This window comes from Ochrobactrum sp. AN78 (assembly GCF_029909885.1).
Classification (GTDB): domain Bacteria; phylum Pseudomonadota; class Alphaproteobacteria; order Rhizobiales; family Rhizobiaceae; genus Brucella; species Brucella quorumnocens.
Map to the genome: position 1 here is coordinate 1 of NZ_JASAMU010000006.1, position 57,671 is coordinate 57,671.

Genomic DNA, 57,671 nt, shown 5'->3' on the forward strand with positions numbered 1-57,671 from the left:
CCCCGGCCAGCGTCGGGCAGGCCAAGTGCTAATCCGTAATCAGGGGGTCAATATTGGATAAGTAAAAGGGGTGAATATTCCGTTCCGATTGACAGGTTTGCACACATTTTCCATGATGGCCCGACGCACGGGTCGGACTACTCGAATGATCGAGCGCATCAACGATGGAGACATCCTGTTTTGCAGCACGTCAGACGATAGACGAGATTTTGAACGGAGATTGCGAGCGGCGGGCAAACACGAGGTTAAAATCGTTGTTCAAGACCCGACAAAGCGTTTCGATAAGCCGGGCCTTCGGACGAATGACTGTTTCGCCGATAGCCGCAGACAGGTTTTCGAATGATGTCTTGAACCCTTCCCATGCGACAAAAGGATCTTTCACCGCAGCAGAGTCCGCAGCACTTGTGCCCATTGCTCCGGCGTATTGCTCGCGCTTGCGGTCGATTTGAGGCATCTGGGTAATCATGCGCGTGAGGAAGGAAGATACCTGTGCCGCCGCTTGTCATAAATACCCTGAAGGAATGGAGACTCGCCTGCCCTCGCCGGGATACTGGCAAAAAGGATGCCGACGGCAATGCGGTGACTGTTCTCGATTTGGTTTTCCCGAATGGAGCTGGGAACGTCGAAGGGCTTCGCAACATTCTCCGGCGCGGGCTTCATCCGGCATGGGTAAGCGCTGGTGTGTCGATCGATACCGGGAAGAAAGACGAAAAGAGCGAATCGGTCCTTGAAGCGAAATACACCGGAATGCATTGCCTGAGACACTGGTACGCATCCTGGTGCATAAATCGGAAAATTGACGGGGGATTAGAACTGCCTCCAAAAGTCGTTCAAGAGCGTATGGGGCATTCGACAATCGCCTTGACAATGGACGTATACGGACATCTTTTTCCGCGTGATGATGACGGGAAAGAGCTTGCTGCGGCGGCGGACTCAATCTATAGCGGCCACAGCTAACGCGACATGGATGCAACATGAAGGCTAAAATTCCCATAAAATAAGGCCTCGGTCCTGATTTGTAATCAGGGGGTCGGGAGTTCGAGTCTCTCTGGGGGCACCACTAGCGCACCGCACCAAGCGCTTTACCTTATTTCCTTTGAAATTTGATAGACCTACAAGAATAAGGGATTATATTCTCTTTTTCTAAGTTGTAATGCTGCTTAATCGCAACCATTGCATTCATAATAAATACATATTAAGCATGCATAACATCGCAAATAAACCTTTTTGGCTTAGTACATCATGCAACAGCGGCGTATATGTGTTTCCGTCGTCACTCGCAGCAGACCAAAAATGCTGTGCAATCTTTTTTCATCACTCGCTTCGATAAAGAAGCTGGACAACGCATCTATTACTTTTCTTATTGTTGAGAATAATTCCTCTCCGACGCTTGATGAAACTATTGAAGGTTTCCGTGCTCAGATGCTCGGGGATCGGATCGATTACATTACCGAAGGCGTCTTAGGTATTTCGTCAGCACGTAATCGTGCGCTTAATCATGCAATCGAACAGAATTTCGATTTTCTAGTCTATGTAGACGATGATGAGTTTGTCGAGCCGGACTGGCTTATTACTTTGCTCGCTGAGCGGGATCTTCTTGATCTCGACATTATCGGCTCGCCTGTAAGACCTAAGCCTTTTGATGAGAAGCTCACATTTCTGCAAAAGCTGGTTTGGTCAGGCATTGAGCGCAGCGGCTACAAATCTGAATTGAAATGCCGTCGCAAATGTAAATCCGGCCATGGGGATTCGATCAAGGTTGCCACAGGCAGCTGGATGGGAAAACTAGAGTTTTTCCGCAACACAGGATTGCGGTTCGATTCCCATTTTGGCCTGACAGGCGGCGAAGATTGGAATCTCTGGGCAAAGTCAAAATCGCTTGGCGCAAGAACCGGTTGGGCCTGTGATGCCATTGTCTATGAGACAGTGCCCTCGTCCCGATTGACGCTGAGCTATCACTATCGCCGCAATCGAGACCACAATATTACGGAATTCGGTGCACGTTATCGCGAAAATCCTCGCAAGACGCTGAAAAAACTACCGATCAAGATCATCGGCCGGGCATTCAAATTTCTCGGCACAGTCTTGTCCATACCGTTCAGAGGCGGTCAGGGGCTTGTTTCAGCCGCAACAGCTCTAGGCGGACTCGTTGGCATTTTGCAGGGGTGTTTCGGGAAGAATTCGCTGCATTACGCAAATACGACAGGATACTGATCTGATATACAACAAGCCCCGCATTGCGGGGCTTTTTTCAGTATCGATCTTAGTACCAGCCGACAGCGACCTGTGCTTCTTCCGACATGCGATCAGCAGACCAAGGTGGATCGAAAGTCATGGTGACTTCAACCATGGAAACGCCTTCGACAGCACTAACAGCGTTCTCGACCCACCCCGGCATTTCGCCAGCAACCGGGCAGCCTGGAGCAGTCAGCGTCATTTCGATTTTGACGGTGCGGTCATCTTCAATGTCGATCTTGTAGATAAGACCAAGCTCGTAAATATCCGCTGGGATTTCAGGGTCATAGACTGTCTTCAACGCACTGATGATATCATCAGTCAGGCGCAGCAGCTCTTCCTGCGGTATCGCAGAAGCGGAGAAAACAGACTTCCCTTCCGCCGATACGCTCGCATCGTCGCTCTTCGTTTCAGTCTGTTCCTGAACTTTTTGTTCGATCTCGGTCATCCGAAAAACTTCCTTGCCTTTTCCAAGGCTTCTGCCAGCGCGTCTACTTCGGCACGGGTATTATACATCCCGAAGGATGCACGGCATGTAGAGGTGACGCCAAAGCGTTTCAAGAGCGGCTGTGCGCAATGCGTGCCGGCGCGAACCGCAATCCCCGCCCTATCGATTACCATTGAAACATCGTGCGCGTGGATGCCTTCGAGCGCAAAGGAAATGATTGCGCCCTTATCAGGTGCATTTCCATAAATGCGCAAGGAATTGATCTTGCCGAGTTGCTCGTGCGCATAATCGCGCAGATCTTCTTCATGCGCGAGGATCGCATGACGGCCGATCTTTTCCATATATTCGAGAGCCGCTCCCAGCCCAATGGCCTGGACGATTGGCGGCGTACCAGCTTCAAAGCGATGAGGCGGATGATTGTAAGTGACGTTTTCTTCCGTCACTTCTTCGATCATTTCGCCACCACCCTGGAATGGGCGCATCTTCTCAAGCATTTCTGCCCGACCATAAAGGACGCCGATGCCTGATGGGCCATAGACTTTGTGACCGGTAAACACATACCAATCACAGCCCAGTTCCTGCACGTCTACAGGCAAATGCACCGCGCCCTGACTGCCATCCACCAACACCGGAATACCGCGCGCATGTGCCAGTTCCACGATCTTCTTGATCGGTGTCACTGTGCCAAGCGCATTGGACATATGGGTGATTGCGACAAGCTTGGTACGCTCGGTCAGGCGTTTTTCGAATTCCTCGATATGGAACACGCCCTCGTCGTCCACCGGAGTGAAGACAAGCTTCGCGCCCTGTCGCTCCCGGATGAAATGCCAGGGAACGATATTGGAGTGATGCTCCATGATCGACAGGAGGATTTCATCGCCCTCGCCGATATTCGGCATGCCATATCCATAAGCGACCGTATTGATCGCCTCAGTAGCGTTCTTCGTGAACACAATTTCGTCGACGGAGCCAACGTTCAGAAAACGGCGAACTGTTTCGCGCGACTTTTCATAAGCGTCTGTTGCAGCATTCGAGAGAAAATGCAGACCGCGATGCACATTTGCATATTCATTTGCGTATGCATGGGTAACAGCGTCAATGACGCTTTGCGGCTTTTGCGCAGAAGCACCATTATCCAGATAAACAAGCGGCTTGCCATGAACCTGTCGTGACAGGATCGGAAAGTCCCTGCGTATCGCATCGACATCATAAGCCGCAACGCGCGGGTTCTTCTGGTCCATGATCGTTCCTTCTACCGCTTGACCGCTAAATCAGGCAGAAAAGGCGAAGTGAACAACTCACTTCGCCTTGTTCAATCAAGCGTGGGCTGCAAGCCAGGTCGAAAGCACATCTTCAAGTGCTTCAACCAGTGCTTCATTTTCCAGCTCCTCGATGATCTCGGCAATGAATGCCTTGATCAACAGGCCACGTGCTTCGCTTTCCGGAACACCGCGAGCCATCAGGTAGAAGAGATAGTCCTTGGAGAGTTCCGTCACCGTTGCGCCGTGACCACAAGCGACGTCATCGGCAAAGATTTCCAGCTCTGGCTTCGCATCAAACTCGCCATCATCAGACAGCAGAAGTGTGTTGCAGGCCATACGAGCATCGGTCTTCTGCGCGATCTTCGAAACGCGGATCATACCCTGGAAAACACCACGTGCACGATCCTTGACCACGTTACGAATGATCTGGGTTGAACGCGTATTTTCAACCACATGCCCTACCGTCATGGTGATGTCGGTGTGAGAATCATCCGCAAGAAGGTTGAGTGCGCGAAGCTCGAAGTCCGAATCTTCGCCCGTGACATTCAGATGCACTTCCTGACGCACCAGCTTGCCACCAGCATTCACGATGTAAAGCGTGAGCTTGGAGCCTTTGCCAATGGTTGCATTGAACTGGGCAAGCTGCGTGGCCTGACCAAAATCGCGCAGGATAACCCATACGATCTCGGCGCCATCGCCAACGGTCACGTGACTTACAGAGGTCGAGAAAGCATCGCCCTCGCCACCGGACTGTCGTTCGACAATAGTCGCCTTAACATCCGAACCGATCTGCATCGGGAAGCGGGTATGCCCCTGCCCGGTTTTCTGGATGTTCTGCAGCTCAAGCGGTGTTTCAAGCTCAGTGCCGTCAGCAATCGAGACTGCCCAGCCATCGCTGACATAGGCGGCATTGATCTGCCCGATTGTGTCGTCAGTGCCACGGATATTCAGCTCCGAGACCAGTGATCCGTCAGCGAGCGCATCGTGAATACGGGTTAGCGACACACCTTCTGGTGCCTTGGCATCGAGAGCCACGCCATTGCTGGCAGGAATAATGAACGAGCCTGCGAGAAGTGCGGGTAGCGTATTCGTGCCAGCAGCCGAGTTGAACTCAGCAACGCCTTTAAGCAGCGTACGGAAATCCGTATAATGCCAGCTCTCGATACAACGCGACGGAAGACCGTGAACTTTTAGCGTTTCCAGTGCGTTGTCACGCGCAATGACAACATCGCCATTGCCGGGCAATTCGCCCATGCGGGTGGCAAAATTGTCGATCAGCGCGCTTTCAGCAGCCGTTCTCGGCTTTGCTGTGGGAGCGGTCTGGATATTCATGATCCATCCCTCCTCAGGCAGCTTCGCCGATTACGTCGGCATAACCATTTTCTTCAAGATGAAGTGCAAGGTTCTTGTCGCCCGACTTGATGACCTGTCCCTTGTAAAGAACATGAACGCTGTCCGGCACGATATATTCGAGCAGGCGCTGATAGTGTGTGATTACGATCACCGCACGGTCAGGCGAACGGAGTGCATTCACACCATCCGAAACGATCTTCAGAGCGTCGATATCAAGACCGGAATCGGTTTCGTCGAGTACGCAGAGGCTTGGCTCAAGAAGCTGCATCTGCAGGATTTCTGCGCGCTTCTTTTCACCACCCGAGAATCCGACATTCAGCGGACGCTTGAGCATATTCATGTCGATGTTGAGACCACCGGCAACGTCTTTGACGCGCTTGATGAACTCAGGGATTTTGAGCTCAGCTTCGCCACGCGCCTTGCGCTGGCTGTTCATCGCAACCTTGAGGAATTCCATCGTGGCAACGCCTGGAATTTCCATTGGGTACTGGAACGCAAGGAAGATACCCTTGGCAGCGCGTTCGGCTGGGTCCAGTTCAAGGATCGACTCGCCGTTGTAGAGAATGTCGCCTTCAGTGACTTCATAATCATCGCGACCGGCGAGAATATAGGACAGCGTCGACTTGCCGGAGCCGTTCGGCCCCATGATGGCGGCGACTTCACCCTTGTTCACGGTGAGGTTCAGACCACGGATGATTTCGGTATCCGTGTCAGCGATCTTTGCATGAAGGTTCTTGATCTCAAGCATGGGTATAAACCTTGTCTCTCAACGCAGCCTTTCAAGAGGGCTGCTTATGCCAGTTAAAGGGCTGGCCAGAAAATCGGATGCGGGAAGGCAGTCAGAGAGCGTCGGGTTAACCGACGCTGCCCTCAAGCGAAATGCCAATCAGCTTCTGCGCCTCAACGGCGAATTCCATTGGCAGTTCCTGAATAACTTCCTTCACAAAACCATTGACGATGAGGGCGATTGCCTCCTCTTCCGGAATGCCGCGCTGCATGACGTAGAACAGCTGGTCTTCGGAAATTTTGGAGGTGGTTGCCTCGTGCTCAAACTGTGCAGTGGCGTTTTTCGCCTCGATATAGGGCACAGTGTGCGCGCCGCAATCGTTGCCGATCAGAAGCGAGTCGCACTGGGTGAAGTTGCGGGCGTTTTCAGCTTTGCGATGCGCTGAAACCTGTCCGCGATAGGTATTGTTGGAATTACCGGCAGAAATACCCTTGGAGATGATGCGGCTCGACGTGTTCTTGCCGAGATGGATCATCTTGGTGCCGCTGTCGATCTGCTGATATCCGTTGGATACAGCAATCGAGTAGAACTCACCGCGTGAATCGTCGCCGCGCAGGATACAGGAAGGATATTTCCATGTAATCGCCGAACCGGTTTCAACCTGCGTCCAAGAAATCTTCGAGCGGTCGCCACGGCAATCGCCACGTTTGGTAACGAAGTTATAGATGCCGCCCTTGCCGCTGCTATCACCCGGATACCAGTTCTGAACGGTCGAGTATTTGATCTCCGCATCATCAAGCGCGATCAATTCAACGACTGCTGCGTGAAGCTGATTTTCATCGCGCTGTGGTGCTGTGCAACCTTCGAGATAGGAGACGTAAGCGCCTTCTTCAGCGATGATCAGCGTGCGTTCGAACTGGCCCGTATTCTTTTCATTGATACGGAAATAGGTCGAAAGCTCCATCGGGCAGCGGACGCCCTTTGGCACGTAAACAAACGAACCATCGGTAAAGACAGCCGAATTCAGCGTCGCATAATAGTTGTCCGAAACAGGAACGACAGAAGCAAGATACTTCTGAACCAGTTCAGGATGCTCGCGGATGGCTTCGGAGATCGAACAGAAGATCACGCCAGCCTTGGCAAGTTCTGCCTTGAAGGTCGTGACAACCGAAACACTGTCGAACACGGCATCAACAGCCACGCGGCCCGATGCATAGACGTTATCGGATGGGTTGCCGTCGATTTCGCTCGGATCGCCCTGTTTGCGCACGCCAGCAAGGATTTCCTGCTCGCGCAGAGGAATACCAAGCTTTTCGTAAGTGCGAAGCAATTCCGGGTCGACTTCATCAAGCGACTTCGGGCCAGATTGATTCTTCGGCGCCGCATAATAATAGACGTCCTGGAAGTCGATCTTGGGATACTCGACGCGTGCCCATGTTGGCTCTTCCATGGTGAGCCAGCGTTCATAGGCCTTCAGACGCCACTCAAGCATCCATTCCGGCTCGTCTTTCTTGGCGGAAATGAAGCGAATGATATCTTCATTAAGCCCCTTTGGGGCCTTCTCAGATTCGATTGTCGTTTCGAAGCCGTACTTATACTGGTCCACGTCCAAGCCGCGAACCTGATCAATGGTCTCCTGCACTGCAGGCATTGGCGTTCTCCATCCTCGTCAGATTCAAGGTCCGACAGTTGCAAACGTCAGGGCGATGATAGTCGCTATCCTCGCCACAATATAGTGTGCGTGATGCTTCTTTAAAACCTCTCTAAACTAAATTTCAAGCCCAGCTTTAAATTTGCCCGTAAAATTCAAGAATAATTTACGAGGTTAGGCCCGATTGGGCGTTTAACTGGCCTTTGAGCGCTCGTGACGGGCAACGATTTTGCGCAAAACATCGAGAAACTGATCAATAGATTCTATCGATGCATCTGCTTCAAGCGAAACACGGATCGCGCCCGGACCATCTTCATGCCCCATAGCAGCCAGAACGTGGCTTGGACCAACCTTGCCGGAAGAACACGCCGATCCAGCGGACAGCGCTATTCCGCCGAGATCAAACGCGATCTGAACTGTTTCTGCCTTTTGTCCATCAAGCGTAAAGAAGGTCGTGTTCGGTAGGCGTTCAACAGCATTGCCATGGATTGTAGCGCCAGGCGCAATTTCCATAAGCCCGGCTTCAAGCCTGTCTCGCACTTCCCCCGACCAACCATTGCCATTCAAGCGTGCTGCAGCAACATCTGCTGCCGCACCAAAACCTGCAATAAGAGGCAAAGCTTCAGTACCTGCACGGTGCCCCTTTTCCTGACCGCCACCGCGAACGAGCGCTTTCGGCATCATGAGATCAGAAATTGCAATAACAGCACCAACACCTTTCGGGCCACCGATCTTGTGCGAGGATATTATCAGGTAATCCCCGCAATTATCTGTAATGTCTAATTTAATGCGGCCAACGGCCTGCACAGCATCAACCACGAAAATTCCGCCTGCGGCTTTGACCAGCGCCGCAATTTCATGGACAGGCTGAATAACGCCGGTCTCGTTATTTGCGGCTTGAACTGCAACGAGTGGCAAGCCGGCACTCTTGTCATGCGCTTCCAACGCCTGTTGCAGTGCATCCAGCTTCAAGATACCATTTTCATCCACGGCAAGTATGGTGATGTTTTCAGGTGGAAATTGTCCACCAGCCAGCATGCATGGGTGCTCGGTCGCGCTCACATAAAGATGCGACAGACGCACAGGCGCACGACCCATCATGTAATTGGGCGTGAGCAACGTTGACGCGGCCTCTGTGGCGCCTGACGTGAAGAAAACATGATCAGACTTTGCACTGACCAGCGCTGCAACACTGCGGCGCGCAGCTTCAACAAGTCCACGTGCCGCTCTGCCTTCACGATGCACCGATGACGGATTACCCAGAATGCCCAATGCCTCGATGACCGCATTGCGCGCCTCATCAAGCAAAGGCGCACTGGCATTATAGTCCAGATAGAGCCTCTTGCCGGTTCCGATCACCGATACTATCTCCTAAGCAACATCTTAAAGTGGCTCAGCACGCTATTCGCACGCAGTTCGCGCGCAATTTTCTTGAATTTTCAATCAGGAAAAGCCTATTAAGCCACATTAGGTACTGAACATTGGTTCAGACTAACGAAATTTCAAATCGGTTCTAGAAGCGGCGCACCCCCACGTCAAGTTCGCCACCCTGAAGCCGATCTTCCGATCACAAGCGGAGTACACATGCCTGAAGTCATTTTCAACGGTCCTGCCGGACGCCTCGAAGGCCGCTATCAGCCTTCCCGGGAAAAGAATGCACCTATCGCCCTGATCCTGCATCCGCATCCGCAGTTCGGCGGAACCATGAACAACAAGATCGTCTATGATCTGTTCTATATGTTCCAGCAGCGCGGCTTTACGACACTTCGCTTCAACTTCCGCGGTATCGGCCGCAGCCAAGGTGAGTTCGATCATGGCGCAGGCGAATTGTCGGATGCAGCAAGCGCACTCGACTGGGTGCAGGCTTTGCATCCCGATTCCAAGAATTGCTGGGTTGCTGGCTATTCATTCGGTTCGTGGATTGGCATGCAGCTTCTGATGCGTCGTCCGGAAATCGAAGGATTTATCTCGGTCGCACCGCAACCAAACACCTATGACTTCTCATTCCTGGCGCCTTGCCCATCCTCTGGCCTGATCATCCATGGCGATCAGGACAAGGTCGCACCTCCAAAAGATGTTCAGGGATTGGTGGACAAGCTCAAGACGCAGAAGGGTATTACGATTACCCAAAACACACTTCCTGGCGCGAACCACTTCTTCACAGGCCAAAGCGACCTGCTTATTGAAGAATGCTCTGAATATCTGGACCGTCGCCTTGCTGGCGAATTGGTCGAAGTTCGCCCTAAGCGTCTGCGCTAATACTTTGAAAACAAAATCCGGCGAGTTGTCTCGCCGGATTTTTTATTTGTCTACTGAAGCCAAAACGCCACCTGAAACGGGCTTATCGCAGCCAGTTGTTGTGGGATAGGTCAATGGCAACCCTCGCAACGAACGCACGGCGAGATAGCCCCAGGCTTCTGCTTCCATCGCATCCCCGTCAAAACCAGCATTATCTGCATCCAGCACTCGTGCGCCTTGGCGTTCGGCAAGAGCGCTCAGCTCTGTCATGATCGCTCCATTCTTGCGTCCACCGCCACTCACGACATAAGTACGTGGCTGTGTCGGCAAATGAGATGCTGAACGCAAGATTGCAGCGGCGCTGACATAGGCCAGCGTGCGCGCGCCTGTCTCTACTGCGGCCTCATCTTTGGCAGGCACAATAAAATCGCCACGATCCAGCGAGCGGCGATGATTCCCCTTGAAAAACTCATGATCGAGATATCGAGCGGCCAGAACGTCATCGACACTACCGCTCATTGCCGTAATGCCACCCGGATCAAAGCTGCCCTGCCCGTGCAACTCCATCCATTGATCAATCAGCATATTACCCGGTCCACTATCATAAGCGATTAGCACACCGCCTTCGTCCACATAGGTCAGATTGGAAATGCCACCAATATTGACGAAGACGACAGGCCCTTCGAGGCCAAACGGCAAGTTGACTGCAAGTGCTGCATGATAGGCAGGAATCAATGGCGCACCTTCGCCACCATGACGCATATCTTCCGCGCGCATATCATAGACAACGGGAATACCTGTCTCGGCAGCCAAAAGTGGCCCATCGCCAATCTGAACAGTCAGCGCTTCCCGCGGTCGGTGCAGCACAGTTTGTCCATGGAAACCGATCACATCGATTTCTTCCGGCTGCAACGCAAATTCGTGCAGAAAGTCCTGAATGACAACAGCATGAAGCAATGTCTGGTCATGCTCGAGTTGCTTTAAGATTCCGGGACGCTCATTGCGATCAGTGATACTGCGCGCATCAACGAGAGCAGCCTTCAACCGCGCGCGAAATCCATCCGAATAAGACACGGCACTTGAAGGACCGCGCTCGACCCAGTTTTCACCATCTGTCGTTATGAGAGCGATATCGATGCCATCCATCGAAGTACCACTCATCAATCCAATAGCGCGTTTCAAATCGGCCATGCCGGAGTTTCCTTGTTATTCCCGATTGAATGATGTTAAAGGCAAAATATAACAAGGCAAAATACCATAATGCGGCAAGCACTTATTACTGCTCACATCAATCACGCCTTATCAGTCAGGAAAAGGACATGTCCGGTTTCAAATCCGATTTTCTTCGCACGCTTTCCGAGCGCGGCTTCATTCATCAAATGTCTGATGAAACGGGCCTCGACGAACTGTTGGCCAAGGAAACCGTGACGGCTTATATTGGCTTTGATCCAACAGCGCCAAGCTTGCACGCTGGCGGCCTGATCCAGATCATGATGCTGCATTGGCTGCAACAGACCGGACACAAGGCTGTAGCCCTTATGGGTGGCGGCACAGGCATGGTTGGCGATCCATCCTTCAAGGATGAAGCGCGCAAGCTGATGACCGAAGATACCATTGCCGAGAACATCGCTGGTATCAAACGCGTTTTTGCAAATTACCTGACCTTCGGCGATGGCCCCACCGACGCGCTGATGGTCAACAATGCCGACTGGCTGCGTAACATCAATTACCTCGAATTCCTGCGTGACGTGGGCCGCCATTTCTCGGTCAACCGCATGTTGTCGTTTGATTCGGTCAAGACGCGTCTTGATCGCGAGCAGTCGCTTTCATTCCTCGAATTCAACTACATGATCCTTCAGGCCTACGATTTTGTGGAGCTAAGCAAGCGTCATAATATTCGTTTGCAGATGGGCGGCTCGGATCAGTGGGGCAATATCATCAACGGTATCGATCTCGGTCACCGTATGGGAACGCCGCAGCTTTATGCCCTCACCTCGCCATTGCTTACCACAGCTTCCGGTCAGAAGATGGGCAAGTCACTGGGCGGTGCAATCTGGCTGAATGCCGATATGCTGAGCGCTTATGATTTCTGGCAGTACTGGCGTAACACTGAAGATGCGGACGTAGAACGCTTCCTCAAGCTCTACACAACGCTGCCAATGGATGAGATTGCAAAGCTGGCCGAGCTTGGTGGTTCTGAAATCAACGAAGCGAAGAAAATCCTCGCAACCGAGATTACTGCTATCCTCCACGGCCGTGATGCCGCTGAAGAAGCTGCGGAAACTGCGCGCAAAACGTTTGAAGAAGGTGAACTGTCGCAGAACCTCCCTACCGTTGGTGTACACAAGGCAACGCTTAATGATGGCATCGGTGTTCTGGCGTTGATGGTGCTCGCAGAACTCTGCGCCACCAATGGTGAAGCACGTCGCCATATTGAAGGCGGTGCGGTTCGCATCAATGATGAACCAGCTACCGATCCGCGCATGACTATCAATGCGTCTTCTCTCAACGAGCAGGGCGTGATCAAGGTATCCCTTGGCAAGAAGCGCCACGTGCTTATTCGTCCTGCGTGAGCCGTGTCTCATAACGCTAAAAGCCGGGCACAGCCCGGCTTTTTTATTGAGCTGATTTCCTCAGCCTCAGAATTCAAAGATCGAGCGGAAGATACCCGGAGCGATTATGGAAATCGGGTTCACGATAACCTGCGGCTGCTTTGCACTGCCTTCGAGCTTAAAGGTAATACCCAACAAACCTCGATCACGTCCATTGCCCAGCAGTGCGCCAAAGATCGGCACTTCGCCGAAAATGCGGTTCACGCCATAGGCTGGCATGAAGGTGCCGGTGATCGACATATTGCCACGCGGATCATACAGAGTACCCTGAAAAGTCGTGCCAACAGACGGTCCGCGCACGACACCCTTGGAAAGTTTGAGATAGCCTTCGCCCTTTTCGATAAGCGAAAATCCCCGTTCGATATCAACGCGTGACACGTCGATGTCGCGTTTGACCGCCTGATTGAGACTGGTGCCGCCGCTGCTAGGCGAGCTTGAAACAATCTTTGCCAGTCGCGGTTCATTGATGATCGCGAAATTACGCGCATCGATCTGGCCGCTTAAAGGACCATTGCCCTGCCCGGCAAGTCCCACGGTAATTTTGCCGCCACGCATTTTGTCATAGAAGTCAAAGAAGCGCAGAACAGCACCCGCATCATTGGATTGCAGAGAAATTGACCGTGCATCGCCCTGATCGTTGTTGGTTGCAACGAAAGCCTGACCGGAAGTCGTGACAGCGTTCACAGACACGCCGGAAATCTTGCTTCCTGCATTCTCATACGAAACAGCCACATTGCGCAGCTTCTCGTCATTAAATCCGCTCACTTCATCAATCTGCGCACTGACAACCACGCGCGGGCTCTTGCCACCAGAGCCTCCACTCATTTTCTGAATGTCCGATACCTGTTTGATGATCGAACGGGCGTCAAATTGAGATCCGCGTATCGTTACGCGATAGCCACCCGAGCTTTTGGTCGCCTTAACACTCAACCGATCAGAACGGGTAAGCCGTATGTCACTGAAATCGGCCGACTGAAAATCGCCTCCAGCAATCGAGAGATTGCCTTTCGCCCCGAATGCATCGCCAGTCAGAACCAGATTGCGGATATCGAGTTTACCATCATTGCCGGTGCTTTTGATCAGATCGAATGTCGCTTTTGCAGGAACGCCGCTACCCTTGCGCCAGCTAAGCCACGGCAAATCCACCTGTGTCCTGTCCAGGTCTGCCGATACATGTCGCTTGCCGTTATCTTCCATGCCGAGATCAACGGAAATCGGACCAGAGAACAAATCTTTCAAGCCGGGCAGCAATTTATTGCGTGAGCTGTCATCAAGCTCAAGCTTGATCTTCTGTTCGCGTTTCGTCGGCCCTGAACGATCGACAGGCTCAGTCATTGATATCTTTGCAGGAACGCCGTCAAGTTTTGCGTCTGCGGTAATAAAAGCCGCTGTTTGATCGACTTTAATACTGCCATCGGCATTGCTCACTATGGAGCCGCCCACAGGCTTCGAGATAGCGAGGTTGGAGAACCCAATATCGGCATTCCAAGTCAGCGTTCCGGGTGGTGCATCTTTGGAAACGGCGAAACCGACTTTCACGCGCGCCTTAACATCTCCTGTCGCGTCTTCAGGCTTGAAAGGCACGTTCTTCAATACATCGATGGGCTTTTTGCCCGCAATTTCCGCGATCGCTGCGGCGTCGCCTGAAACGAGCAAATCAAGGTCAGCGATAACTGGTCGCTGCGGGCCCCAGGGTATAATCAACGTTCCGTCTGAAACAGACGCCTTGCGATTATCCGGCGTGTATGCAACGCCATTTGCCAATTTGATTGTTGTATGCGCGCCCCGCACCGAAATACTGCCAGCAACGTCGCGGACAGGAGGCAGTTCGCCAATCACATCAAACCGCGTGTCGGAAACATTGAAATCGGCCTTGATTTCCTCACCCGTCAACGGCGGCGGCAGACCGGGACCATTGAAGCGTCCGCCTGCCAGAGAAATATCAATGCGGCTATCCTTCAATGTGCCGCCAAAGAGGTTCTTCAGAACCCACTCACGCGCGCCATCAGCCACATCGATTGGCCAAAGATGTTTTGCGTCCGCGACTGCCATTTTTGGAATGCGCAGCATGAAAATCATTTCAGGCGAGCCGCTGCCAAAGCCCATGCTTCCCTGGCCGTATAGTTCGCCCGTATTGGTTTGGACATCAAGATTGGAGAACTGGAGCCGTTGTTGATTGGCCAGGAAGCGACCGGCGATTTTCACGCCGAAAGCCAATTCCGGATCTGTTGATTCCGCTGGCATGCTGGTGGCAGAACTCGTCAGCACTTCAAAGCGATAGCTTGGGCCACCAGTATTGTTTTCAGCGTCCGGTTCCGGTCCGAAAGCACCGTTAAACTCCGCGTTCATTCCGCCTAACCGAATGCGGGAGGGTTTGACTTCTATCTTGCCGCTGCCGCTCGAATGTTCAATGCGAAGCAAAGCGCTACCGCGAACATCTGTGACTCGCCCAATCTCCATATCAATGCCATCAACAGCCAATTCGGCTGTGATCCGCTCCGGATTTTCACCATTGGCGGCTCTACCCGATATAGCAAGGCTGGCTTTACCGTTCAGATCGAAATGCGCGGGATTAACGCGATTACCATCGATAACCGGCGCAACCTCTTCTGGCGATCCAAGGTCAATGGGCAAATTACTGACCTTGATTTGGAACGCATCCAGATCGTTTTCATGCCCTTTACGATCAATGCTGCCATCAACCGTGATCGTCTTGTTCTGCCAAATAACGCTACCCTGAACCGAAATCTTTCCAGAATTTTCGACCAAACGCAGCTTCTGCACCTCTATGCTTTGCTGTGTGTCGCCAGTCTTGAAACGAATTGTTGTGTTCAGCAGTCCGATGGCTTGGGTGTTTTGATCGCGCAGCAATTCCAGATTGCGCCGCATAGTTGAGAAAAGCTCTTCGGAAACCGCGTCAAAATCAATGTAGCCCCGCTTGTCATACGGGAGAGATTTCCAGAAACCGGCACCTTCCTGCTCAGGCAGATCGAAAGAAGCGCCGTCTACTTCAAGTTCAGCGACGCGGACTTTGCCTGTCAGCAGTGGCAAAGGCGCCAAACCAAGGCGTACAGACTTGATATTCTTGATTTCGATGCCTTGTTTCGGATCGACGATCGAAACATCCCTCGCCTCCATCGCAACAAGACTATTCTGATCGAGCGACAATCCGGCGCTGCCGATTGTGGCTGAGGCATCCTGGCCGAGAATTCCGCTCAAGCTTTTCTGGGCTTCATCACGTAAGAGATCGCTGTTCACACCCCCGCGCAATACCACAAAACCCACACCACCAATCAGCACAAGAACGATGCACAGGGAAAGAAAAGCGTGGGAACACCACGACATAAACGAGCGCCGGGAACGCATTGAAGGAAGCACAATGCCATCCGCGCCTTCGGCTGCGAGGCGTTCGATTCTCTTCAACTCACGCTTGCTAAAGCGGATTTTGCGCGGTTTATCTGTCAATATTCCAGCCGAACATCTAATTTCCGCAAATGGTCACCCTTACAAGGCGGATTACAAAAACTTGTTATCACTCTGCTTTTATTAAGCTTCTTCATTTCAGCACGACCGCTGATCAGCTTGATTGACATGTCATCGCTGCACGTCATCAAGTCAAACCGGGTGCGCTTGAGCAGTTGCACAAGCCCAGCCCGAATGCGATAGCTCGAAGTGTAACAGGCAGTTTCCCCGTTTATCCATAAAAGAAAGGCGCAGATATGGCTCGTCCCCAAGTTGGAGATCTGGCACCAGACTTCACTTTGCCATCGGATAGCGACACGATTAACTTGTCGTCACTCAAAGGCAAACCAGTCGTTCTTTATTTTTATCCAAAAGATGACACGTCTGGTTGCACTAAAGAAGCCATTGCCTTCTCTCAGCTGAAGCCAGAATTCGACAAAATTGGCGCTCGCGTGATCGGACTTTCACCCGACAGCGCAGAAAAGCATGCGAAGTTTCGCAAGAAACATGAACTGACTGTCGATCTGGCCGCCGATGAAGACAGAACGGCTCTCGAAGCATATGGTGTGTGGGTCGAAAAGAGCATGTATGGGCGCAAATATATGGGCGTGGAACGCGCGACCTTCCTGATCGATGCGGAAGGACGTATTGCGCACATGTGGGAAAAAGTAAAAGTGGCAGGCCATGCGGAATCCGTCCTTGAGGCCTCCCGCGCGCTCCGACCAGCCTGACAACTGAAACTACCGCAAGTTTTCCCGTCCATTCCGTGGAAAATGCATACGACTAAAGCTTCGGAAAAGCTTTGTTAACCATGATAACATGCAATCGAATCAACGATCTGGAATGAGAAGACTGCGGCATGGTGCAGAAGTCGAAGGGGCTAAAGACGACAAGCCGCGATAAACATCTCACTGATGTTATCGCGTCTTCTACGCCTATCAAACGCCTCAGTTTCTTCACGATGCGTGCAAGCTTGGCCACATTAGGTGCAACGATCTTCACCGCAAGTCTTGGTGCTGGCGTCTATATAAACATGCATGACACCGCAGAAAGCCGAAAAGGTTTTAATGAGCCGGCCAGCAGGCTTGCATCCGTGCTGAAAAAGCCAGCTGTCATGCAGCCGCTACCCGAAAAGCCAACGGAATCAGTGCCTAACATTTCAGCTCAGCAGGAACTGTTGGTTCCCGGCGACGCGATCAGCATTCAGAGTATAGACCCGATCATCACCGGTCCTCGCGCATATAAACCGCGCGCCGATGCAGAAGGCACTGCTTCAAAGGATTCCTGAACGGCAACCGTTCACAATATGGCTCTTTGACTCAGGTACAAAAAACCCGGCTCAAGGCCGGGTTTTTTCAGAACACGTTCTCAAAAATATCAATCTATATCTTCGATGAGCTCAGCGCCGCCATGGATGCGGTGAGCAAGTGCTGCTTCCATGAATGGTGTTACAGCGCCATCAAGCACTTCCTGCGGATTGGTGCTTTCAACGCCGGTACGCAAGTCTTTTACAAGCTGATAAGGCTGTAAAACATAAGAGCGGATCTGATGACCCCAACCGATCTCGGTTTTGTTGGCATTAGCCGCATCAGTCGCTTCTTCGCGCTTTTTCAGCTCATTTTCGTAAAGACGAGCGCGCAACATTGACCATGCTTTTTCACGGTTCTTGTGCTGCGAACGTTCTGCCTGACACTGCACTACAATGCCGGTTGCGATATGCGTGATACGCACAGCCGAATCCGTTGTATTGACGTGCTGGCCACCTGCACCCGAAGCGCGGTAGGTATCGATGCGTACATCGGCTTCAGTCACCTGCACATCAATGTTGTCATCGATAACAGGATAAACCCAGATACTCGCAAACGAAGTATGACGACGCGCGTTCGAATCGTAAGGCGAAATACGCACCAGACGATGAACCCCGGATTCCGTCTTTGCCATACCGTAGGAATTGTGGCCTTTGATAAGAATCGATGCTGATTTGATGCCGGCTTCTTCGCCGTAATGCACTTCCATCACCTCAACCTTGCGCCCACTGCGTTCGGCCCAACGGGTATACATGCGCAGAAGCATGGATGCCCAATCCTGACTTTCCGTACCGCCTGCACCGGCATGCACTTCAAGGTAGGTATCGTTCGCATCCGCTTCACCGGAAAGCAACATATCGATCTGTCGGCTGTCGACTTCCTGCTTCAACTCGCGGATTGTGTTTTCCGCGTCAGCAATAATCGACTTGTCGCCTTCCTCTTCGCCCATGGCGATGAGTTCGACACTGTCATTGAGCGTCTGCTTCAGCGTGTTAATGCCGTTGATGCTGTCTTCCAGCTGCTGGCGCTCACGCATCAGCTTCTGCGCTTCCTGTGCATCATTCCATAGCGTTGGGTCTTCAGCTCTCTGATTCAGATAGCCCAGACGTTTTATTGCCTGATCCCAGTCAAAGATGCCTCCTCAGCAGGCTTATGGCCTGCTGGATTTCGTCAACCAACGTCTCGATTTCCGCGCGCATGGGCAAATCGTTCCTTCAATAAGTCATTCGAAAATGGAGAGAGAACAGAAGCTCGCACTGCGAGCAATTTTGTTCCGAAGCGCATCACATCAAAGCAAAGCGCTCTACCTCTACGCAAGAAGGCGTAAAAGCCTTTCAAGCGCCGCGGACCATAATTAGCACGCGACGCAGTGTAAAGAGGGATAGGTCAGTAAAGTCCGCCAGAACCCGAATTGATAGCGCGGGTCGCCTGTGGCGATTGTGGCTGAACTGGCGATCCTTCACGATACTGGTCCATACCGATAACGGAGTAAGTGTCGGACGGTCCGGTTCCGGGCTTGAACGCTTCCATAATGAGGTTCGGATCGCCCTTGTTGGTGCGCATACCCGTCTTGCGATTGATCGCAATCAGCGTCATGCCTTCCGGAACACGGAAATCGACCTTAGGAGTTCCAGCCAGGGCCTGGCCCATGAACTCTTTAAAGACAGGCGCTGCCAGACCACCACCTGTGCCACCGCGACCAAGCGGGGTCGGTGTGTCATAGCCCATGAAAACACCGACAACCAGATCAGGCGTGAAACCGACAAACCAAGCGTCTTTTTCGTCATTCGTCGTGCCGGTCTTACCAGCAAGCGGACGATCAAGGCTCTTAAGAAGCTGTGCTGTACCGCGCTGCACAACGCCTTCCATCATCGATGTGATCTGATAGGCGGTCATCGGATCGAGCACCTGATCGCGATTATCGATCAGAGTAGGCTCTTCCTGATTTGACCATTGCTGGGCGTTGCAGCCTTCACACTGACGCGCATCATGCTTGAAGACGGTCTTGCCGTAGCGATCCTGAATACGGTCGATCATCGAAGGTGTAATGCTCTGTCCGCCATTTGCGATGACGGAATAAGCCGTAACCATACGCAAGACAGTCGTTTCACCAGCACCAAGCGCCATAGACAGAACCGGCAGCATCTTGTCGTAGATACCGAAACGCTCTGCATATTCCGCAACAGTTTTCATACCCATGTCCTGTGCAAGACGCACGGTCATGACGTTACGCGACTGTTCGATACCGTAACGAAGGGTCGAAGGACCTGAGAACTTGCCCGAATAGTTTTTCGGAGCCCATACGCCAAGCGCACCACCCTGATTAACTTCGAGCGGACCATCCAGTACAACGGAGGCTGGCGTGTAGCCATTATCGAGAGCAGCAGCATAGACGAACGGCTTGAACGACGATCCCGGCTGACGATAGGCCTGTGTTGCGCGGTTAAACTCAGATTCTCCAAAGGAGAAACCGCCAACCATCGACAGAACACGGCCGGTATGCGGGTCCATAGCAACAAGTGCACCCTGCAGCTTTGGCGGCTGCTGGAGACGGAAACGGGATTCGCCGTCGCCGATTTTTGAGACATAGACAATATCACCAGTATTCAGAACGCCTTCTGGAGATTTTGCACTGCCGCGCTTGCCACCAATATTGGTGACGCGCATTGCCCATTTCATGTCATCAGCAGCGATAAATGCGCGCGTACGCTCTTTGCTGCGCGAACCCGAACCTTCGACATCGGGCTGAAGACCAATGTCAGCGCCAGCTGCCGAAACGTTCAGGACAACAGCCAGCTGCCACTCAGGCACATCAGGATAGGCCTGCAAATCACCGAAAGCCGTGGCCCAGTCACTGCCAAGTTCAGCGTGCTTCAAAGGTCCGCGCCAGCCGCGTGCCTCGTCGTAACGAAGCAATGCTGTCTGCAGCGACTTGCGCGCTTCGACCTGCATGGTTGGATTGAGCGTCGTACGAACCGACAAGCCACCTTCATAAAGTGCATCAACGCCGTATTTCTGAATGATCTGGCGGCGCACTTCTTCGCTGAAATATTCGGATGCGAACAGGTAATGCGTTGCCGTACGCGTCTTCACACCAAGAGGTTCTTTCTTGGCTTCTTCAGCTTCCTGTGTGGTGATGTAGCCGTTTTCAGCCATACGATCGATGACCCAATTGCGGCGTTCAATCGCGCGATCTGGGAAACGGAACGGATGGTAATTGTTCGGACCTTTCGGGAGAGCAGCCAGATAAGCTGTTTCGGCTATGCTCAATTCGCCAACTGATTTGTCAAAATAGGTGAGCGCCGCGCTGGCAATACCATATGCGCCCAAGCCGAAGAAAATCTCGTTAAGGTAAAGCTCCAGAATGCGGTCCTTGGAATAGGCCTGCTCAATACGCATCGCAAGAATCGCTTCTTTGATCTTGCGGTCATATGTCTGGTTCGAGCTTAGAAGGAAGTTCTTTGCGACCTGCTGGGTAATCGTGGACGCGCCGACCGGGCGACGGCCAGAACCCATGTTTTTCACATTGGTCAGAACTGCACGAGCGAGGCCACCAAAATCGAGGCCATGATGCTCGTAGAAAGTCTTGTCTTCGGCGGAGATGAAAGCGGCCTTAACGCGATTTGGCACAGCCTGGATCGGCAGATACATGCGGCGTTCGCGCGCGAATTCCGCCATGAGGCTACCGTCCGATGCATGGACGCGCGTCATCACAGGAGGCTCGTATTTTGCGAGCACTTCGTAATCGGGCAGTTCCTTTGTGAGGCTTCCGATATAGATAGCAACAGCCCCGGCTACCAGAAGCGCCAGAACGGTTCCAATCCCGAAGAAATATCCGATAAGCCTTACCATAAATCCGGAATCCTGCCTTCAGATCATTCGCAAAATTAAGGGAGCAGTCAAAACAAATGCCCGTCGATTAATGCCGCGTGGGCAACAGCTGGTTTAGTGACCATCAAATGCGTCAAAGGCAAGATCGTTTCCGTGTTTTTACCAATTTAACGCATGCAAACGCAGGGCAACGACAAAAATACGTGAAACTGTTGCAACCATGCATCTTATAAGCAGGGATAAATATGAAGCCCTACTAAACATTACATAATTCTACCCTTTTGACAAAGTGTCCGGGTGCTTTTGTGCTTCAAATGACTTTATCGCCCGAGCAATCCTATCAGCCAGCTTACGACGCCACTCAGGATTGCTGATCAGTTTCTCGTCTTCTGCATTGGAAAGATAGCCAATTTCGATCAGCACCGACGGCACATCGGGAGCTCGCAGAACCTGAAACCCGGCAAAGCGATGCGGGTTATTGATCAGGTTCACTTCCCCCTGAAGAGAACTGATAACCTTCTCGGCAAAGCTCAATGAAAATGTGTGTGTCTCGCGCCGGGTAAGGTCTAGCAGGATGTCAGCAACTTCCGGCAACTCTTCGGGAACAGCGCCGCCAACACTATCGGACTTGTTTTCGCGTTCAGCCATGGCGCGAGCGACAGAGTCAGATGCCTTGTCAGAAATGGTATAGACCGTTGCGCCACGGATATCGGTTTGATTGATGGTGTCGGCATGAATCGAAATGAAGAGATCGGCTTCTTGCTGACGCGCCAGACGCACACGCTCCGAAAGACGCAGGAAAGTGTCGTCGTCACGGGTCATCAAAACCTTGATGTTCTTTTCCTTCGCCAGGCGATCACGCAACTCTTGCCCGAAAGCGAGGGTCAAATCTTTTTCTTTAATACCGCTCAGGCTTTCCGCACCACTGTCGATGCCGCCATGACCGGGATCGACCATCACAATAAACGGTCGCGCGCCGCCAGACTCCGATAAGAGAGCTGCATTCCCATTCCCCTGTTTTCGTTCGGTTGATCCGGTGACATCGTGTTGCGATGCGAGCTTTGCAGCAAACTCTCGATCTGATGACGCGACAATATCCGCAACAAGGCGATAGCCTGGAGCGGTTTCGTTCTTGATTACTTGAATGTTTTCGACGCTGAACGGGCCACGCAGCGTTAGAATGAGGCGAGAACGGTGATTTCCGACGAGCCCATAACGCACATGAGAGACGAGCCCCCTCGCCGCCAAACTTTTCTCATCGAAACCGAAACGCGTTTCAGGAAGGTCAAAGACGAGACGATGCGGATTGCCGAACATGAGTGTCGAATATTCAGGCTCACGGTCGAACATGACGACGACGCGCATCCGCAAATCATCGCCTGCCATACGGTATGTCAGCGCCGAAAGTGGATCTTTACCACTATTGGCAGCCATGGCTGAACCGGCTTGAAAAAAACCGGCGCACATCATCACCAGCAGCACGAACATGTTTCGCACCACCAACATTTTTTGAGAACCGTTTTTATTACTCAGAGAATGCATCCGTAATCGCGATCTAAATATTATGGAATAATCTTGGATCAGACATTTAAGCCATAGCCTGTGATTGCGCGCATTTCATAAATCTATCCGTACAAAATTATGGTTAACGAAGGCTTTTCTCCCCGCGTTCCACGGCCTCGGCGGGTGGTTTTGACCTCTATAATCACCTTTCGGCAAAATTACGATGAAGGTGTCAACTGATATTCATACTTGTCATAGTTCAAACGACACCATAAAAGCTAAGGTAGGTTATGGAGTAGCTGTCAGAATCGTTTGCCGGTTTTTAAACGGAGCGCGAGGAAAGATAGCAAAAACAGTGGCGTATTGAGTTCGCCACCCAATAACCCGCACAGAATTCAACGGAATACGGCTCCCCTGCCGCCTCCGTTTTTTAATCGGCCGACTGCGCATTGATACGCGCTGTCGCCAGCGCTCTGAAAGAGCAAAGAGGTCGGCCCGGCTTTTTCGGGTCATATATGAGGTCGTTTCGTTCGGAACAGCTATGGGTCAAGCAAGACTGACCATTGCAAGCCTGAAGACCGTGATCGCCACGAGGCCATCGCGCGTAAGGACAGCAGCTTTTATTCCGACGAACCCAATATCATTCGGCAGATGCATCCCAGCCAGGACGACAGCCTTCAGGGTTTCGTCCGGCGCACGCGGCTTGCGTCCTAGCGCCGGCAGGAAAGACACTAATGTCCAACAAAATGCTTATAGATGCCTCCCACCCGGAGGAGACCCGCGTCATCGTAACGCGTGGCAACAAGATTGAAGAATTCGACTTCGAGTCAGAGCACAAGAAGCAGCTAAAGGGTAATATTTATCTCGCACGCGTCACCCGCGTCGAACCCTCTCTTCAGGCTGCTTTCGTGGAATATGGCGGCAATCGCCATGGCTTCCTCGCTTTTTCTGAAATCCATCCGGATTATTATCAGATCCCTGTTGCTGATCGTTTGGCCTTGCTCGAAGCGGAAGCCAAAGCTGCCCGGAGCGAAGACGACGAAGACGAACCAAAGGCCAAGAACAACGATCGTTCGCGTCGCCATCGCCGTCGCGGACGTCGTGATGGTCAGAATGGTGATTCGCAATCAAACGTAGCCCGTAACGGCCTGCCTGCTGCAGAACCAGTCGGACCTGATTTTGCAAACTATGTACCAGGTACGCCAGCCATCGCACTGATGAAGCAGGCTGGCCATGTCATTTCAGAAGCCATCGACGCTGACAATGGTGACGATGACGACGATTCGGAAGTCGAGAACGAAGAAGACATGGTTGAATCGGTTGGTTCCGAGGATGCGATGGAAGAACTTCCTTCGCATAGCCGCACCAATCGCCGTCAGTACAACATTCAGGAAGTCATCAAGCGCCGCCAGATCATTCTGGTACAGGTGGTCAAGGAAGAGCGCGGCAATAAGGGCGCTGCTCTGACGACCTATCTGTCGCTCGCTGGTCGCTATTCCGTCTTGATGCCAAACACCGCTCGCGGTGGTGGTATTTCGCGCAAGATCATCAATCCGCAGGACCGCAAGCGTCTCAAGGAAATCGTCAAGGAACTCGAAGTGCCGCAGGGCATGGGCGTGATCCTGCGTACGGCAGGTGCTAACCGCACCAAAGCCGAAGTAAAGCGCGATTATGAATATCTGATGCGCATGTGGGAGAACGTGCGTTCGCTGACGCTGCAATCGACTGCGCCTGCCCTCGTTTATGAGGAAGGCAGCCTGATCAAGCGCTCGATCCGTGATCTTTATAATAAAGACATCACCGAGATTCTGGTCGCAGGTGAAAACGGTTATCGCGAAGCGAAAGACTTCATGCGCATGCTCATGCCGAGCCATGCCAAGGTCGTTCAGCCTTACCGCGAACCAGTTCCTGTCTTCACGCGCTATGGCCTTGAAGCACAGCTTGATCGTATGCTTCTGCCACAGGTAACGCTGAAATCCGGCGGCTATCTCATTATCAACCAGACCGAAGCGCTGGTTGCGATAGATGTTAACTCGGGTCGTTCAACCCGCGAACATTCGATCGAAGACACGGCTCTCCAGACCAATCTGGAAGCGGCCGAAGAAGTCGCGCGTCAGCTGCGTCTGCGCGACCTTGCCGGTCTGATCGTTGTCGACTTCATCGACATGGAAGAAAAGCGCAACAATCGCGCTGTCGAAAAGAAGATGAAGGATTGCCTCAAGGACGACCGGGCTCGCATTCAGGTGGGCCGCATTTCGCATTTCGGCCTTCTCGAAATGTCGCGCCAGCGTATCCGCGCATCGGTTCTTGAAAGCACGATGCAGGTTTGCCAGCATTGCGGCGGTACAGGACATATCCGTTCTGACTCCTCAATGGCTCTGCATATCATCCGTGGCATTGAAGATTATCTCCTGCGTCATTCGGGTTACGACATCGTCGTTCGCACCCCTGCCGCATCGGCTCTTTATGTGCTGAACAACAAGCGCCAGCTGTTGGCTGATCTGGAAGGTCGTTTCGGCGCCAATATCAGCATTGACGCAGATGAAAGCGTTGGTCATCAGCATTTCGTCATCGACAAGGGCGCACCTTCGACACGTCCTGTAACCATTCAGCCTGTGCAGCCGATGGTTTATGAAGATGATTTCGAAGATCCTGAAATTCCGCTTGAGGACGACGAAGCCGAAGAAGAAATCAAGGCTGAACCACAAGCTCGCGAAGAAAGCAGCGAAGAAGGCGATCGCAAGCGTCGTCGTCGTCGCCGCCGTCGCGGTGGTCGTGATCGCGAACAGACGGAACAGACTGAATCCGGTGCAGAAGGCGCGGACGAAGATGGCGATGAGGACGAAGATACCAGCCCTCAGAGCAACGCTTCGCTGAGCGAAGAAGATCGTCGCAAGAAGCGTCGCCGTGGTCGCCGTGGCGGACGCAAGAACCGTCGCGAAGACGAAATTCAGGCCAAGAAAGTACCTGATGCTGAGCCAGTAGGCTACACGCCCGTCTTCCCGCCAAAGGCAGAAGAAAAAGCTGCTGAAGCAGTCATCAGTGAAGCCGTTGCTGTTGAAACGGTCACGGTTGAGGTGGTTCCGGCTGTTGAAGCATCAGCTGCTGAAGCTGGCGAAAAGCCTGCAAAGCCAACTCGCAAGCCACGTGGCCGCAAGGCTGCGAAAAGCGAAGAGGTTGCTTCGGACGAAGTTGTTGCAGTCGAAGCAGTAGAAGAGCCTGCAAAGCCCGCGCGCAAGACACGTTCGCGTAAGAAGCTCGCAGAGGAAGAAGCTCCTGTAGAAGCGGCCGCACCGGCTGAAGAAGCAGAAGAGATCAAGCCAAAGCGCCGCACCCGCAAGGCAGCCGCCAAGCCGGAAGTGGAAGAAGCTGTTGCTGAGACCGAAGTTGCTCCTGCTGCTGAACCACAGAAGGTTTCCGAGCCCGTCGTCACCTCGAGTGAAACCGAAGAGCAGAAGCCAAAGCGTGGTGGCTGGTGGCAGAAAAAGGGCTTTTTCTAAGCCCTGCCCGCTTAATACGTAATATAAGAAAACCGGCGGAAACGCCGGTTTTCTTTTTGCTTTATCGATTTTCTATTCAGGCTTTTTGTTGTGGAAGCCATTCTTCGAGGCGACGGACCACTTCCTGCATTTCCTCTACCTTGCCAGCATAGGAAAAGCGCATGGTGCGATGCCCATCAACCGGATCGAAGTCGCGTCCGGGTGTAGCCGCAATATTGGTTTCAGCAATCATACGGCGTGCAAATTCCATGCTGTCATTGGTGAAACGCGAAACATCACAATAGGCGTAGAACGCACCATCCATGGGTGCCGCAAGGCTCAGTCCCATTCGAGGAAGATGATCGAGCAAAATCTGGCGGTTCTGCCGATAGCGGTCCTTCACACGTTCGAGTTCTGCTGTCGCATGAAAAGCTTCGATTGCAGCGCGCTGGGATAATTCAGGTGCCGAAATATAGAGGCTCTGTCCGAGGCGTTCGATAGCCCGAACGTCTGCACTTGGCAGAACCATCCAGCCGATGCGCCAGCCGGTCATGCAATAATATTTCGAAAACGAATTGATAATCGTCACGTCATCCGAAATCTCAAGTGCTGTAACGTCTTCTGTTTCATAAGAAAGACGGTGGTAGATCTCATCCGAAATCACGCGGATGCCAAGATCGCGGGCAGTCTCTATGATCGCCTTTAATTCAGGCTTGTCGATCACTGCACCCGTCGGGTTTGCGGGACTTGCAAACAGCACACCTTTGAGCGGCTTTTCAGCATGGGCAGCAGCAAGCGCTTTGGCTGTCAATGCGCCGGATGCTCCACCCTCATTGGCTATCTCTACGACTTCAAGACCAAGCGCTGTCAGAATGTTGCGGTAGGCGGGATAACCCGGACGCGTGATTGCAACGCGATCGCCTGGATCGAAATAGACAAGAAACGCCAGATTGAACGCGGCCGATGACCCTGTCGTAATCGCAATACGTTCAGGCGATACGGTTACGCCATAATTGTCAGCATAATGCGCGGCAATTGCTTCGCGCAGCTCTATCAGCCCAAGAGCATCGGTATAACCGATACGGCCATCTTTCAAGGCGCGATCTGCAGCCAGCCGCACGATTTGCGGTGCCGGGTCTGCTGGCTGCCCAACTGCCATCGAAATAATCGGATGGCCCGCAGCACGGCGACGATTGGCCTCCGCCAGAACATCCATGGCGTGAAACGGTTCAACTGCGCTACGGTTGGAAAGAGTATTCAACTTAGCCTCCAAAAAAGCGGGAATGCAATGCAACTCACCCGCCCTATAATCGCCGGATTGGTAAAGCAACAGCGCTGTAGTAAAAACAGCGATGAAGATTGATATAAAGTCCTTAAACTAGGCCTGATTTGTAAGATTCGCTTTTGTTTCGTTTGAGCAGGATGAGGAGCACTATGGGGAGCATGACTGCAACTTTCATGACCAAAGCGTTTTCTTTTCAGAATGTAATGCGTCGTTCAGTTGCTGCCTTTGCAGCGCTTGCTGTCGCGGTGACAGGCGTTCTGCCTGTTCAGGCCCAATCACGCGGCGGTGGTGTTCCCATCGTGCGCGATGCTGAAATTGAAGCGCTTGTCGCCGATTATGCAGCGCCGATCCTTAAAGTCGCCGGATTAGGCGGACGTGGTGTCCGTGTTATTCTCGTCAATTCTCAGAGCTTCAACGCCTTTGTCGACGGCCGTCGTATTTTCATCAATACAGGCGCGATCATGCAGGCTGAAACTCCCAACGAAATCATCGGCGTTATCGCGCATGAAGCTGGACACATAGCTGGTGGACATCAGGACCGCTTGCGCGAACAGCTGAGCCGTGCGCGCACGATGGCCGTTATAGGCATGCTTCTCGGTGTAGGCGCTGGCGTTGCTGGTGCAGCGTCTGGCAGCGGTGCGGCCGCGGGTGCCGGTGGCGGCATCGCCATGGGCAGCACAGAAATGGCAATGCGCAGCCTGCTCAGCTATCAGCGCACCGAAGAAATGACTGCAGATCGACTGGCTGTGAACTACCTAAATGCCACCGGTCAATCCACGAAGGGCATGCTTGATACGTTCCAGCGTTTTGCCTCGGCGCTTTCGCTGTCGGGTACACAGATTGATCAGTATCGCATCAGCCATCCTTTGCCACGCGAGCGCATTTCCAATCTTGAGGAGCTTGCCAAAAAGAGCCCCAACTACAACAAGACGGATTCCGCAGCTCTTCAGCTCAGACATGATATGGCGCGCGCAAAAATTGCTGCCTATTCCAACAATATGGGCGCATTGCAACGCATGTTCAGGGGGAACCCTGGCGGATTACCCGCGCGCTACGGCAGTGCTATTACAACATATCTGAATGGCTCGGCGCGTTCTGCTCTTCCCAAGTTTGATGCACTCATTAAAGAGCAGCCCAAGAACCCATATTTTCAGGAAATGATGGGGGAAGTTCTGATCAAAGCCAACAATCCTCAGGGCGCTGCCAAGGCTTTCCAACGTGCCGTTGCACTCGACACACGCAAGTCCCCGCTTCTTCGGATGAGCTATGGTCGCGCTTTGATGTTGACGGGATCAAAAGCGAATATGCCGACCGCAATCAAAGAGATCAGAGCAGGCATTGCAGCCGACCCTGAATTTCCGGGCGGATATGGCTATCTCGCCCAGGCTTACGGCCAATCGGGTGATATGGCGCGTGCAGACCTTGCCACAGCCGACATGAACTATTATTCCGGCAAGCTACAGCAGGCTCAGATTTTTGCGATCCGTGCACAAAAACAGATGAAATCCGGATCGCCGGACTGGATGCGTGCGCAGGATATCATCAACGCCAAAGCAAAAAAGTAATACGCGCGGATAACGCCTTAGAGCATTTCCTGTTTAAGATGAATCGTAGAAAATGCGTCTCACTGTTTGTTTATACGCATGTCTCCCAAAATCGGTTCCCACTTTTGGGAGACATGCTCTAGATCGCCGTGCGCCCTCTTGGGCGCCACACAAGGGCGCTCTAAACTATTGAATCTACGCATCGTGCTTTCCAAAAAATCGATTCCGATTTTTGGGCCAATGCTGTAGCGATATCCCAAGCGGATTTTCAGAACGTATGAAAGTGATCGGTATGAAGAATGTAATTTTAGGCTCGATTGCGGGTGTCGTGGTTGGCGCTGCTGCTCTCGCCGCTGGTTATTATGCAGGCACTGCCCATCAACAACCAGCACCTGTCGCTGCAGCACCTATTGCAGCCCCCGCTTCATCTGACATGTCACAGCAGGCTGTTGAAAACATCGTTCGCAACTATCTGTTGCAGAACCCTGAAATCATGATTGAAGTGCAGACAGCACTTGAAACAAAGCAGGCTCAAGCTGCACAGGCGCAAATCAAGGACGTATTGGCTTCCAGCCAGGACGAACTTTACAATTCACCCCATGATGCTGTTTTTGGCAATCCGAATGGTGATGTGACTGTTGTTGAGTTCTTCGATTACAATTGCGGCTATTGCAAACGCGCATTGCCAGACATGGAAGCCATCCTCAAGAACGATCCGAACGTCCGTTTCGTGATGAAAGAATTCCCTATCCTCGGTCCGGATTCCATGCGGGCGCACATCGTAGCACAAGCCTTCAGAGCGCTAATGCCAGACAAATATGCTGAGTATCACGAAGTGTTGCTCGGAGCACAAGAACGCGCCACTGAAGAGTCTGCGATTGTTGACGCGGTCAAGTTGGGTGCTGACGAAGCAAAGCTGCGTGAGAAAATGAAGGACCCGGCGATCACCGGTTCTTTCCAGAGCACCTATCAGCTCGCCAGCAAGCTTAACATCACCGGCACGCCATCCTATATCATCGGAAACGAGCTTGTTCCGGGCGCGATCGGTGCGGAAGGCCTGATTGAAAGAATCGCCGCTGCACGCGCAGCAAGCAAAAGCTGATTTGATTAGAACCGTGTCTCGTGGGTGCTCGCATACATCACACGAGATGCGATCAATAAATCATATCGCGGAAATAACTATTTTTGCCACATATTGCGTCCATTCCACAAAGAATAGCGGGAAAAACGCTGTGGTGAAACATTAGCATTGAATTAGAGGGTTTCGACTTGCATCCAAGCCCTCTATATGGAATGCGAAGTGTAATCGAAATTTCGTAATAGGCCCGTTATCGACCACGGACGAATATGGTGAAAACAGTTTTTGTTCTGAATGGCCCCAATCTCAATCTTCTAGGGAAGCGTGAGCCTGGCATATACGGTGTGGCAACGCTCGATGATATCGAAGCGAGCTGCAAGCGTGAGGCTGAACAACTGGGTCTTGAGGTCGATTTTCGCCAGACCAATTATGAAGGTGATCTGGTTAGCTGGATTCAGGAAGCGGGTGATAAAAACGCCTATGTCCTGATTAACCCAGCTGCTTACAGCCACACTTCGGTTGCTATTCATGATGCAATCCGCTCGGCCAAAGTTACGGTCGTGGAAGTGCATCTGTCGAACATTCATGCGCGTGAAGCTTTCCGGCATCACTCCTATGTCTCCGCAGTCGCCAAAGGCGTCATCTGCGGCTTTGGCGCGGAAGGATACCTGCTCGGCCTGCGCGCACTCGCGGCAATTGCCAAAGAAGAAGAAAACAACGGGCAAAGCGTAAAAGGGGCCTAATATGTCCAGCAAAACTTCCGTCATCGACAAGGAAACCATCCGCGATCTCGCGGACATCCTCAATGAAACCGACCTGACCGACATCGAAGTCGAGCATGGCGATCTGCGTATTCGCGTTTCGCGCAAGGTAACGGTTCAGGCTGCTGCCACCGTAATGCAGGCTGCACCAGTAGCTGCCGCAGCACCAGTCGCTGCTGTTGCCGCTGAACCAACCAAGGCAGAGCTGTCGAAGAACGCCGTGCCTTCGCCTATGGTTGGAACCGCCTATCTCGCCCCTGCCCCTGGAGCACGCAACTTCATTGAAGTTGGGACCCAGGTTAAGGAAGGCCAGACCCTTCTCATCATCGAAGCTATGAAGACCATGAACCAGATCGCCGCTCCACGCGCCGGTACGGTCAAGGCTATTCTGATTGAAGATGCAGCGCCTGTAGAATTCGGCGAGCCGCTCGTCGTCATCGAATAAGACGACCATCTGGTCAGAAGAACTTCGGCTTATTCAATGAACGGGCAGCAAAGCGCAATGTTTCAAAAGATACTCATAGCCAATCGTGGCGAAATCGCTCTTCGTGTGCTCAGAGCTTGTAAAGAGCTGGGCATCAAGACGGTCGCAGTTCACTCAACGGCAGATGCTGATGCAATGCACGTTCGCCTTGCGGACGAAAGCGTTTGCATTGGACCTCCTCCATCACGCGACAGCTATCTGAATATTCATCAAATCGTTGCCGCCTGCGAAATCACAGGCGCGGATGCAATCCATCCGGGCTACGGCTTCCTGTCGGAAAATGCCAAGTTTGCTGAAATTCTTGAAGCACATGGCATTACCTTCATCGGACCAACCTCATCGCATATCCGCATCATGGGTGACAAGATTGAAGCCAAGCGCACTGCAAAGCGCCTTGGTATTCCTGTCGTGCCGGGTTCGGACGGTGGCGTTACCGATGATGTTGAAGCTGCTCGCGTTGCCAAGGAAATCGGCTACCCTGTCATCATCAAGGCATCTGCTGGTGGTGGTGGACGCGGTATGAAGGTCGCGAAAACCGAGGAAGACCTCTCTGTAGCGCTCTCAACCGCTCGTACCGAAGCCGGTGCAGCATTTGGTGACGACGCCGTCTACATCGAGAAGTATCTCGAAAAGCCGCGTCACATCGAAGTTCAGGTTATGGGCGACGGTGCTGGTAACGCAATCCATCTGGGCGAACGCGACTGCTCCTTGCAACGCCGACACCAGAAGGTCTGGGAAGAAGCCAATTCTCCAGCGCTCAACGCAGAAGCACGCCACAAGATCGGCATGATCTGCGCCAACGCTGTGGCCGATCTCGGCTATCGCGGTGCGGGTACGATCGAATTCCTTTATGAAAACGGTGAGTTCTATTTCATTGAAATGAACACCCGTTTGCAGGTGGAACATCCGGTCACCGAAGCCATCACCGGCATCGATCTTGTTCATGAGCAGATTCGTGTGGCCGCTGGTCTCGGCCTTTCGGTCAAGCAGGACGATGTGCGCTTCTCGGGTCACGCTATCGAGTGCCGCATCAATGCTGAAGATCCGCGTAACTTTACGCCATCACCGGGTCTTATCACGCATTACCACACTCCAGGCGGTCTTGGCATTCGCGTGGATTCGGGCGTCTATTCCGGCTACCGCATCCCGCCTTACTATGACAGCCTTATCGGCAAGCTCATCGTACACGGTCGCAACCGTGTCGAATGCATGATGCGTCTGCGTCGTGCGCTTGATGAATTCGTGGTCGATGGCGTCAAGACGACCCTGCCCCTGTTCCAGGACCTGATTTCCAATCAGGACATTGCCAATGGCGACTATGACATTCATTGGCTGGAAAAATATCTGGCCAAGCAGTCAGAAACACCAGGTGCATAAGTAAAGTGACCGCAGGAGCTTCCCCGGACGACTATTCGATCGAGCCGGAACTGCTCCTGCGGGCCTATTCCACCGGGGTTTTCCCGATGGCCGAAGAAGCGGATGATCCGGAGATTTTCTGGGTTCGTCCTGAGAAGCGCGGCATCATCCCGCTTGATGGCTTTCACATCCCGAAAAGCCTGCAAAAAACAATCCGACAAGCTATTTTTGAGATCAGGCTCGATAGTGATTTCGAGGGCGTTATCGACGGCTGCGCAAGTGGCTTCGGTGAGCGTGCACGCACATGGATCAATGGTCCGATCCGCGAAGCATACGGCAAGCTGTTTGAAGCTGGACATTGTCACACGGTCGAAGCATGGCATGACGGACAACTTGTCGGTGGGCTTTATGGCGTCACGCTTGGCCGCGCATTCTTTGGCGAGAGCATGTTTACACGGAAACGCGATGCCTCAAAGGTTTGCCTTGCCTATCTGGTGGAACATCTGAACCGGCAAGGGTTCGTCCTGCTCGATACGCAATTCACAACCGCTCATCTGGAGCGCTTCGGTGCTATAGAGGTAAGGCGTAAAAAATACGAAGTGATGCTTGAGCAAGCGCTTCAGGGCGACGCTACGTTCTGACGATGTATCGGGCAGTTTTATTTAAACTGCGCCATCACAATCGTTTGGCTTTTGGCAGTGCGTCTTCGCTTAATTATTTACGCTGATCCGGTGGCGGAACTTCAGACTTCTGCTTGCAGTCCTTCAACCACACGTCATAAATCGGGTGCTCAACAGCATTGAGACCGGGACTATCGGCAAACATCCAACCCGTGAAAATACGTCTGATCTTACGATCCAGCGTAATTTCATCGACTTCGACGAAGCCATCGGTGCGTGGCGCTTCATTTTCGGTGCGGGAATAGCAAACTTTTGGCGTCACCTGCAGCGCACCAAATTGCACAGTCTCGTTGATATAAACGTCAAAACTCGTGATGCGACCTGTAATCTTGTCCAGCCCCGAAAACTCGGCCACTGGGTTTGATATCCGTTCGGCCCGAGCAAGCTGAATACCGCTTGTGCTTGAAAGAAGCGCGATCAGGGCAACCTGTGCCACCTTGCTGATCCAGTTCTTTCCATTGCCAGCCCTGCCGGGAGAATGCTTCGTCAAAACGGATATCCGCATCAAAATGGTGAATTAAAAAGCCGGAATAATTCCTAAGCATGAAATGTGACGATTCGTTGCCCTGCTGCAAGCAGCAATGAACCCACAGCGCCTGTGCGGCACCTCTATCCTCAAAACCTTTTGCAAACTGGCAATCGGAGATGAAAAATCCGGCGTGAAATGTCACGCCGGACCACAGTTTCGGTATTTTAGTTGCCTGGTGTCCAGGCGTCGTATTCGCCGGTCACACGCGGACGCTCAGCAGGTTGCGTACCCGGAATAGCGATCGAACCTTTTGGGCGATACGCCAGCGGTGAACCCGTGAGGTTCTGCAAATGTGGCTTCTGCCAGTCGCGCGGCTGGTAATCTTCCTTGCTTGGCGGTGTATCAACGCGGTGATGCATCCAGCCATGCCAACCCGGAGGAATTGCGCTTGCTTCTGCATAGCCATTGAAAATGACCCAACGACGTGTGCGACCTTCAGAGTCCTTGCCACCCTGATAGTAGACATTGCCGAACTCGTCTTCGCCCACGCGCTCGCCCTTGCGCCACGTATGAAGGCGGGTGCCGAGCGTCTGGCCATTCCACCAGGTGAAGACTTGTATAAGAAATTTCTTCATGACCTATCCAGATCCGTTTTCGCCACAGGCAGAGTGACTGCTGGGTTTTGAACGCTTATGGCCCTATCGAAAGACCAAGGCAAGGGGCAAGTTGCCGCTGTCACAAGAGTATGATGCAGCTACAGGCCGAATTTACGTGTCGCATTATCCTACGCAAAACCGCTTCGCACTTTTGCTGAAAATGCTTTGTTTCTACGCATTATCCTCACGCAAAACCGCTTCGCACTTTTGCTGGAAATGCTTTGTTTCTAGGCATTATCCTCACGCAAAACCGCTTCGCACTTTTGCTGGAAATGCTTTTTACATAGACCAGCCTTCAAGAGACTTTTCCATAATAAGCACCGGCTCCTTGCAATTGGGGTCGCCCCAATCTTCGCTACGGCCGACCTGTGCATAGCCCTTGCGTTCATAGAAGCGGACTGACTTTACATTCCGCTCGATCACTTCAAGCCGCATCGTATTTACACCGGGAAAGGCCATTTCAACTTCTGCCAAAAGCATGGTGCCAATACCCTGCACCTGCGCATCAGGGCGAACATAAAGCTGATGAAGCGAGGCTTTGCCATCGCCAGTCTGACTTGCGAAAGCCATTCCATCGATGCCGCCTGCGCCATTATCGGCAACGATGAATTCCGAGTATGGCTTTTTCAGATTGGCTTTCAAAGCTGCAACGGAATGCCATTGACCGGTAACGGTATTCACCATCTCTCGGCCAATAATATCGTCAAAGGTCGCGTGCCAGGTTGAAACCAGCAGTTCATGAACAGCCTTCAGATCGGCTTCACTGGCGCTGCGAACCCACATTATTCTTCAATCCCAAGCTTGGACTTGACCAGATCGTTGACGGCCTGCGGGTTAGCCTTACCACCTGTTGCCTTCATCACCTGACCAACGAACCAACCAGCCATTGTTGGCTTTGCCTTGGCCTGCTCAACCTTGTCCGGGTTAGCTGCGATGATATCGTCAACTGCCTTTTCGATAGCGCCGGTGTCAGTAACCTGCTTCATGCCGCGTTCTTCAACGAGGCTCTTCGGATCACCACCTTCGTTCCAGACGATCTCGAACAGATCCTTGGCGATCTTGCCGGAAATCGTGCCGTCCTTGATGAGATCGATAATCGCACCAAGCTGATCTGGCAAAACTGGCGATTCTTCAATGTCCTTGCCGGCCTTGTTCAGCGCGCCAAGAAGATCATTGATGACCCAGTTCGCAGCGGCCTTACCGTCGCGGCCTTCAGCAACCGCTTCATAATAGTCAGCGATGGCTTTTTCAGTGACCAGAATCGATGCGTCATAGATCGAAATGCCGAGTTTTTCGACGAGGCGGTCTTTCTTGACGTCTGGCAGTTCCGGCAATTCAGCGGCAAGCGCATCGACAAATGCCTGATCGAATTCAAGCGGCAAAAGATCTGGATCCGGGAAATAGCGATAATCGTGCGCTTCTTCCTTCGAGCGCATCGAACGCGTTTCACCTTTTACAGGATCAAACAGGCGGGTTTCCTGATCGATAGAGCCGCCATCTTCCAGAATACCGATCTGGCGACGTGCTTCATATTCAATGGCCTGCCCGACAAAGCGGATGGAATTGACGTTCTTGATTTCGCAACGTGTGCCGAACTCACCACCTGGACGACGCACGGAAACGTTCACGTCGGCACGCATTGAGCCTTCGTCCATATTGCCATCGCAAGTGCCGAGATAACGGACAATCGTGCGCAGCTTGGTCAAATAGGCACGGGCCTCATCAGACGAACGCAGGTCAGGTTTGGAGACGATTTCCATCAGCGCCACGCCAGAGCGGTTCAAATCAACATAAGACATCGTCGGATGCTGATCGTGAATCGACTTGCCGGCATCCTGTTCGAGATGGAGCCGTTCAATGCCGATCTCGACATCTTCGAACTGCCCCTTATTGTCGGGGCCGACCGAGATCATGATCTTGCCTTCGCCAACAATCGGCTGCTTGAACTGCGAAATCTGATAACCCTGCGGCAGATCGGGATAGAAGTAGTTCTTGCGGTCGAATACCGACTTCAGATTGATCTGCGCATTGAGGCCGATACCCGTACGCACGGCCTGCTTGACGCATTCCACATTAATGACAGGCAACATGCCCGGCATCGCCGCATCAACCAGAGACACATTGGCATTCGGAGCTGCGCCAAACGATGTAGAAGCGCCTGAGAACAGTTTCGACTCGGACGTGACCTGAGCGTGGACTTCCATGCCAATGACGATTTCCCAGTCGCCGGTGGCGCCAGAGATGAAGCGTTTTGGTTCGGGCGTACGCGTATCAATAAGGGTCATAGTAACTCGTCTATCTCTTCCTGTGCGACGCAATGCGCAGCAAAAATTCTATCTGACTTTGGCTAAAACAAACGGGGGAGACTGGCAAGCCTTCTCTGCCATTCACGGCAATTTGCTCAGGGATTCATAGGCTTTTAGGCCGAAAGAACGTCGTCAAAACCAATTCGTCTGTAAAGCCGTTCAGCACCAGAGGGATTGTTCGGTTCAACTTTCAAACTGACTTTATGCTGTCCACGGTGAAAGAAAAGCCCAAGAACGTGGAGCAGTAGCGCCTCGCCTATTCCTTCTCGTCGCCTGTCTGGATCGACAACCAGATCCTTTATAAAGGCGCTGTTCCAGCATTGCACAAAAGCGATAACTCGATCAGACCGATCCAGTACCGGGACAACAAAGTCCGGATCATACTCGCTATCTGAGATCAATCCACGGTGCCACGTTTCAAAATCCGCTACTGAACCGCCTCCATTCATATAGGAATTGACCAGCAATGCATGGGTGCGCTGAGCATATTCTCCAGAGAATGCACCTATCGCAACATCTGTCGGCCACACAGGTTTACGTGGCTCTTCCTGCATCGTCAGCGCCAAATGAAGATATGGCAAATTGATCACGTCATAGCTCCTTCGATCGCGGATTAAACTACAAATAAAAAGGCCGCGCTGTGCGCGGCCTTTTTATTAAATTGGAGAAAAGAAGAATTAAGCCTCTTCAGACTTGTCTTCTGCCTTCTTCTTAGGAGCGGCTTTCTTCTTAGCAGCAGCCTTCTTGGCTGGCTTTGCTTCCGACGCATCATCTTCGTCTTCTGCAGTAAGCTCTTCCTTCGAGACCTTCTTGTCGGTCACGTTGATGTTTGCGAGCAGATGGTCAACGACCTTTTCTTCAAAGATCGGTGCGCGAAGGTTAGCAACGGCATCCGGCGTCTTGCGCAGGAATTCGTAGATTTCCTTTTCCTGACCTGGGTAACGACGTACCTGATCGTAAACAGCGCGCTGCAGTTCTTCTTCAGAAACTTCTACGCCAGCCTTTTCACCGATTTCGGAGAGAACCAGACCGAGGCGAACGCGACGTTCAGCAAGCTTGCGATATTCTTCGCGAGCAGCTTCTTCAGTGGTTTCTTCGTCTTCGAACGTGCGGCCAGCCTGCTGCAGGTCGAAGTTGATCTGCTGCCAGATGTTGTTGAATTCTGCGTCAACAAGCTTCTCTGGGGTTTCGAACTGGTAATCGCCATCGAGAGCGTCGAGAATCTGACGCTTTACCTTCTGACGAGTGATCTGGCCGTACTGGCTTTCGATCTGCTCACGAACAACCTGACGCAGACGCTCAAGCGATTCGATGCCGAGCTTCTTTGCGGTTTCGTCGTCGAGAACGAGTTCGTTTGGCTTGGCAACTTCCTTCACGGTGATGTCGAAGGTTGCTTCCTTACCTGCGAGATGGGCTGCGCCATACTCAGCTGGGAAAGTTACGTTGATGACCTTCTCATCGCCAGCCTTGACGCCAACGAGCTGCTCTTCAAAGCCGGGAATGAACTGACCCGAACCGAGGATGAGCTGCGCATCAGTGTCTGCGCCACCATCAAATGGTTCGCCATCAAGCTTGCCGAGATAGTCGATCGTTACGCGATCTTCATTTTCGGCCTTGCCCTTTTTGGTTTCAAAAGTGCGGGTCGATGAAGCAACGCGCTTAACCTGTTCGTCAACTTCTTCATCAGCGATGTCTACGACTTCACGGGTTACCGCGATCTTCGAGAAATCCTTGACTTCGATAGCTGGCAGAACTTCGTAGTTTAGCGAGAAAACGAAATCAGCCTTGCCGTCGAGAACCTGTTCGGCCTCTTTTTCGTCTTCCGACATAGAAACGACTGGCTGGGTTGCCGACTTTTCGTTGCGCTCAGCGAGGATCGAGCGCGACGAATCGTTGAGGATTTCGTTCACGATCTCAGCCATGAAGGACTTGCCGTAGGTCTTGCGCAGGTGTGCCGTTGGCACTTTGCCTGGACGGAAACCATTGATCTTGGCGCGACCACGCGCAGTTTCGAGCCGCTCAGCGAGCTTGGCTTCGAGATCTCCGGCCGGAACCACGACTTTAATCTCGCGCTTCAGCCCTTCATTGAGCGTTTCGGTAACCTGCATGTTCAAACCTTCACTTCTTGTCATTGTCCCGCCGTTACCGGCGCTTATGCCTCGTCGCGGGAGAGAAATTCTTTTGCCTTAAGGCAGTTGGTGCGGATAGAGGGACTCGAACCCCCACGGTCTCCCGCCAGAACCTAAATCTGGTGCGTCTACCAATTTCGCCATATCCGCCTCTGAACCGAAGTGCACTCCACCGAATGCACTAAATTCGCCTCAGATATTGAACCGCCTCTCGAAAGCGCGCGTCTCTATATCATTCAATTTTCCCGGTTCAAAGGAAAAAAGCCGTTTTACCGGCATTGATTTGCCAGCTCTTTCAAGCCGAAGCGCTTTCGTTCTGTCCGCCCCTATATAGCGATCTTATAGCCTTAGCCAAGCCCCTTTTCTTCAAGGGCGATATTAATAGAGCGGCTCCTGGTAAAGTTGCTTGCCGTTATCGCGCAAAGCTTTCATCACAGCGGTGCCCGTATCATCGACGGCAACTACCGCAGTGATATCCAAATCACGCTGGCTATCCTCTATTACACGGCCCTCACCTTCGGGTACGTAATAGCGTTCTATGCCGTAACGCATGTTGATTGTCGCATCCGGGAAATCGGAGATGGCGTAGGTCGATTGTCCGCGAATCTGAGCTTCATCAGAAGCTAAGTCTGCAAACGGCGTGAACGACGCGCGCGAAATATTCCATATTCCTTTGTCGTCAGGCTTCACCGCGACATAAACAGTGCGAGAACCGTCGGCAGGGGTCCCCTGAATAATCTTGCGATCAATCGATGTAATATCATAGCCAAGGATCACATAATCGCCGCGCATCAGATCGCGAGGATCAACAGGCCGCGTCTGCAACACAATCTCATGGCCAGAACGCAGTACCGAAGCCCGCTTCTCGATGCTCGCATACAGAATGCCTGTCTGCAGCACTGCAGTAATAACCGCGCCCGCGTAGAGCCATTTCCTTCTTATTATGCTCATGGCTGCACCTCCACTGCGCGCTTTCGCCCGAACCTGCTCTCCATACGACGCACAAAGGCCGCAAGCAGTAACACCAGCACGCCAGCAGTGAGGAAGAAGCCAGACGTACCGATCATCGAGCCGACGGTCGTGAAGGCGAGGTAAAGCACTTCAACTGAGAAGGCTGCGTAAGCAATCGAGCGCAAGCTGCCGTTGTCACGTCCACATATGGCCAGCGATCCGATGGAAAGCGCGAGAATGAGGATTCCATAGACGACGTCTTGCGTGACGGCCTGGTTGAAGATCGAGGAAATCATTTTGTCGACTTGAAGAATGCCAAGCGCCAGAAGAGCAAGCAGCAAGCCGTAGGAAGCCAGAGGATGCGCAAACCGCGTCAGCTTTTGAAGAGCTTCATGTGCAAATGCATCTGCCAGCATCAGGGCGATACCGATTATCAACATCATGCCGAGAATCGCTCGGCTTTCATGTTCCGAATAAAGAAGAACAGCCCAACCCAAAACAAACAGGCACCAGAGATGCGCAGCGTGACGAGATCGCGTAAAACGCGCAGCGCCCGCGCCCACCAGAACCAAAAAAGGCCCCATCCAGCGATAGCTGAGATCGCCATAGTCATTATCGAAAGCATATGTAGACAGATAGAAGCATGCGACTCCTGCACCGAAAGCAGTCAGCACCGGCGAACGCAACAGGAAGGCAGAAGCCAAGACACCGCCTGCCCAGACCAGTGCTGCCGAATGCACATCACCCGACAGATGATACATCTGACCGACGAGCGCTATGCCCGCACCAAAGGATGATGCCGCCACTATATAAAGCGCTTGCGGCAATAGCCTGTCGCCACGCGACTGCCGCCATGCCCCACCGAGATAACAAGCCCAGATCAATACAAAGATCAGGCCAATGCGCATGATGCGTGGCATGTCCTGCCAGTTCGCTGCAATCAGCATGATGACCGCAGCTCCCAGCAATAATCCGCCAAGCGTCGCGAGAACCGAGCCGAGACTGAACCGGGGACCACGTTTTTCGAGATCAACATTCAGGCGCGATGCCGTTTCAGCATCGATAAGTCCTTCATGCTGCCAGCGCTCAATCAGGCGCTCTACAGATACTGAAAACGACAAAACAACTCCCGAACAATCTATCCGTTGATGTCACCAACTTACCAAGTGGCTGAGAACATATAGGAAACTCGCCAGTCGGCAAATAGTTAGAGCAAATCAGTTTGAGGCAAATTTGTGCCTGACCAGTCTAATCGATTTAGCGCGTCGTGCAGAACCCGCAAGGCAGCTATGCAAACTCGGGTCTGCAAGTAGCGAAAACAATGAGTTATATAATGGGCAACAAACAAGATGAATTGATCACCAGTTCCTCAACGATGAAGGAATAATACCATGAACCTCTTCCGCTCTTACAACAACTGGCGCCGTTACCGCGATACCGTTAACGAGCTGAACCAGCTCTCGACTCGCGAACTTAACGACCTTGGCATTTCCCGCGCAGACATCCCATATGTAGCGCGTCAGTCCAAGGCACGCTAATCAGATTTCAGTTTCCTGAGCCTGAATCCTCCTCCCATCAGGCTCGGTTCGTCGCAAAGCACTCCTCCTCCCATGCTTTGCGATACCAAGACCGGTCTCTCCTCCTCCCAATTCCGGTCTGACAATAATGGCATCCGTCGCACCTCCTCCCGCGCCGGATGCCATTTGTGTTTCTGGCATCTAATTACGAACCTCTGACGCTCATCTCCCATTGAAGGCGACATGCAAAGGCGGTAAGGGATTTGCCATGTCAAAAGATACCGATTTCTCCCCCGTACATGTTGTTGGTGGCGGCCTCGCCGGCTCTGAAGCCGCGTGGCAAATTGCGCAGGCAGGCGTTCCTGTTATCCTGCATGAAATGCGTCCCGTCCGTGGCACAGATGCGCATAAGACAGAGCAGCTGGCAGAGCTGGTTTGTTCAAATTCTTTCCGTTCGGATGACGCAGAGACCAACGCTGTAGGCGTGCTCCACGCCGAGATGCGCCTTGCAGGCTCGCTGATCATGGCTTGTGCGGATGCAAATCAGGTTCCAGCCGGCGGTGCTTTGGCTGTTGATCGCGAAGGTTTTTCGCAGGCGGTAACCGCAAAACTTGAAGCCCATCCACTCATCACCATTGAGCGCGAAGAAATCGCGGGTCTGCCACCGGAAGAATGGGGCACGGCGATTGTGGCAACCGGCCCGCTGACGGCGCCATCACTGGCTGAAGCCATTCAGGCACAGACTGGGGCCGATGCACTGGCATTTTTCGATGCGATTGCGCCGATTGTGCATTTTGATTCGATCAATATGGATATTTGCTGGTTCCAGTCGCGCTACGACAAGGTCGGCCCTGGAGGCACCGGCAAGGATTACATCAACTGCCCCATGGATAAGGACCAGTATGAGGCTTTTGTCGCAGCACTGATCGAAGGCGATACGACTGAGTTCAAGGAATGGGAAGGTACGCCCTATTTCGACGGCTGCCTGCCGATTGAAGTCATGGCCGAACGCGGCGCCGAAACATTGCGCCATGGGCCGATGAAGCCAATGGGTCTTACCAATGAGCATAACCCGACGGTGAAAGCCTATGCGGTCGTGCAATTGCGTCAGGATAATGCGCTTGGCACGCTCTACAATATGGTCGGTTTCCAGACGAAGCTGAAATACGGCTCGCAAACCGGTATCTTCAAGATGATCCCCGGCCTTGAGAATGCAGAGTTCGCACGTCTTGGTGGGCTGCATCGCAACACTTATCTCAATTCGCCGGTGCTACTTGATAACGTGCTTCGGTTGAAATCGCGCCAATCCCTGCGTTTTGCGGGCCAGATCACCGGCTGCGAAGGCTACGTCGAATCATCTGCAATTGGCCTGCTTGCAGGACGTTTTACCGCCGCTGAAAAGCTCGGAAAAACGCCTGTTGCGCCACCACAGACCACGGCTTTCGGTGCGCTTCTCGGCCACATCACGGGCGGTCACATCGTTGCTGACGATGAAGAACCCGGCAAGCGCTCTTTCCAGCCAATGAATGTGAATTTCGGATTGTTTCCGCCGATTGACGTTCCAAAGCCGGAAGGCAAGCGTCTGCGCGGCAAGGAAAAGACGATTGCTAAAAAGCGCGCATTGTCTGCTCGCGCTCTCGCTGATTTCCAGGAATGGCTGGATAATAACGCATAGTTTTGAAAGAAAATGTAAATCAAAGACTTAAGGCGGTTCTCTTGAAAAAGAAAACCGCCTTATCTTTTAGAAACCAGCTCTGAACATCAGCCATTGTTTGCGAAGGGCCGAGAGGTCAGCAACCTGATCGGCCGCTTTGTCACCCAGTCGTTCAATCGACTTGAGATAAGCAGGGACAAGCGCCAACGGTAAGAATGCCGGAGCGAGACTTTTGGGCAAAGCCTGCCTGGATTTCTCAAAAATCACGAGATGTTCACGTGCGAGAGCCGTCATCACGCTAATCACACGCCCATGTGCCGACTTGTCTTCATTGCCAAGGAAGGCCTCGCGCGTCACACCAACGGCCTGTAACATATCTGCAGGGACATAAAGCTGTCCGCGACGCCGATGGATCGGCATCAGACGCAACAGACCCGTCACAGCCTGCGCAACGCCTGCATGTCCCGCTGTCTCAGCATGAGACTGGGCTGCATCACGGTCGAGGATGAAACCTGCCAGCTGAATGAGAGCGGAAGCGGTCTCACCACAGTAGCCTTCAAGATCGTTCCTACTTGGTATCGGATCGTCATAAAGGTCAAAAATCCGCGCTTCGCAATAATTGTCGAATGCAGAACGCGGCAGATCATATTTGGTGATTGTTTCAATCAGAGCTGCGGCAACAGGATGCGCATCTGCACTGCCCCTTGCCTCGCCATTGATAAGATCGCGCCACCATTGCAGACGCACTTCGCCAGGCAGTGGCTCGTGAACCAGATCGCGAATGCGGGCGATTTCCGCATTGAACGCGTAAAGTGCTGCAAGCGCGCCGCGTTTATCCTCCGGCGCATAAAGCACCGAAAGATAACGATCCCGGTCTGCTTCGCGCAGAAGCGCCAGGCAATGTGCCTCATTCTGGTTCATGAAAATCAGTCTACAGCAATCAGTGCAGCGGCAACTGCGCGATCTTCAGCGAGCAGCACATTATAAGTGCGGACCGCAGCACCTGTGCTCATTGGATCGGACGAAATACGGTGTTCACGAAGCACAGCGCGCACGTCTTCCGGAATACGGCGCAAATCCATACCCGTACCGACCAGGAGGATTTCTATATCGTTCGCCTGCTCGAGAATGGCACCCAGATCATGGCGCGATATAATTGGCGGTGTCTGTGGGTCCCAGCCATGAATACCCGACGGCAAACAGAGAATAGACCCCTTGTGCGACATATCTGCAAAGCGAAAGCCGCCATTGCCATATGCATCAATAGGTGCCCGGCCCGGAAAATGGGCTTCGCGAATTTCTATGCCTTTTGCCATGTCAGAGCATTTCCAGTTTGGATTGAGTCATTAGAAATGCTCTATCCATTTGTTTTACGCGCATCTTGTCCGAAAACCGTTTCACACTTTTCGGGATGCGCTCTAACTGTCCAGATTGAGCGATTGTGCAAGATCGTCGCCCATCGCATCATCTCCTTCGGCTGCACGCGGCTTGAGGCCAAACTGTACAAGCAGAGGTGCTGCAATAAAGATCGAAGAATAAGTCGCCACGATAATGCCGACGCTCAGTGCCAGTGCGAACATACGAATATCCGCTCCACCGAACATATAGAGCGGAATATGTGCAATGAAAGTCACAAAGGCGGTAGGCAAGGTGCGTGACAGTGTCTGATTGATCGAGGCGTCGATAATCGCGGGCAATGGCGCGCTGCTATAACGGCGCAGATTTTCCCGCACGCGGTCATAGATGACGATCGTATCATTGAGCGAGTAGCCGATAATGGTCAGAACGGCGGCAACGCTCCACAAATTGAATTCCATTCGGAATACAATGAATACACCGGCCAGAATGATAACGTCGTGCAGGGTCGATAACACAGCACCGAGTGCCAGCTGCCAGCGGAATCTTATCCAGACATAGATGAAGATACCTGCCAGCGAGAGAAATAGCGCCAGAAGCCCCGCCTGTGACAGCTGTTCCGAAACCGTTGGACCGACAACCTCGACGCGCTGGAACGAATAATCCTGTTCGAACTCACCACGTAGTTTGACGGCAACGGTCTGCTCCGCATCGTCGCCCACTTCCTGACTGCCGATGATCACGAGCGCCGAACGTGGCGACTTGGCAGGAAGAACGCGCGCGCTTTCGATATTGAGTTCGCTCATACGTTCTTCAATATCCGGCAGATTTGCATCGCCGCTACGGGCCTGCAATTCAACCATCGAACCACCACGGAAATCGATGCCGTAGTTGAGGCCGATATTGACGAAAAGTGCCACAACGATCGCACTCGCCAGAACAGAAATGCCAAGCGTTACGAACTGCAGGCGCATGAACGGGATATGCGTAACTGTCGGAACCAGTTTCAGACGACGCTTGGGGATTTCTTTCGGTTTCGCCGTGCGCACCCATTGGGCAATCAGCAAGCGCGTGAAGGTCAGCGTGGTAAATAGCGTCGTGCCAATACCGATTGTAACAGTCAGCGCGAAGCCATGAACCGGACCAGAGCCAAGCAAGAACAGCACCAGAGCTGCAATCATTGTCGTGAGATTGGCGTCCACAATCGTCGAAAGTGCGCGATAAAAGCCGGATTCCATTGCCTGAACAACGGAATAACCTTTGCGGCGGTCTTCCCGAACGCGTTCATATATAAGAATGTTGGCATCGACGGCCATGCCGATAATCAGCACCAAACCCGCGACACTCGCCAACGTAATAGATGCACCGATCAGCGATATGATCGCGATCAGGATAATCATGTTGACGGCGAGCGCCACCATGGCGATGACGCCAAGTATGCCGTAGGAAAGCACCATGAAAAGACCGACGAGCAAGGCGGCCAGCAGTGCTGCGGAAACAGCAGCACTTGCATAGTCGTCACCCAACGCCGAAGCAATTGTGCGTTCTTCCAGAACAGAAACTGCCTGTGGCAGCGCACCGGACCGCAGAACAACTGACATATTGTTGGCGGACTGCAGATCGAACGCGCCTGAAATCTGCAATTCATTTGTATCGAGCGGTTCGCTCACAACAGGTGCAGAAACAACCTGATTATCGACGACGATTGCAAAGCTTTTGCCGATGGCCTGAGTGGTCGCTGCAGCTAGGTTGCTGCGCCCCTTCTCATCCAGCGTCAGCGTGATGATTGGTTCATTGTCGTCTTCAGAAAGTGTGGCTTTGGCATCCGTAACGTCAGCCCCTGTAAACACAGGCTCGTTTTTCACAAGATAACCAATAGGCGGGTCATCATAAGAATAAACAACCGTGCTGTCGGCAGGCGGCGTTCCGCGAATAGCATCGTCGGGCGAAACGCTGTCGTCAACTGCGCGGAAGGAAAGATTGCCACGGATGCTGAGAATGTCTTTTAGAAGCTGAGCGTCATAAAGGCCGGGAACTTCAACGCGAATGCGATTGCGTCCCTCTTCCTCGACAATGGGATTGCCATAGCCAAGTTCTTCAAGACGCTGGCGCATGATCTCTTTGGTGCGATCAAGATCGCCCCTACCAGCATTCTGCACCTGAAGCACAAGACGGGAACCACCGGAAAGATCAAGTCCAAGCGCGACCTGCTTTGTGGGCAAAAATCCGGGCAGATTTGCCAGTGTTTCACGCGAGAAAAAATTAGGCGACGCAATGAGGAAGCTGGCAATAATTGCCAACCAGATCAGAGCCGACTTCCAACGTGAAAAATAAAGCATCGAACAGCAATTCCGTTTCGGCTTGGGTAGAGCGTGCCGGAGCGTACGTGTTACAAACGGCTCTCCAGCTTGGCGAATGGGTCACAATATATGACCCACACGCGATAATGAGCGAGCCTCGGTTATGGAAACCTTACCGGGCTCGCGTAATCTGATAAAAATTACTTGTTCTTGTTGTCGGCGACTGGTTCGCCCTTGACGCGCACTTCGGAAAGAGCGCTGCGCAGAACGCGAATGCGAACGCCTTCAGCGATTTCAACGTCGAGTTCGCCGTCGTCGTGGACCTTCTGGACCTTACCGACAATGCCGCCACCGGTCACAACCGTATCGCCGCGACGAACTGCTGCCAGCATTTCCTGACGCTTCTTCATCTGGGTCCGCTGTGGGCGGATGATGAGAAAGTACATGATTACAAAGATCAGGACGAAAGGCAGAATGCTCATGAGCATGTCTGGCCCGGCGCCGCCGCCGGAGGCTTGTGCAAAAGCCGGTGTTACGAACATTAGGAACTCCTCTGAAGTCTCGAAGACAAATTCTTTACGGCATTACAATGGTTAGCGCGTCAATTGCAACCGGCGAAGGCCCTACTGCGCCAAGGTCGCACACTTTTCCCGCCCGCTGTGGCATGTTAAGCCCTGATCCTCACTATTTGAGGGCTTGGAATGACCACCGAAAATATACTCAGCCAGAAACTGGACCGACTGATCGCTGCACTGGAGCGTATTGCTCCACCACAACCAACCGTACCCGACCTTGAAGCAGCCGATTGCTTCGTCTGGGCACCCGAGCGTCTAACACTCGACCCCGTCAGCCGCGTTAATCGTGTCGATATCTCGCTCATTCGTGGCGTTGATTTGGTGCGTGACCAGCTCGTTGACAATACCCGACGTTTTGCAAAAGGCTATCCGGCGAATAATGTCCTGCTCTGGGGCGCGCGCGGCATGGGCAAATCATCGCTCGTCAAAGCGGCACAAGCCAGCGTCAATGCAGAGCAGACCGAAAAGCTGCCATTGAAGCTTGTTGAAATTCATCGTGAAGACATCGACAGCCTCCCTGCCCTGATGAACATCATTAAGGAAACGCCGTATCGCTTCATCCTGTTCTGCGACGATCTTTCTTTTGATCACGATGATACGTCCTACAAATCGCTGAAGGCAGCGCTCGAAGGCGGCGTCGAAGGGCGCCCGGACAATGTGATCTTCTATGCAACGTCCAATCGCCGCCATCTGATGCCGCGCGATATGATTGACAATGAGCGTTCGACCGCCGTCAATCCGTCTGAAGCCATTGAGGAAAAAGTATCACTGTCAGATCGTTTCGGCCTTTGGCTCGGCTTCCACAAATGCAGCCAGGACGACTATCTCGCGATGGTTGATGGTTATGCAGCACACTACAAGCTGGATTATGATCCGCAGGCGATGCACGCAGAAGCCCTGACCTGGGCGACGACACGTGGCAATCGTTCTGGTCGTGTTGCATGGCAGTATATTCAGGATCTTGCTGGTCGTATGGGCAAAGCGATGTAAAGAAAAAGGCGGGTCTAACCCGCCTTTCTTATTCCGTCGAACCGTTTTCGATCAAGATTCCAGATACTTGGAAGGATTGACCGGTGATGAATTCTTGCGCACTTCGAAGTGCAGCTTAGGCGATTTTGCGTTCCCACTCATACCGGACTTCGCTATGTCCTCGCCACGACGAACCTTCTGACCGCGCTGCACGAGAATCTGGCTGTTATGGCCATAGACTGTAACCAGTCCATTGTCGTGACGGATCAGAACCGTCTGACCGAACTCCTTCAAGCCATCGCCTGCATAGATGACAACGCCATTTTCAGCGGCCTTAACGGCGGTACCTTCCGGAACCATGATGTCGATACCGTCATTAACTGAAGTGCCATCACGCTGGCCGAAGCTTGCAAGAACGCGGCCACGAACTGGCCAACGCATCTGCGAAATGCCCGTTGAAGATGGAGCAGCCGACTGATCCTTCTCGGCGTCTTCGATCACCTTATTGCTCGCCTGTGGTGGCGTATAAGGCTTCACATTTGACGCGGCATCAGGCGCCACCGATGCAGTTTGCACTGGCGCTGCTGCGGCTGGTTTTGCTGGCTGCGGTGAAACCGCTGCAACCTGTGTTGCACCACCGGCGGCTGATGGAATTGCCAGAGACTGACCGACACGAATTGCACCGTTGGTAAGGCCATTCGCCTGCTTTAGCTGTTCAACCGGTACGTTGTGCTTTTGTGCAATGGAGAAAAGCGAATCGCCCGACTTAACTGTGTAAGCACCACCTGCTGCGGCAGTTTGCGGAGCTGCAACAGGAGCTTGCGCCTGCGGTGCAGCAGCATGGTTAGCGGCCGGCAATGGAACGCCATTTGCCGTTGCTGGCAACTGTCCGAGAACGTTTGATTTTGCATTAGCGGCTGCATTGTTTGCAGCACCAGCAGCGCTTGCCACCTGAGTTCCAGCATTGTTCACAGCGCCATTCACACGATTGGCGGCCATGTCTTGAGCCTGATTAACCTGATTCTGTGCCTGCGTTGCCGCAGCCACAACCGGCGCAGAGGACACTGGCGGCAGACTGTTACGCTGAACCGACCCGCTCGAAACCGGCTGGGCGGCCGCCACCGGCGCAGATGCATAAACATCGCCGGCAGGCTGTTGTTGCACAACACGCTGATTAGACGTGGAGCCAGTATAAAGGCCATCCGTGAAGCGCATCGTATCGGCGCTGCACCCTGCACCAAAACCGGCAATCAGAACGATCGCTGCATTCCGCAGGAGACGTTCGGACGTATGCTGCAATATTGGAAAACGCATGTTCAACTCGCCCATACTCTAATACTCACTTGGACTCATTAAAACGCGTTAATGTTACTCGCTGGTTAAGAATCGAGATTTCTTCGAAAAAATATTCACCAATTAAATACCATAAGCGCACAAAAGCGTTTTTTTGCTCGTGCATTACACAAAAAAACCGCCGTAGCATCGACCCAAAAATCGGAAACGATTTTTGGTAAGCACGATGCATAGATTGAATAGTTTAAAGTGGCCTTTGTGCGCCCAAGAGGGCGCGTGGAGCTCTATTGCATCGTGCCGATGCAACAGCGGTTAAAGCATTTCCAGCAAAAGTGGGAGCCGGTTTTGCGTTCGGAAATTCGTAAAAACAAATAGTTACAGCGGTTCGAACGATCCAATACTAACTGGAACCGCTGTAAGTCTCAAAAAAGAGGCTGCGAAGTCCTCACAGAACGGAGGACATGCCTTCGATAAATGGCTGATAACGAACAGGCATGATGTTTTCCTGCTCGAAGCGGCTACCGACCTTTGCGATTCGCGTCACCATTTGCTGACCGTCTCCAGGCCCAATTGGTGCGATAAGCACACCATGGGTTGCCAGAAGCTCTACGAAATGGCGCGGAATGTCTTCACAAGCCAACCAGATCACGATGCGATCAAACGGTCCACCCGGCATACCGTGGCGACCATCGGCATGTTTCACCATGATGTTTTCGCGCTTGAGCGTTACAAACTGCTGCAAGGCGCGGTCGCATAATTTGCGATAGCGCTCGACTGTCGTGACGCGACCTGAAAGCATCGACATGACTGCAGCGGTAAAGCCAGAGCCGGTGCCGATTTCCAATACGCGATGGCCTGATTCTAATTGAAGTGCGGCAATGACGCGCGCCTGATCGTCGATGCCTTCGATATACTCGCCGCAATCGAGCGGTGCAGTACGCTGGCTAAATGAAAGATGCGCCCATGACGAACCCATGAAGCTTTGACGCGGCGTCGATTCGATTGCAGCAAAGAGCCGGGCATCATTGATGCCCCGCGCTCGCATGCGCATGACGAAGGAGGCAAATCCTTCCCTGTCCGAAAGCTGCTGGCGTTCAGACACAGCCTGATTCATGCTTCAACCCCAAGTGCTTTGCTGAGTTCAGCCCGTACCTTCTGTGCCGTCAGATCAAGATGCAGCGGCGTTACAGAGATATAATCCGCGCGGATGGCAGCGATATCGCTATCGCCTGCAACTTCTGCTTTGGTGCGACCAAACTGCAGCCAGAAATAAGGGAAGCCACGACCGTCACGACGCTCTTCGAGGCGCGCATCATGGCTGAGTTTGCCCTGTGCTGTTACACGTGTGCCCCTGACTTCATCTGGAGCACAATTCGGGAAATTCAAGTTAAGCAGAACACCTTCAGGCCAACCCGCTTCAATCAACTTGTTGATCAATGCAGGCGCGTGAGCTTCCACTGTTTCCCATGGCAGAATGCGACGGCCATCTTCGTAATCATATTCCTGCGACAGTGCGATTGCCTTAACACCGAGAAGCGTGCCTTCCATGGCACCGGCAACGGTTCCCGAATAAGTCACATCATCGGCCATGTTGGCACCAGAATTGACACCTGACAGGATGAGGTCAGGCGCTTCCGGCAACACATGGCGAACGCCCATAATGACGCAATCAGTCGGCGTGCCGCGCAGCGCAAAATGACGATCATCGATCTTGCGGAGGCGCAGAGGCTCTGAAAGCGTCAATGAATGTGCAAGACCGCTCTGATCTGTTTCTGGGGCGACAACCCAGACATCATCCGAGATTTGGCGTGCGATACGCTCCAGAACTGCGAGGCCTTCAGCGTGGATACCATCATCGTTCGTCAGCAGAATTCGCACGTCGTCTCTCCTTCATTCACATCGTTACAGCGGTTCTAGTTAATATTGAATCGCTGGAACCGCTGTAACTATTTGTTTTTACGCATTTCCGAACGCAAAACCGGTTCCCACTTTTGCTGGAAATGCTTTAACTGTTTAAATTCACGCGGCTTTCTCGATACGCGTGAGACCGCCCATGTATGGCTGCAATGCTTCAGGAATATGAATGCTGCCGTCTTCCTGCTGATAATTTTCCATGACAGCAATCAGAGCGCGACCGACTGCAACGCCCGACCCATTCAGCGTATGCACAAAACGTGTGGCCTTTTCGCCTTCTGGGCGATAACGCGCATTCATTCGGCGCCCCTGGAAATCTCCGCAAACCGAGCAGCTCGAAATTTCGCGATAAGCGTTCTGACCCGGCATCCATACTTCAATGTCGTAAGTCTTTTGCGCGCCAAAGCCCATGTCACCCGTACAAAGAACAACGGTGCGGAACGGCAGGCCGAGACGCTTCAACACTTCTTCAGCACAGGCCGTCATACGCTCGTGTTCGGCTGCCGAGCTATCCGCATCAGTAATCGACACCATCTCAACCTTGAGAAACTGATGCTGACGCAGCATACCGCGCGTATCGCGACCAGCTGAACCTGCTTCGGAACGGAAGCAAGGTGTGAGTGCCGTGTAGCGCTGTGGTAAAGTCTTAAGGTCGACGATTTCATCGGCAACGAGATTGGTCAACGGAACTTCGGCAGTGGGGATCAGCCAACGACCATCCGTCGTACGGAACAAGTCTTCAGAAAACTTCGGCAGCTGACCTGTGCCATAAACGGCTTCGTCGCGCACCATCAGCGGCGGCATGGTTTCCATATAGCCGTTTTCTGTGGTGTGCAGATCAAGCATGAACTGACCAAGTGCGCGCTCAAGACGTGCCAACGGGCCTTTCAGAACGGTGAAACGTGCACCTGCGATCTTCGCGGCACGCTCGAAGTCCATATAGCCAAGCGCCTCGCCTAGCTCATAATGTTCCTTTGGCTGGAACGAGAAATTGCGCTGATTGCCAATGCGACGGACTTCGACATTATCTGCCTCGTCCTTGCCGAGCGGCACATCGTCAGCTGGAACATTTGGAAGGCTCGAAAGTGCGTCGTTCAGTTCCTTGACCAGGCGGCGTTCTTCTTCCTCAGCATCAGCAAGGAAAGTTTTCAACTCACCGACTTCAGCCTTGAGCTTGTCAGCAGTCGCTGCGTCCTTCTCGGCCATTGCTTTGCCGATTTCTTTGGATGCCGCATTGCGGCGCTCCTGCGCAGCCTGAACTTTGCCGACATGCTCGCGACGCTTTTCGTCAAGCGCGATCAGTTCGGACGAGAGCGGCCCTGCTCCGCGCTTGGCAAGCGCCTTGTCGAGAGCTTCAGGGTTTTCGCGAATCCATTTGATATCGAGCATGGGAAAAGCCGTTTCATGAAATTTAACAGAAAGAGAGGCTGCGATTATGCAGCCTCTGTTTTACATATAGCCGGATCAGGAAGTGGGGGCGTTGTCTTCTGCCCCAGTATCGGCCTTGGTATCACCCTCAGCTTCATCCTTTGCCTCATCCCTCTTCTTTTCGATCATTCGGGCCAATATGATGGAAATCTCGTAGAGAAGGATCGTCGGCAAGGCAAGACCGATCTGGCTCGCCGGATCGGGTGGTGTCAGAACTGCGGCCACCACGAAAGCAATCACAATCGCATATTTGCGCTTGTCCTTGAGACCTGCAGACGTAACCAACCCGACACGGGCCATAAGGCTTGTGACGACCGGCAACTGGAAGACCAGACCGAAAGCAAAAATGAGCGTCATGATGAGGCTCAAATATTCGGAAACTTTCGGCAGAAGTGAAATCTGCACTTCGCCATTACCGCCCGTCTGCTGCATGGCCAGAAAGAACCACATCACCATCGGCGTGAAGAAGAAATAAACCAGTGCACCGCCGGTCAGGAACAATATCGGCGAAGCAATAAGGAATGGCAGAAACGCCATGCGCTCATGCTTGTAGAGGCCAGGGGCCACAAACTTATAAATCTGCGCAGCGATAATCGGGAACGCCAGCACAACGCCGCCAAACATCGCGACCTTGACCTGCGTAAAGAAGAATTCCTGCGGTGCGGTATAGATCAGCTCTGCTTTCGAGCGGTCCATCCCGGCCCAGTCGAGTGCCCATTGGTAGGGAACGACGAGCAGATTGAAGAGGTGCTTTGCAAAGGCAAAACAAAGAATAAAAGCAAGGAAAAACGCCACTATCGCCCAGATCAGGCGGCGGCGCAGTTCGATAAGGTGTTCGAGCAGAGGAGCGGCGCTCTGTTCAATTTCGTCCTCGTCCCGTTTCACGCTTTGCTTCCTGTCTTTTCAGTCGTCTTTTTCGTGGTCTTCTTGGCGGGAGTGTCCGCCTTCACCGTTGCAGGCTTTGCTGGAGACGCCTTTTTGGGTGCAGCCGGCTTTGCAGCCGGTTCAGCTTTGACGCTGGCTTTTGGCTTCGCGGTCGCAGCCTTCAGCTTGACGGGCTTGGCTGCCACCGGCGTTTCTGCAGCAGCAGGTGCCGCCTTCTTACGCGTTGTCTTCGGCTTGGCTGCAGGCTTCTCTGTTGGAGCTTCAACAGGAACCGTCGTACCGTTTGCGTCAACAGGCATTGTCACCTCAGCCACCTTGGCAGGCTCAGCGGGCGACATCGATGTTGTGGACTGAAGACCCGAACGAATATCCTCACCGGCACTGCGAATCGGGTCGAAGACCTGTGTGAGCTTCGAGCGCGGATCAAGCTTGCGAGCCTCATCGACGATATTCTTGACGTCTTCGAGTTCGGCTTCTTTCAAGGCTTCGTTGAACTGATGCCGGAACTCGTTAGCAGTGCTGCGCATACGCGCGGTCGCCTTGCCGAAAGCTCTGAGCATCTTCGGCAAATCCTTGGGGCCAACCACCACGATCATCACAATCGCGATTATCAGCAGTTCAGACCAACCGATATCGAACATAATTTGATACTCCGCGCTTCTGACGCGCGCGTCCCGTCTTTCGGCGGAAAACCGCAATCCAGATTGCAAATACACCGTCGTTCAAGGTGAAGTGGCAATCAACCTGTTGTTATTACACATGATCTTATCGGGAAATAGTTCCCAACCTGCTGGATCATGCCTTCATGGCAAAACATGCTGCGCACCATATTGCACGCAGCATTCCTGACATCAGATCAGGATTTTGTCGTCTTCTTGACGTCATTGACGGTTTCATCCGCCTTGGCATCAATTGTACGTGCATCCGCCTTGGCATCTTCCTTAGCAGCGTCTTCTTCAGACATGCCCTGCTTGAAGTTCTTGATGCCCTTTGCAACATCACCCATCAGTTCAGGGATTTTGCCACGGCCAAACAGAAGCAGCACAACTGCGAGAACGATCAGCCAGTGCCAGATAGAAAAGCTACCCATTTCATTCCTCTCATCGCCGTTGCGACACGGCTTATTCCTATAATGCTGAATACGATTTAAGCGCTTTCACCAAATCTTTCAAACAGAAGTGTGACAGTGAACGAAGTTACAACGATTTTATTTGTTGTAGCTCAAATTTCCCATCAATCTCCGCGTGGCGCCAGCAGCCCCAAACCTTCAAGATCTATATCTTCGAGCGGCTCTTCATCGTCTGTAAGTTCGTCAGGGTCCACATTCGGAACCGGCACAGAGAAACTGGACGGTATGCGCGCAGATAACAGCCCTGCCCCGCGCAATTCTTCCAGCCCTGGTAGATCACGTATTTCCGGCAAGCCAAAATGATCCAGAAATGTATCGGTCGTTCCGTAGGTCACAGGCCGCCCGGGCGTGCGACGGCGACCACGCAGTTTGATCCAACCCGTTTCCATAAGCACATCCAGCGTGCCTTTGGAGGTTTCAACACCACGAATATCTTCAAGCTCGGCGCGTGTGACAGGCTGATGATATGCAATGATTGCAAGGACTTCCATTGCTGCGCGGGAGAGCTTGCGCTGTTGAACCGTCTCACGGCTCATGAGAAAACCAAGATCGGGTGCTGTGCGAAAAGCCCAGGCCGCACCGACCTGAACCAGATGAACGCCCCGCCCCTCATAAACCTTTTGCAGATGCTCTAATATTGCCGCTAAATCGGTATTAACTGGCAATCGCTCTGCCAATGCGCGTTCAGAAACCGGTTCTGCAGATGCGAAGATTATCGCCTCTGCCATCCGTGCGAGTTCCGCCAAGGCCATGGGCGAAGCTGGATGTTGAACTTCGTCGTCATAATCATCCATCGCCACTTCCGCTTCAGACATTTTCGTCCTCATCAAGTTCGCTTAATCCGCCTGCAACGCGCATATAGATCGGCTCAAAAGGTGCATTCTGTCGCACTTCCAGCTTACCTTCTCGCACCAGCTCAAGACTTGCGGCAAAGGAACTGGCCAAGGCGGAAGCTCTTTCCTGCGGTGTCAGCGCATAATTGATGAGAAAGCGGTCCAGTGCGACCCAGTCTCCGCTCGCCCCCATAAGTCTCACAAGTGCGACACGTGCCTCTTTCAGCGACCAGACGGCGCGCTTTTCGATCTGCACATGAGATACGGCCTGTCGCTGACGTTGCGAAGCATAGGCAGTCAGCAATTCATAAAGCGTGGCCGAAAACTGGCTGGATCGATCAACCACCACCAGTTCCGGCATGCCGCGCGCAAATACGTCACGGCCCAGCCGGTTGCGGTTTACAAGCTTCGCTGCGGCATCGCGCATTGCTTCAAGCCGCTTCAAACGGAATTGCAGAGAAGCGATCAGCTCTTCGCCTGTAGCGCCATCCTCATCCTGCTGCTTGGGGATCAGCAATTTGGACTTGAGGTAAGCAAGCCATGCAGCCATGACCAGATAATCAGCAGCCAATTCAAGACTAAGGGCCTGCGCCTGTTCCACAAAGCCCAGATATTGTTCAGCGAGTGCCAGCACCGAAATCCGAGAAAGATCGACACGCTGGTTGCGGGCCAGATGCAGCAAAAGATCGAGCGGACCTTCAAAACCCTGAACGTCGATCAGCAGAGAAGGTTCGCCCTCAGCGCGATCGGCTTCGCCCTGCCACAAGGCATCCATCGGCACGTTGGTGCCGTCTTTGCCATTTGTGTTCGTTTCCGATCCAGCCAACCGTTTGTCCTGTTTATTATGTGATCGGTGAGAAAATCCCACCGATCCGTTTTAGTGTACCAATTTTTGTCGGTTACGCCATCAGTTCGAACATTTGTCCAAACTCTTCGCGCAGTTCTGTTTCATCAGAAAGATCTGGATCACCTGCATAGACTTCCGCCAGATCCGCACGCTTGCGGGCCTTACCATCGAGAACCGGAACACGTGCGGCAACCTTCACCAGCTCTTCCATCACCCCCGCGCAATAGAGAACGATATCACAACCTGCAGTCGTAATGCCTTCGGCGATATCACCAAGATCTCCCGAGAGTGCCTTCATCGAAATATCGTCGCTGATGACCAGACCGTCGAACTGGATAACATCGCGAATGATCGTATTGATGACTGTCGGCGATAAGGTCGACGGACGCTTGGGATCGATGCAATCAAAGATTACATGTGCGGTCATTGCCATTGGAAGATCGTTCAACGCCTTGAACGGCACAAAATCATGCGCGACCAGCTCACTGAGCGGCACACCAACGCGGGCTAGTTCCTTGTGTGTGTCGCTGAATGCGCGGCCATGACCTGGCATGTGCTTCACCACAGGCAGCACACCACCGGCAAGAAGCCCTTCAGCAGCGGAGCGACCCATTGCAGCAACGCTATACGGATTCTTGGAATAAGCGCGTGCGCCGATTACATCGTGTGCGCCTTCAATAGGAACATCGAGAACCGGCAGACAATCAGCATTGACGCCGACTTTCAGAAGATCAAAAGCGTGTAGTCGTGCATGAAGCCAAGCGGCACGAAGACCCGCTTCATTGTCACGATCATAGATCGCACCAATTTGTGCAGCTGCTGGGTAGTTCGGAACAAGTGGAGGGCGCAGGCGCTGAACGCGTCCGCCTTCCTGATCAATGAAAACAGGTGTTTGGGGACGGTCGGTCACATCGCGCAGTTGCGCGGTCAGCTCTGCAACCTGTTCAAGGCTTTCCACATTGCGTGCAAAGAGAATAAAGCCCCAAGGCTTTTCATCACGGAAGAAAGCCACCTCATCCGGCGTCAGCTTTGTTCCTGCCACGCCAGCAATCCACGCCTTGCACTCTTTCATGCAGCATTCCTTTGATCTGTTTTATGCTCAAACCAGTGATAGGGGTTTAGCCGAAAAATCACCGCCATGGTAGCCATACGAAAAGGGCGGCA

The 57,671-nt window shown here is 52.7% G+C and carries 51 protein-coding genes, 1 tRNA gene and 1 pseudogene; 16 read left to right on the forward strand and 37 right to left on the reverse strand.

Going from position 1 to position 57,671, the window contains the following annotated elements:
- Positions 1 to 190: 190 nt before the first annotated feature.
- Positions 191 to 454, reverse strand: a complete 264-nt coding sequence (locus tag QBD00_RS12540) for a hypothetical protein (RefSeq protein ID WP_318579672.1) — start codon at positions 452 to 454, stop codon at positions 191 to 193.
- Positions 455 to 477: 23 nt separating this feature from the next.
- On the opposite strand from QBD00_RS12540, the pseudogene QBD00_RS12545 reads away from it, so the two are divergent.
- Together QBD00_RS12545 and QBD00_RS12550 are read left to right on the forward strand one after the other, a co-directional pair.
- A pseudogene (locus QBD00_RS12545) lies at positions 478 to 957 on the forward strand (site-specific integrase); the annotation flags it as partial.
- 285 nt (positions 958 to 1,242) lie between these two features.
- Positions 1,243 to 2,214 carry a glycosyltransferase family 2 protein gene (locus tag QBD00_RS12550; protein WP_318579673.1) on the forward strand — a complete coding sequence of 324 codons (972 nt, stop codon included), beginning with the start codon at positions 1,243 to 1,245 and terminating at the stop codon, positions 2,212 to 2,214.
- A 49-nt stretch (positions 2,215 to 2,263) separates the two neighbouring features.
- Here QBD00_RS12550 and QBD00_RS12555 read toward each other — a convergent pair whose 3' ends face one another.
- The 6 genes from QBD00_RS12555 to QBD00_RS12580 form a co-directional block, all read right to left on the reverse strand.
- Positions 2,264 to 2,683 carry an SUF system Fe-S cluster assembly protein gene (locus QBD00_RS12555; protein ID WP_318579674.1) on the reverse strand — a complete coding sequence of 140 codons (420 nt, stop codon included), beginning with the start codon at positions 2,681 to 2,683 and terminating at the stop codon, positions 2,264 to 2,266.
- A complete protein-coding gene (locus QBD00_RS12560; RefSeq protein WP_095446539.1) occupies positions 2,680 to 3,924 on the reverse strand; it encodes a cysteine desulfurase in 1,245 nt (414 codons plus the stop codon). The genes QBD00_RS12555 and QBD00_RS12560 overlap by 4 nt, the downstream gene beginning before the upstream one ends.
- A 75-nt stretch (positions 3,925 to 3,999) precedes the next feature.
- Complete coding sequence (sufD, locus tag QBD00_RS12565; RefSeq protein ID WP_318579675.1) at positions 4,000 to 5,277, reverse strand: Fe-S cluster assembly protein SufD; 1,278 nt, start codon at positions 5,275 to 5,277, stop codon at positions 4,000 to 4,002.
- Between the two features lie 13 nt (positions 5,278 to 5,290).
- The gene (gene sufC / locus QBD00_RS12570; protein ID WP_318579676.1) at positions 5,291 to 6,046 is read right to left on the reverse strand and encodes a Fe-S cluster assembly ATPase SufC; all 756 of its coding nucleotides are present in this window, start codon (positions 6,044 to 6,046) and stop codon (positions 5,291 to 5,293) included.
- Positions 6,047 to 6,152: 106 nt separating this feature from the next.
- Positions 6,153 to 7,676 (reverse strand): Fe-S cluster assembly protein SufB, encoded by a 1,524-nt coding sequence (gene sufB / locus QBD00_RS12575; RefSeq protein WP_095446536.1) that lies wholly within the window; start codon positions 7,674 to 7,676, stop codon positions 6,153 to 6,155.
- 192 nt (positions 7,677 to 7,868) lie between these two features.
- Positions 7,869 to 9,035, reverse strand: a complete 1,167-nt coding sequence (locus QBD00_RS12580; protein WP_318579677.1) for a cysteine desulfurase family protein — start codon at positions 9,033 to 9,035, stop codon at positions 7,869 to 7,871.
- A gap of 225 nt (positions 9,036 to 9,260) precedes the next feature.
- On the opposite strand from QBD00_RS12580, the gene QBD00_RS12585 reads away from it, so the two are divergent.
- Entirely contained in the window at positions 9,261 to 9,935 is a 675-nt protein-coding gene (locus QBD00_RS12585; RefSeq protein ID WP_095446534.1) for an alpha/beta hydrolase, read from the forward strand.
- A gap of 42 nt (positions 9,936 to 9,977) precedes the next feature.
- Here the strand turns inward: QBD00_RS12585 and QBD00_RS12590 are convergent, their stop codons facing one another.
- Positions 9,978 to 11,105, reverse strand: a complete 1,128-nt coding sequence (locus tag QBD00_RS12590) for an anhydro-N-acetylmuramic acid kinase (RefSeq protein WP_318579678.1) — start codon at positions 11,103 to 11,105, stop codon at positions 9,978 to 9,980.
- Between the two features lie 128 nt (positions 11,106 to 11,233).
- Between QBD00_RS12590 and tyrS the strand changes: the two genes are divergently transcribed.
- Entirely contained in the window at positions 11,234 to 12,487 is a 1,254-nt protein-coding gene (tyrS, locus tag QBD00_RS12595; RefSeq protein ID WP_318579679.1) for a tyrosine--tRNA ligase, read from the forward strand.
- Positions 12,488 to 12,553: 66 nt separating this feature from the next.
- Here the strand turns inward: tyrS and QBD00_RS12600 are convergent, their stop codons facing one another.
- Positions 12,554 to 15,949 (reverse strand): RNA-binding protein, encoded by a 3,396-nt coding sequence (locus QBD00_RS12600; RefSeq protein ID WP_318579680.1) that lies wholly within the window; start codon positions 15,947 to 15,949, stop codon positions 12,554 to 12,556.
- Between the two features lie 296 nt (positions 15,950 to 16,245).
- On the opposite strand from QBD00_RS12600, the gene QBD00_RS12605 reads away from it, so the two are divergent.
- The gene (locus QBD00_RS12605; protein WP_318579681.1) at positions 16,246 to 16,719 is read left to right on the forward strand and encodes a peroxiredoxin; all 474 of its coding nucleotides are present in this window, start codon (positions 16,246 to 16,248) and stop codon (positions 16,717 to 16,719) included.
- Between the two features lie 128 nt (positions 16,720 to 16,847).
- The gene (locus QBD00_RS12610) at positions 16,848 to 17,276 is read left to right on the forward strand and encodes a hypothetical protein (RefSeq protein WP_318579682.1); all 429 of its coding nucleotides are present in this window, start codon (positions 16,848 to 16,850) and stop codon (positions 17,274 to 17,276) included.
- Between the two features lie 89 nt (positions 17,277 to 17,365).
- Here QBD00_RS12610 and prfB read toward each other — a convergent pair.
- The 4 genes from prfB to QBD00_RS12630 all read right to left on the reverse strand — a co-directional run bounded on the left by prfB (position 17,366) and on the right by QBD00_RS12630 (position 23,361).
- Positions 17,366 to 18,494, reverse strand: a protein-coding gene (gene prfB / locus QBD00_RS12615; protein ID WP_151095458.1) for a peptide chain release factor 2 whose coding sequence is annotated in 2 segments (ribosomal slippage) — positions 17,366 to 18,424 and positions 18,426 to 18,494 — 1,128 coding nt in all. Because the reading frame shifts where the segments join, the coding sequence is not laid out codon by codon here.
- 187 nt (positions 18,495 to 18,681) lie between these two features.
- Positions 18,682 to 21,147 carry a penicillin-binding protein 1A gene (locus QBD00_RS12620; protein WP_095446528.1) on the reverse strand — a complete coding sequence of 822 codons (2,466 nt, stop codon included), beginning with the start codon at positions 21,145 to 21,147 and terminating at the stop codon, positions 18,682 to 18,684.
- Positions 21,148 to 21,399: 252 nt separating this feature from the next.
- Positions 21,400 to 22,614, reverse strand: coding sequence for an N-acetylmuramoyl-L-alanine amidase (locus QBD00_RS12625; RefSeq protein WP_095447886.1), 1,215 nt, complete (start codon positions 22,612 to 22,614; stop codon positions 21,400 to 21,402).
- Positions 22,615 to 23,175: 561 nt separating this feature from the next.
- Positions 23,176 to 23,361 carry a hypothetical protein gene (locus QBD00_RS12630; protein ID WP_094577142.1) on the reverse strand — a complete coding sequence of 62 codons (186 nt, stop codon included), beginning with the start codon at positions 23,359 to 23,361 and terminating at the stop codon, positions 23,176 to 23,178.
- A 2-nt stretch (positions 23,362 to 23,363) separates the two neighbouring features.
- Here QBD00_RS12630 and QBD00_RS12635 point away from each other — a divergent pair, with 2 nt between their 5' ends.
- Positions 23,364 to 26,129: a ribonuclease E/G gene (locus tag QBD00_RS12635; RefSeq protein ID WP_318579683.1), complete on the forward strand. Its 2,766-nt coding sequence runs from the start codon at positions 23,364 to 23,366 to the stop codon at positions 26,127 to 26,129.
- 76 nt (positions 26,130 to 26,205) lie between these two features.
- On the opposite strand, the gene QBD00_RS12640 is transcribed toward QBD00_RS12635, so the two are convergent.
- Positions 26,206 to 27,369 (reverse strand): pyridoxal phosphate-dependent aminotransferase, encoded by a 1,164-nt coding sequence (locus tag QBD00_RS12640; RefSeq protein ID WP_318579684.1) that lies wholly within the window; start codon positions 27,367 to 27,369, stop codon positions 26,206 to 26,208.
- 173 nt (positions 27,370 to 27,542) lie between these two features.
- Between QBD00_RS12640 and QBD00_RS12645 the strand changes: the two genes are divergently transcribed.
- The 6 genes from QBD00_RS12645 (at position 27,543) to aat (ending at position 33,257) form a co-directional block, all read left to right on the forward strand.
- Positions 27,543 to 28,958, forward strand: coding sequence for a M48 family metalloprotease (locus QBD00_RS12645; RefSeq protein WP_095446525.1), 1,416 nt, complete (start codon positions 27,543 to 27,545; stop codon positions 28,956 to 28,958).
- Positions 28,959 to 29,229: 271 nt separating this feature from the next.
- Entirely contained in the window at positions 29,230 to 30,039 is an 810-nt protein-coding gene (locus tag QBD00_RS12650; protein WP_318579685.1) for a DsbA family protein, read from the forward strand.
- Positions 30,040 to 30,284: 245 nt separating this feature from the next.
- Positions 30,285 to 30,758, forward strand: a complete 474-nt coding sequence (gene aroQ / locus QBD00_RS12655; protein ID WP_095446524.1) for a type II 3-dehydroquinate dehydratase — start codon at positions 30,285 to 30,287, stop codon at positions 30,756 to 30,758.
- A 1-nt stretch (position 30,759) separates the two neighbouring features.
- Positions 30,760 to 31,221: an acetyl-CoA carboxylase biotin carboxyl carrier protein gene (accB, locus tag QBD00_RS12660; protein ID WP_095446523.1), complete on the forward strand. Its 462-nt coding sequence runs from the start codon at positions 30,760 to 30,762 to the stop codon at positions 31,219 to 31,221.
- A 57-nt stretch (positions 31,222 to 31,278) separates the two neighbouring features.
- Entirely contained in the window at positions 31,279 to 32,637 is a 1,359-nt protein-coding gene (gene accC, locus QBD00_RS12665) for an acetyl-CoA carboxylase biotin carboxylase subunit (RefSeq protein ID WP_095446522.1), read from the forward strand.
- A gap of 50 nt (positions 32,638 to 32,687) precedes the next feature.
- Positions 32,688 to 33,257, forward strand: a complete 570-nt coding sequence (gene aat / locus QBD00_RS12670) for a leucyl/phenylalanyl-tRNA--protein transferase (RefSeq protein WP_318579802.1) — start codon at positions 32,688 to 32,690, stop codon at positions 33,255 to 33,257.
- 73 nt (positions 33,258 to 33,330) lie between these two features.
- On the opposite strand, the gene QBD00_RS12675 is transcribed toward aat, so the two are convergent.
- The 9 genes from QBD00_RS12675 to QBD00_RS12715 form a co-directional block, all read right to left on the reverse strand.
- Entirely contained in the window at positions 33,331 to 33,801 is a 471-nt protein-coding gene (locus tag QBD00_RS12675; RefSeq protein WP_318579686.1) for a DUF2155 domain-containing protein, read from the reverse strand.
- A gap of 188 nt (positions 33,802 to 33,989) precedes the next feature.
- Positions 33,990 to 34,400, reverse strand: coding sequence for an NADH:ubiquinone oxidoreductase subunit NDUFA12 (locus tag QBD00_RS12680; protein ID WP_095446519.1), 411 nt, complete (start codon positions 34,398 to 34,400; stop codon positions 33,990 to 33,992).
- A 300-nt stretch (positions 34,401 to 34,700) separates the two neighbouring features.
- Positions 34,701 to 35,204 carry a GNAT family N-acetyltransferase gene (locus QBD00_RS12685; RefSeq protein WP_318579687.1) on the reverse strand — a complete coding sequence of 168 codons (504 nt, stop codon included), beginning with the start codon at positions 35,202 to 35,204 and terminating at the stop codon, positions 34,701 to 34,703.
- Positions 35,204 to 36,706 (reverse strand): Asp-tRNA(Asn)/Glu-tRNA(Gln) amidotransferase subunit GatB, encoded by a 1,503-nt coding sequence (gene gatB, locus QBD00_RS12690; RefSeq protein WP_151095442.1) that lies wholly within the window; start codon positions 36,704 to 36,706, stop codon positions 35,204 to 35,206. The genes QBD00_RS12685 and gatB overlap by 1 nt, the downstream gene beginning before the upstream one ends.
- A gap of 134 nt (positions 36,707 to 36,840) precedes the next feature.
- Positions 36,841 to 37,317, reverse strand: a complete 477-nt coding sequence (locus QBD00_RS12695; RefSeq protein WP_318579688.1) for a GNAT family N-acetyltransferase — start codon at positions 37,315 to 37,317, stop codon at positions 36,841 to 36,843.
- An 87-nt stretch (positions 37,318 to 37,404) separates the two neighbouring features.
- Positions 37,405 to 38,835, reverse strand: a complete 1,431-nt coding sequence (gene tig / locus QBD00_RS12700; protein WP_268967536.1) for a trigger factor — start codon at positions 38,833 to 38,835, stop codon at positions 37,405 to 37,407.
- A gap of 88 nt (positions 38,836 to 38,923) precedes the next feature.
- Positions 38,924 to 39,006 (reverse strand) — tRNA-Leu (locus QBD00_RS12705).
- A gap of 228 nt (positions 39,007 to 39,234) precedes the next feature.
- Positions 39,235 to 39,807, reverse strand: coding sequence for a GDYXXLXY domain-containing protein (locus tag QBD00_RS12710; RefSeq protein WP_095446515.1), 573 nt, complete (start codon positions 39,805 to 39,807; stop codon positions 39,235 to 39,237).
- Complete coding sequence (locus QBD00_RS12715; RefSeq protein ID WP_318579689.1) at positions 39,804 to 40,928, reverse strand: DUF2157 domain-containing protein; 1,125 nt, start codon at positions 40,926 to 40,928, stop codon at positions 39,804 to 39,806. The genes QBD00_RS12710 and QBD00_RS12715 overlap by 4 nt, the downstream gene beginning before the upstream one ends.
- 270 nt (positions 40,929 to 41,198) lie before the next feature.
- Here QBD00_RS12715 and QBD00_RS12720 point away from each other — a divergent pair, with 270 nt between their 5' ends.
- Together QBD00_RS12720 and trmFO are read left to right on the forward strand one after the other, a co-directional pair.
- Complete coding sequence (locus QBD00_RS12720; protein ID WP_094577128.1) at positions 41,199 to 41,345, forward strand: DUF1127 domain-containing protein; 147 nt, start codon at positions 41,199 to 41,201, stop codon at positions 41,343 to 41,345.
- A gap of 247 nt (positions 41,346 to 41,592) precedes the next feature.
- On the forward strand, positions 41,593 to 42,999 hold the full coding sequence (gene trmFO / locus QBD00_RS12725) for a methylenetetrahydrofolate--tRNA-(uracil(54)-C(5))-methyltransferase (FADH(2)-oxidizing) TrmFO (protein WP_318579690.1): 1,407 nt from the start codon (positions 41,593 to 41,595) through the stop codon (positions 42,997 to 42,999).
- Between the two features lie 66 nt (positions 43,000 to 43,065).
- On the opposite strand, the gene QBD00_RS12730 is transcribed toward trmFO, so the two are convergent.
- The 4 genes from QBD00_RS12730 to yajC all read right to left on the reverse strand — a co-directional run bounded on the left by QBD00_RS12730 (position 43,066) and on the right by yajC (position 47,176).
- On the reverse strand, positions 43,066 to 43,899 hold the full coding sequence (locus QBD00_RS12730) for a phytoene/squalene synthase family protein (protein WP_318579691.1): 834 nt from the start codon (positions 43,897 to 43,899) through the stop codon (positions 43,066 to 43,068).
- A 5-nt stretch (positions 43,900 to 43,904) separates the two neighbouring features.
- On the reverse strand, positions 43,905 to 44,294 hold the full coding sequence (locus QBD00_RS12735) for an Mth938-like domain-containing protein (protein WP_095446510.1): 390 nt from the start codon (positions 44,292 to 44,294) through the stop codon (positions 43,905 to 43,907).
- Positions 44,295 to 44,396: 102 nt separating this feature from the next.
- Positions 44,397 to 46,751, reverse strand: a complete 2,355-nt coding sequence (secDF, locus tag QBD00_RS12740) for a protein translocase subunit SecDF (protein WP_412535027.1) — start codon at positions 46,749 to 46,751, stop codon at positions 44,397 to 44,399.
- Between the two features lie 83 nt (positions 46,752 to 46,834).
- The gene (gene yajC / locus QBD00_RS12745) at positions 46,835 to 47,176 is read right to left on the reverse strand and encodes a preprotein translocase subunit YajC (RefSeq protein WP_095446508.1); all 342 of its coding nucleotides are present in this window, start codon (positions 47,174 to 47,176) and stop codon (positions 46,835 to 46,837) included.
- Between the two features lie 159 nt (positions 47,177 to 47,335).
- Here yajC and QBD00_RS12750 point away from each other — a divergent pair, with 159 nt between their 5' ends.
- Positions 47,336 to 48,199 (forward strand): ATP-binding protein, encoded by an 864-nt coding sequence (locus QBD00_RS12750; RefSeq protein ID WP_095446507.1) that lies wholly within the window; start codon positions 47,336 to 47,338, stop codon positions 48,197 to 48,199.
- Between the two features lie 51 nt (positions 48,200 to 48,250).
- Here QBD00_RS12750 and dipM read toward each other — a convergent pair whose 3' ends face one another.
- The 10 genes from dipM to nagZ all read right to left on the reverse strand — a co-directional run bounded on the left by dipM (position 48,251) and on the right by nagZ (position 57,579).
- Positions 48,251 to 49,507 carry a cell division endopeptidase DipM gene (gene dipM, locus QBD00_RS12755; RefSeq protein WP_095446506.1) on the reverse strand — a complete coding sequence of 419 codons (1,257 nt, stop codon included), beginning with the start codon at positions 49,505 to 49,507 and terminating at the stop codon, positions 48,251 to 48,253.
- Between the two features lie 409 nt (positions 49,508 to 49,916).
- A complete protein-coding gene (locus QBD00_RS12760; protein ID WP_095446505.1) occupies positions 49,917 to 50,585 on the reverse strand; it encodes a protein-L-isoaspartate(D-aspartate) O-methyltransferase in 669 nt (222 codons plus the stop codon).
- Positions 50,582 to 51,349 carry a 5'/3'-nucleotidase SurE gene (surE, locus tag QBD00_RS12765; RefSeq protein WP_318579692.1) on the reverse strand — a complete coding sequence of 256 codons (768 nt, stop codon included), beginning with the start codon at positions 51,347 to 51,349 and terminating at the stop codon, positions 50,582 to 50,584. Before surE ends, QBD00_RS12760 begins: the two co-directional genes overlap by 4 nt.
- Before the next feature lie 141 nt (positions 51,350 to 51,490).
- Positions 51,491 to 52,774, reverse strand: coding sequence for a serine--tRNA ligase (gene serS, locus QBD00_RS12770; protein ID WP_095446503.1), 1,284 nt, complete (start codon positions 52,772 to 52,774; stop codon positions 51,491 to 51,493).
- 75 nt (positions 52,775 to 52,849) lie between these two features.
- Entirely contained in the window at positions 52,850 to 53,698 is an 849-nt protein-coding gene (tatC, locus tag QBD00_RS12775; protein WP_095446502.1) for a twin-arginine translocase subunit TatC, read from the reverse strand.
- Positions 53,695 to 54,339: a Sec-independent protein translocase protein TatB gene (gene tatB / locus QBD00_RS12780; RefSeq protein WP_318579693.1), complete on the reverse strand. Its 645-nt coding sequence runs from the start codon at positions 54,337 to 54,339 to the stop codon at positions 53,695 to 53,697. Before tatB ends, tatC begins: the two co-directional genes overlap by 4 nt.
- 215 nt (positions 54,340 to 54,554) lie before the next feature.
- The gene (locus QBD00_RS12785) at positions 54,555 to 54,788 is read right to left on the reverse strand and encodes a twin-arginine translocase TatA/TatE family subunit (RefSeq protein WP_024896600.1); all 234 of its coding nucleotides are present in this window, start codon (positions 54,786 to 54,788) and stop codon (positions 54,555 to 54,557) included.
- Between the two features lie 143 nt (positions 54,789 to 54,931).
- The gene (scpB, locus tag QBD00_RS12790) at positions 54,932 to 55,642 is read right to left on the reverse strand and encodes an SMC-Scp complex subunit ScpB (protein WP_318579694.1); all 711 of its coding nucleotides are present in this window, start codon (positions 55,640 to 55,642) and stop codon (positions 54,932 to 54,934) included.
- Entirely contained in the window at positions 55,635 to 56,435 is an 801-nt protein-coding gene (locus QBD00_RS12795; protein WP_412535028.1) for a segregation and condensation protein A, read from the reverse strand. The genes scpB and QBD00_RS12795 overlap by 8 nt, the downstream gene beginning before the upstream one ends.
- Positions 56,436 to 56,559: 124 nt before the next feature.
- Positions 56,560 to 57,579: a beta-N-acetylhexosaminidase gene (nagZ, locus tag QBD00_RS12800; protein ID WP_318579696.1), complete on the reverse strand. Its 1,020-nt coding sequence runs from the start codon at positions 57,577 to 57,579 to the stop codon at positions 56,560 to 56,562.
- Positions 57,580 to 57,671 lie beyond the last annotated feature (92 nt).

What these genes read in the sequence shown, in the direction of transcription:
- QBD00_RS12540 (WP_318579672.1), bottom strand. Translation starts at nt 454, where the DNA reads ATGCCTCAAATCGACCGCAAGCGCGAGCAATACGCCGGAGCAATGGGC.
- QBD00_RS12550 (WP_318579673.1), top strand. Translation starts at nt 1,243, where the DNA reads ATGCAACAGCGGCGTATATGTGTTTCCGTCGTCACTCGCAGCAGACCA.
- QBD00_RS12555 (WP_318579674.1), bottom strand. Translation starts at nt 2,683, where the DNA reads ATGACCGAGATCGAACAAAAAGTTCAGGAACAGACTGAAACGAAGAGC.
- QBD00_RS12560 (WP_095446539.1), bottom strand. Translation starts at nt 3,924, where the DNA reads ATGGACCAGAAGAACCCGCGCGTTGCGGCTTATGATGTCGATGCGATA.
- sufD (WP_318579675.1), bottom strand. Translation starts at nt 5,277, where the DNA reads ATGAATATCCAGACCGCTCCCACAGCAAAGCCGAGAACGGCTGCTGAA.
- sufC (WP_318579676.1), bottom strand. Translation starts at nt 6,046, where the DNA reads ATGCTTGAGATCAAGAACCTTCATGCAAAGATCGCTGACACGGATACC.
- sufB (WP_095446536.1), bottom strand. Translation starts at nt 7,676, where the DNA reads ATGCCTGCAGTGCAGGAGACCATTGATCAGGTTCGCGGCTTGGACGTG.
- QBD00_RS12585 (WP_095446534.1), top strand. Translation starts at nt 9,261, where the DNA reads ATGCCTGAAGTCATTTTCAACGGTCCTGCCGGACGCCTCGAAGGCCGC.
- QBD00_RS12590 (WP_318579678.1), bottom strand. Translation starts at nt 11,105, where the DNA reads ATGGCCGATTTGAAACGCGCTATTGGATTGATGAGTGGTACTTCGATG.
- tyrS (WP_318579679.1), top strand. Translation starts at nt 11,234, where the DNA reads ATGTCCGGTTTCAAATCCGATTTTCTTCGCACGCTTTCCGAGCGCGGC.
- QBD00_RS12605 (WP_318579681.1), top strand. Translation starts at nt 16,246, where the DNA reads ATGGCTCGTCCCCAAGTTGGAGATCTGGCACCAGACTTCACTTTGCCA.
- QBD00_RS12610 (WP_318579682.1), top strand. Translation starts at nt 16,848, where the DNA reads ATGGTGCAGAAGTCGAAGGGGCTAAAGACGACAAGCCGCGATAAACAT.
- QBD00_RS12620 (WP_095446528.1), bottom strand. Translation starts at nt 21,147, where the DNA reads ATGGTAAGGCTTATCGGATATTTCTTCGGGATTGGAACCGTTCTGGCG.
- QBD00_RS12625 (WP_095447886.1), bottom strand. Translation starts at nt 22,614, where the DNA reads ATGTTCGTGCTGCTGGTGATGATGTGCGCCGGTTTTTTTCAAGCCGGT.
- QBD00_RS12635 (WP_318579683.1), top strand. Translation starts at nt 23,364, where the DNA reads ATGTCCAACAAAATGCTTATAGATGCCTCCCACCCGGAGGAGACCCGC.
- QBD00_RS12645 (WP_095446525.1), top strand. Translation starts at nt 27,543, where the DNA reads ATGGGGAGCATGACTGCAACTTTCATGACCAAAGCGTTTTCTTTTCAG.
- QBD00_RS12650 (WP_318579685.1), top strand. Translation starts at nt 29,230, where the DNA reads ATGAAGAATGTAATTTTAGGCTCGATTGCGGGTGTCGTGGTTGGCGCT.
- aroQ (WP_095446524.1), top strand. Translation starts at nt 30,285, where the DNA reads ATGGTGAAAACAGTTTTTGTTCTGAATGGCCCCAATCTCAATCTTCTA.
- accB (WP_095446523.1), top strand. Translation starts at nt 30,760, where the DNA reads ATGTCCAGCAAAACTTCCGTCATCGACAAGGAAACCATCCGCGATCTC.
- accC (WP_095446522.1), top strand. Translation starts at nt 31,279, where the DNA reads ATGTTTCAAAAGATACTCATAGCCAATCGTGGCGAAATCGCTCTTCGT.
- QBD00_RS12675 (WP_318579686.1), bottom strand. Translation starts at nt 33,801, where the DNA reads ATGCGGATATCCGTTTTGACGAAGCATTCTCCCGGCAGGGCTGGCAAT.
- QBD00_RS12680 (WP_095446519.1), bottom strand. Translation starts at nt 34,400, where the DNA reads ATGAAGAAATTTCTTATACAAGTCTTCACCTGGTGGAATGGCCAGACG.
- QBD00_RS12685 (WP_318579687.1), bottom strand. Translation starts at nt 35,204, where the DNA reads ATGTGGGTTCGCAGCGCCAGTGAAGCCGATCTGAAGGCTGTTCATGAA.
- gatB (WP_151095442.1), bottom strand. Translation starts at nt 36,706, where the DNA reads ATGACCCTTATTGATACGCGTACGCCCGAACCAAAACGCTTCATCTCT.
- tig (WP_268967536.1), bottom strand. Translation starts at nt 38,835, where the DNA reads ATGCAGGTTACCGAAACGCTCAATGAAGGGCTGAAGCGCGAGATTAAA.
- QBD00_RS12710 (WP_095446515.1), bottom strand. Translation starts at nt 39,807, where the DNA reads ATGAGCATAATAAGAAGGAAATGGCTCTACGCGGGCGCGGTTATTACT.
- QBD00_RS12720 (WP_094577128.1), top strand. Translation starts at nt 41,199, where the DNA reads ATGAACCTCTTCCGCTCTTACAACAACTGGCGCCGTTACCGCGATACC.
- trmFO (WP_318579690.1), top strand. Translation starts at nt 41,593, where the DNA reads ATGTCAAAAGATACCGATTTCTCCCCCGTACATGTTGTTGGTGGCGGC.
- QBD00_RS12730 (WP_318579691.1), bottom strand. Translation starts at nt 43,899, where the DNA reads ATGAACCAGAATGAGGCACATTGCCTGGCGCTTCTGCGCGAAGCAGAC.
- QBD00_RS12735 (WP_095446510.1), bottom strand. Translation starts at nt 44,294, where the DNA reads ATGGCAAAAGGCATAGAAATTCGCGAAGCCCATTTTCCGGGCCGGGCA.
- yajC (WP_095446508.1), bottom strand. Translation starts at nt 47,176, where the DNA reads ATGTTCGTAACACCGGCTTTTGCACAAGCCTCCGGCGGCGGCGCCGGG.
- QBD00_RS12750 (WP_095446507.1), top strand. Translation starts at nt 47,336, where the DNA reads ATGACCACCGAAAATATACTCAGCCAGAAACTGGACCGACTGATCGCT.
- dipM (WP_095446506.1), bottom strand. Translation starts at nt 49,507, where the DNA reads ATGGGCGAGTTGAACATGCGTTTTCCAATATTGCAGCATACGTCCGAA.
- QBD00_RS12760 (WP_095446505.1), bottom strand. Translation starts at nt 50,585, where the DNA reads ATGAATCAGGCTGTGTCTGAACGCCAGCAGCTTTCGGACAGGGAAGGA.
- serS (WP_095446503.1), bottom strand. Translation starts at nt 52,774, where the DNA reads ATGCTCGATATCAAATGGATTCGCGAAAACCCTGAAGCTCTCGACAAG.
- tatB (WP_318579693.1), bottom strand. Translation starts at nt 54,339, where the DNA reads ATGTTCGATATCGGTTGGTCTGAACTGCTGATAATCGCGATTGTGATG.
- QBD00_RS12785 (WP_024896600.1), bottom strand. Translation starts at nt 54,788, where the DNA reads ATGGGTAGCTTTTCTATCTGGCACTGGCTGATCGTTCTCGCAGTTGTG.
- scpB (WP_318579694.1), bottom strand. Translation starts at nt 55,642, where the DNA reads ATGTCTGAAGCGGAAGTGGCGATGGATGATTATGACGACGAAGTTCAA.
- QBD00_RS12795 (WP_412535028.1), bottom strand. Translation starts at nt 56,435, where the DNA reads ATGGATGCCTTGTGGCAGGGCGAAGCCGATCGCGCTGAGGGCGAACCT.
- nagZ (WP_318579696.1), bottom strand. Translation starts at nt 57,579, where the DNA reads ATGAAAGAGTGCAAGGCGTGGATTGCTGGCGTGGCAGGAACAAAGCTG.